Source organism: Nocardia sp. NPDC004340, assembly GCF_053602575.1.
In genome coordinates this window covers 57,672-115,342 of the sequence record NZ_JBSGDW010000011.1, presented here as the reverse complement: position 1 = coordinate 115,342, position 57,671 = coordinate 57,672, and the positions used below count along the sequence as shown (strand labels likewise).

The window sequence follows — 57,671 nt, the reverse complement described above, 5'->3', positions numbered from 1 at the left end:
CGACGGTGCGGCGGTCGGGGAAGTCGGGCTGGGGCCGCATCCGGCGGTAGCCATGATCAGTCCGGCTGTCAGCGCGCCGGCTGCGATCGTTCGCTTGAACATGATTCCTCGAAAAGTGTTGCAGGGATGATTGTTTTATCGGGTCGATCTGCGATCGTGGCGCACGCGGCCGATCACCCACCGGGTCGCTGTGAGTAGCCGAGCACGCAGGATCGAGCCACGATGGATCGCCGCCCCCGGTTGCGCTCGTGCGGGGGACGTCGCCGGGGCCGGGTTCTGTGAAGGGGCTTCGGACCTGGTGATCGGCACAGTTCGCGCGGCCACCTCGAGCGGTGTCGGTACCGGGCGGCCGTTTATATGGGCCGGTTGCAGGGGCGTCGGCCGACGGGTCGCTTGCCCACCTGTGGTCGAGTCGTGCCCGCCGGTGTTCGAGCCGAGGTGGTATTCCTCGAGCGACCAGCTGGTCAAGTGCCAGCCGTCGCAGGCGGGACAGCAGTACACCCGCTTCTCCCGGCGTGCGGAGTCGGTGCGGTCCAAGCAGGCGAGCACGATCTCGGCGTCACTGCGAGTCATAAAGCGCCGCTTGCCGATCGCGCACCGCGTAGCGGGCACGCGGGTGGGCTGTCGCGTGAGGTCCGAACCGTCGCGCAACCCGAGACCGCGGTGCGTTCGGTGGGTTCGGCGTCGTCCCCGGTGCTGCTGTGCAAGGTGCGATACGCGGACTCGGTGGCTCATGGTGTCAACATCCTCGACTGTGAACTCATGCTCTGGCTCAACTTCTTGCGGAAGCGTGAATCACGTTAGATATCCATGAAAGCATTGTCAACCGATCTATTGGCTCTTAACTTTACCTAGGGTGCCTAAGGTTGCTAACCGGTGCCAGGCGTCGGTGTGGCCCGGTAGGGTGCGGTGAGCTGCTGGGAGAGAACGAGGGACTGATGAAGGCGTCGGAGACAACGTTTGCCGCACTTGTGCAGGGGGAGAAGCAGTTCCAGATCCCGCTGTATCAGCGCACGTACTCGTGGTCGGACAAGCAGCTGGCTCAGCTGTGGAGCGACATCTGCGAGCAGGCGGAGTTGCTGGCCGACGGTGATCAGTCCACCAGCCATTTCTGCGGTTCGGTGGTGCTCGCGCCGTCGCCGCTGAATGATGCGAGCTTCGCGCGCTGGCTGGTGGTGGACGGCCAACAGCGTTTGACGACACTGAGTTTGGCGCTGGCGGCGATCCGTGACCACTTGGGGGAGTCGGATCCGCGGCAGCGGGAGCGGATCAACGAGCAGTACCTGATCAACAAGTTCCAGGAGGGCGACGGGTTCTTCCGGTTGTTGCCGACGCAGGCGGATCGGGGAGCCTATGCCGAGCACATCCGCGAAACCCACGCCGGTGACGGTGGCGACCGGGTCGGTGCGGCCTACCGCTTCTTCCGGCAGGCGCTGCTGGCGGTCGAGGGTGCGGCCGACGGTTCGGCGGTCGTCCAGATCGAGAAGGCGATCACTACCCGGCTGACCCTGGTGCAGGTGGTCGCCGAACGCGATGACAACGTGCATCGAATCTTCGAGTCGCTCAACAACACCGGTTTGAAGCTGTCGCAGGCGGACCTGCTGCGCAACTATCTGTTCATGCGACTGCCGACCCGTGGCGAGCAGGTCTATCAGGCGTATTGGCTGCCGCTGCAACGCAGTTTGAGTAACGAACAGCTCGAACAGCTGATGTGGCTGCAGCTGGTCCTGCATGGCGGCTCACGGACTCGGAGGCAGGACGTCTATACCGCACAACAGCGGCATTTTTTCCGGACCGGCGAGACCGAGGCCGATATCGAGGTCTACATCCGGGAATTGCACCGCAGGGCTCAGCATTTCCGCCGGATCATCGACCCGGATCGGGAACCCGACCTCGAGGCCCGCCGCTACCTGCGCCGGATCGACCAGTGGCAGGCCGCCACCACCTACCCGGTGCTGATGATGCTGCTGGACCGGCGTGAGGCCGGAGTGATGAGCACGGCCGAACTGGTCCGGGCGCTGTCCTACATCGAGTCCTTCCTGGTTCGCCGAATGATCTGCCACCGGCCGACACAGGGCCTGAATCGGGTCTTTCAAGAGCTGCCGGAGCAGTTGCCCGAGGACATGTCGATGGCCGACGAACTGCACCAGGTCCTGTCCGCACCCCGGCGCTATTGGTCGACCGATGCCGAACTGCGTGAGGCGATCGCGGCGAAGCCGTTCTACTGGCAGGGAAAACCGGAGCAGCGGCGGTTGGTACTGCAACGGCTGGAGGAGAGCTACGAGCACCCCGAGCCGGTGGATTTCGCCAATGCCAAGCTCACCATCGAACACGTACTGCCGCAGCAGCCCGGGCCGGAATGGCTGGAAGCGCTGGCCGCGGAAGCCGGTGACGGGGAGACGGCCGAGGACCTGCACGAGCGGATCGTCCACACGCTTGGAAATCTGACGTTGACCGGTGAGAATTCGCGTCTCTCCAATCACCCGTTCCAGCGCAAACAGGATCTGCTCAAGGGTTCGCATCTGGAGATGAACCGCCGAATTGCCGGGACCGAGCACTGGGGTGCGGCCGAAATCGAGACTCGGGCAGCTGAACTGGCCGAACAAGCGATTCGCCTGTGGCCCGCGCCGCTGGCCAGTGTGGACCGCGGAACCGGGAAGCGGGACTGGACGCTGCTTCGTCAGGCCGTGGCGGTGATCCCGGCGGGCACATGGACCTCCTACGGCGAGCTGGCGGCACTGGTCGGTTCGAGCCCGCACGCGGTCGGCCAGCAGTTGGCGGGGTCGTTCCCGGGGGCCTACCGAGTCCTCGACCAGAGTGGCCGGGTGACAAGGAGTTTCCGCTGGCCCGAAGGAGCGGACCGGGGTGATGTGCACGACGTGCTGCGCGCGGAGGGCATCGCCTTCAACGGCAATGGGGTCGCCGCCGCCGAGCAGCGGCTCACCGCGCAGGACCTGGCCGTTCTGCTCGGCATGAGCGGCTCCGACGACGAGACCGGCGAGCAGTCCGGCCCCGGGGGCGAGCGCCGGGATCGGTTCTTCGCCCAGCTCGAGGACGGAAACCTGGCCGCCGCGGTGACGAACGTCCGTGAACTGCTCGCCTTTTGGGAATCCATCGGCGGCTTCCTCGAATTCGGCGGCGGCGCCAAGTCCACCAGCTGCTTCCTCAGCCTGGCCCGCGGCGGCGACGCGGAGGTGATCTGGCCGCTGGTCGTCTACCCGGGCAATGGCGGTGTGGGCAAGCTGGAAGTGGTTTTCCAGTACCTGGCCGTCCGCGAGCCGTTCAACGAAACGGGCTTGCGGAACGAATTCCGCTCGCGCCTCAATGAACTGTCTACCGTGGACATTCCAGAGGGCAAACTGACGCTGCGGCCGGGAATCCCGCTTTCAGCGATCACGGACGCAGCCGATCTCAAACTCACCTGCGACGCACTGCTCTGGTTCCGGGACACGGCCGTGGGGCGCTCGGCCGGCCTTGTCGGTGTCGCGACCACTGACGGCCCGTGGGGTTCGAACCCGGAGTACCTGTCACAGCCGGTTCGGGAACTGTTGCAGGCCTTGGCCGACCGAGGAGCCCCCAAACCTGAGATCGACGTCGAGCTCGGCACTCACAATTGGCCGATCGAAGCCGTCTGGCCCAGCCGGATGGTGGTGCTCGCCGAAGGCGACGACGCGGAGCGCGACAACGACTTACAGGCGAAGGGATATCGGGTCGTCAAAGTCGGCGGTGTGGAACCCGCGGCGCTCGGAGCCATGCTGAGCGAGTGAGCGCCGGCTTACCCCGGTCGTCTTCGCGCTCGATGCGGGAGGCGATGGCGGCCACGGTCCAGCTCTCGGCGGCGCCCGCGTGGCGGCGTCGAGGGTCGGCGCCCGCACGGCTGCCTCGGCATGATCACGCCCACCGAGTTCGAGGGCAACTACAACGCCGCTTTCGACCGAGAGCCGTAACCCACATAGGAGCGGCAGAAAACCTCGGGGGGATTCAATTCGCAACCTCTGGAGCTTCCCACCATGCGGCCATTCGGGTTGCGCGACCGGGAGAAATCTTGGTAACGAGGAAGTGCCGTGAGCGGTTCGGGCGCACGACGATCGGCCCGCCGTCGGTGTGAACGGCTGGTCGATGGACTTCGCCAATGTGTTCGAAATCGTTCGGCTACTGCTGAATTGTCGGACTCCTGTGGGACAGTTCTCGGCAAGCCGATCGAGGTGACAGGGGGTTTGTACCGGTGGCGAGCGCGTTTCTCACAACGCTGGCAGGCGACGAGGAGTTCCGGTTCGGCCAGCAGCTCGACGGGGTGACGTTGTTCTTCGAGTTGAACCTCGATGAGGACGAGGTGTGCCGAGTTCAGAGCATGTACGGGCAGATCGCTGCCACCTATGTCCCGCGGTACGGCGCTCGCGCGCTGATCCGGAAATATCCTGCGCTGACGCTGGTTTCGCTGATCGGTCATGCCGGGCTCGCCTACGACCAGGGGAAGTACTGGGAGAGTTTCTGGGCGGAGCTGGACCTGGCCCGGGATCAGGAATTCGAGAGCGCGCTCCGGCACGAATTGAATGGGCTGCTGCGGCGTTTCCGGCTGCGGGAGTTCCCGGAACTGGCCGGCAGTTACGTGCAGGTGATGGCGATACACGCGGGCATTCCCGTGCACTGCCTGGGGGATCTGGTCGATGTCATCGAACACCACCTCGTCATGGGGCGGGAGCGCAGCGGCGCAGCAGTTTTCGAGTGGTTGACCGAGCCGGGCATGGACTACCGGCTGGGCCGGTTGGATGTGCCGGTGCGCCAGTTCCTGCGGTTGGGCGGCGAGGTCGCGGTGGACATCGTCGGCCGCATCATGGATTTCATCGAGTTCACCGCCGGTCACCCGGAGGTGTGGAACAACCTGGATCTCGACACGGCCACCACCGGTCTGCCCACCATCATGCTGGAGGGGTTGATCGAGCGACTGCGTGAGCAGCCGTTCGGTACGCAACGGGCGGGTTCCGTCGCCGCTTCCCGTCTCGGTGCGCCGGTTCTGGGTTATTCACTGGCCGATGATCAGATCACGGTCGGCATCCCGTATCCGGCTGTCGCCCCTGAAACCCCGTGGCGGGTTTCGATCGGCGGTGACACCCGTGAGGTGTACGCGGACCGCGGCTGGGGTGTTGACGCGGATCACCCGTTGACGCCTGTCCCGGTGACCCGGCCGGTGCGTGAGATCGTGCTGCACCACGATGGTTCGGCCGCACAGCATCGGATCGTGGTGGTGGACAAGACCGATCCGCTGCTGCTGTTCGATCTGGAGGGCAGGTTGTTGCCGCGCCGCAGTGCGCTGCCTCGCGACGTGGTGCTGGCGGTGCACCCCAGTGACGCGGTGATCGTCGACGGGACGACGGGTGCCCCGGTTGTGTCGAACGAGGACGTTCGGGTGCCTGTCGGGTGGCGTGGATGGCGAGCCCACACCCTGGATGTGAGCGAGCACGACGCGATTCAACTGCGCCGCAACGGCGTGGCGATGGGCCCGGTGCGTGAGATCCGAGCGGTCGGCGCGCCTAGTCTCGAATTCGCCGATCCGCTCGACGGTGTGCGGACGGTCAGCGGTTTGTCGGTGTATTCCCAGCGGCCGTGGGTGGTGCTGCCTAAGCATCGGGGCGTCGAACCGGTGTCGTGGATGGTCCGGGTGCGGGCGGCCGGGAGTGCGGAGTGGCTGGTCAACGAGGAGTGGGAGTCGAGTTTCGAGGACGCCTGCCTGGATCCTTTCGACGGGTTGCCCGCCGGCCTGGTCGGTCATTTCGAGATCGCGGTGAACGGCCCGCTGGGTTCGGATCTTCGGTGCAATCTGTTTCTCGCCGAGGGTCTTTCGGTCGATCACGGCGTCTGCTTCCGCGCTCCGGTCCCGGGTGGGTTGTCGCCCAGCGTCACGCGCCTGGAGTGTGATCCGCCGCTGGCGGTCGATCCCGCGCTGGTGCCTTTCGACGCCGGGCAGCGGGAGTCCCGGATCGAGGTCCGCTCCGGTGAGCGCGTCCACAAGCTGGTGCTGACTCCGCCGTATTTCGAGTCCCGGGTCGACGAGCTGGGCACGGCGGCGCGATGGCGCACGACGGCCCACCTGCTGACCCCGGCCGATCTCGAAGCGAACGCCGTCATCGCGGCGCGCGTGCCCGGTGACGTGCGCGCCGACTTCGCCCTGCTCGATTCGGCCGGCGCGGTGCTGCAGGCCGAGACGCCGGATGTGCCGGCGGAGTTCGTTTTTCAGATCTCGTCGAGGGTGTTCGTGGACACCGCGCGTCGCGCCCGTTCCACGCGGCTGGTCGTGCGGATCGATGACCCGACCGGCGTCTCGCAATCGGTGACGCTGGCGCGGATCCGGCCGGCGCTGCTGTGCGGTGGCGTCGATGTCGAGGACGGTTTCCTGGTCTTCCGTGAGCCGGCCGACGCCGAACTCGGTGTTTTCGTCTGGTCAACCACCGCGCCCTGGCAGTCGGTGCGCCAGTTGATGATTCGCGGCGGACGCGCGGAGCTGCCCGAGGTGCTCCGGGACGCGGGCCCGCTGCTGGTCCAGGTTTTCGTGGACGACCCGTGGGTCAGCATTCCCGCTCCGAGCCGCCCCGATTCTTCGGCGCTGCGGGTGGATCAGCCGGGCTGGCTGCGTGATCCGTCGCCCGCGCGTGAACAACTCTCCCGGTTCCTGGCCGGTTTCGGCACGGTGCCGCGCTCGGCCGACGCCGTGGCCGAGGTCTGGGCGGCGTTGGCGATGATGCCCGCGGGGCGAGCTGACAGCGCCACCGAGCGGCTCCGCAGTTCGCTGATCGCGGTGCTGGGCATGGATGCGCGCGCGGCCCTGGAGGCATTGGGCGGCAGCACCATTCCGGCCGCGGAGATGGTTCCGCTCGTGATTCGCACCGGTCTGGCCGAGCGACCGTATGTCGTCGCTGCCAGGCCCGCCAGGGTGGATGCCGCGCCGATGGATGCGATGCCGATCCCGGTGGACGCGATGCCCGAAAGCGGTGACGTCGGCTTCGCCCGAGGAGACGCCGGGTCCGTTCCCAGGGACGAGCTGCCCCGAGGCGCCGATGTCGGCTCCGACCACGGAGACGCCATGTCCGTTCCAGGGGACGGGACGTTCCCGCGCGGGCACGTGACGCTTGCCCGGGATAATGGCACGAGCGGTCCGATCGCCGAGCCTGCCGGTACCGGGCTCGGCAGCGTCGGAGCTGCTGGGCTGCACGCCAATCCGTGGGTCGGCTGTCTGGTCGAGCTTGCAGACCTGCCGTCGTTGTCCGGTCGCCGCGCCGAGGTGTCCGGGCGGCGGGCGGCGGAGGCGCTGGAGCCGTGTGCCGAGGTGACGGAGCGGCGCGCCGAGACGCTGGCCTATCTCGGGAATCAGGGTGGTGAGTGGCTGATCGACTTGCTTCGTGGCCGGCCGGGGGATGCCCGGATCGGAGTATTCGATCGGAATGTCGAACACGTGCACGGACTTCCGATGGAGCAGGTCGACGCCTTGTTCGAGGCGTTCCGGCTGGTTCCCGGCGCGCTGCTGGACGTGGATACCCGTACCAGCGCCACGATCGAGGCGTTCCACGCTCGGGCGCGGTGGGTGCGCGATGCTGCCCGCGAGGTGCTCACCGCCGCGACACCGGCCGCATTGCGCCGCATCAGACAGGTCGCCCCATTGATCTACGACACCATCGGGGCGCGCAATGAGGCTTTGGATGGCGTGGATGTCGGGGCGCATCCGTGGATGCTGCTGTCGGTGCAGTCGTTGACGATGGCCGCCCTCGCCCGTTTGGACGCCGCCGCGCGTTTCGGCGTCCCGCCCATCACCTCGGAAATGCGCGAGGCATGGGCGCGGATGGCGGATCTGTGCCCGGCGATGGTGGCGACCGATCTGCTGATCGCCGACGCCCTCGTCGCCTTCGTCGCCCATGGAGATCTGATCGGAGACAATCAATGACCGACCGCCTCGACCCACTCGCCGCCGCAGCCGATATCGAGGCCGGTTACAAGCGCTATTTGAAAACGTTGGTGGCCCCGCGTGAACCGGCCCTGGCCGCCGCCTTCGACCACGCGGTGGACGAGACGTCCTTGCTGACCAAGGGACCGCTGCTGGAGCTGACCCCGCCGTACGCCCCGGGAATGTCGTTGCGGGAGTTGATCTCCGATGGCGTCCTGAACCCCGGCATGGCGGAGTTGGGAAGCACGTTCGATCTGGATCGGCCGTTGTACCGCCATCAGGAGACCGCGGTCCGCAAGGTGGTGGCCGGGCGCAATCTGGTGGTGAGTACCGGTACCGGATCCGGCAAGACCGAGAGTTTCCTGCTGCCGATCCTCAATGCGCTGATCGCCGAGCGAGCGGCCGGGACCTTGGGGCCGGGAGTGCGTGCGCTGCTGCTGTATCCGATGAACGCGCTCGCCAACGATCAGCTCAAACGGCTGCGCGGATTGCTGGCGCAGCTCCCCGATATCACCTTCGGCCGGTATACCGGTGAGACGAAGGAGTCGGCGGCGGACGCGGAGTCGATGTTCCAGGCGTTGTTCCCGGATGAGCGGCGGCTGCCGAACGAGCTGCTCAGTCGTCAGGAGATGCGGGACAACCCGCCTCACCTGTTGCTGACCAACTACGCGATGCTCGAGTACCTGCTGCTGCGCCCGCGTGACCTGGATCTGTTCGACGGCGAGTACGCGGGCACGTGGCGGTTCATCGCGCTCGACGAGGCGCATGTCTATGACGGCGCCCAGGGGTCGGAGGTGGCGTTGCTGTTGCGCCGGCTGCGTGACCGGGTGGCGCGGGGATCGTCGCTGCAGTGCATCGCGACGTCCGCGTCCTTGACGGGGACGAGCCCGGAGACCGAGGGCGCCGAGGCGACCACGTTCGCGCAGAAGCTGTTCGATGTGCCCTTCGAGTTCGTCACCGGCGACCCGACGCGCCAGGACTTGGTGCGGGCGACCAGGCTGCCCCGCCGTGACACTCCGACCTGGACCATCGACGACGCTCAGCTGTTGTCACTCGCGACCCCGGACGCCGATCTGTCGGTCCTCGGGTCACGGTGTGCCAGTGGCGATATCGCCGACGCGCTCCACGATGAGCGGCGTATCGCTGATCTGAAGGCGATCGTGTCGCGTGGTCCGATGGAAGCGAGTCTGCTCGCCGCGAAGTTGTGGCCCGCTGATCCGGCCGCGGCGGTAAAACTGGAGGCGCTGGTCGCGCTGGGCTCCAAGGTGTTCGACAACGGCGGCAATCCGGTGCTGTCGGCCCGCTATCACATGTTCGTGCGCGCCACCGAGGGCGCGTACGTCTCGTTCACCGATGGTGCGCCGCGGGTGTTTCTGGGGCGTCGCGAGATCGATCCCGACACCGGCCGTGCGGTTTTCGAGTTCGGTACCTGCCAGCGTTGTGGCGCGGTGCATTTGGCGGGTCAGCCGACGGCGGTGGGCGGACGCCAGTTCTTCCGGCCTGCGCAGAAGGAGGAGTCGGTGCGCTGGCTGGTGCTCACCGACACCGACGGCGACCTGCTCGACGAGGATGAGTCGACGCTGTCGGAGGAGGATGCGGACGGTAGCACCTCGACCGGCATCCGCCATCTGTGCACCGGCTGTGGGGCGCTGGGCACGCATGCGGCGATCTGTGGTCCGGGCTGCCCGGGCGGTCCGGTGCTGCGGGTTCGTGAGCACGCCCAGGCGTCGCGGGTGATGAGCAAGTGCACCGAGTGCGGGGCGCGTGCGCGGCAGGTGATCCGGCGTCTGCGCACCGATGTCAATGCCGCGCCCGCCGTCATCACGACCGCCCTCTACGAGCATCTGCCGGCGGCGGCCGACGAGAAGGCCGAGCAGGTCGGCGCGGGCCGCAAGCTGCTGATGTTCTCCGATTCCCGGCAGGCGGCCGCATTCGCCGCGCCGTATCTTGCCCACACCTATGGCCGGCTGCTCGAACGCCGCTACCTCACCCTGGCGCTGCTCGATCCCCGCAATGCCGACGAGGATCTGTCGGTGGAGGATCTGGCCGCCGACGTCCGCAAGATCGCCGCCAAGGCCGGGCATTTCGACGACCGCGCCACCTCCCGCACGCAGCTGCGGGAGGTGAATCCGTGGATCATGGCCGAGTTGATGTCGATGGACCAGCGGCAGTCGCTCGAGGGGCTGGGCTTGATGCGGGTGCAGCTGTTCCGCCCGCGAGGCGTCGAATTGCCCAGGGGTCTCACGCGATTGGGCCTGACACAGGAGGAGGGCTGGGGCCTGCTCGATGAGCTGGTGAAGACGGTCCGCTTGCAGGGCGCGATGACGTTGCTTCCCGAGGTGGACATCAAGCGGCCGATCTTCGAGCCGCGCAACGCCCAGATCCGCATCAGGTCAAGGGATTCCGATCGCAAGCGCCGAATCATCAGCTGGCTGCCCGGCGGCCGCCAGGGCACCACGAATGCGCGGGTCTTGTTCGCGCGCAAGGTGCTCACGGCACTGGGCCCGAGCTTGCCGGCGGAGGATCTCCTCGACGGCTGCTGGCGTTTCCTGCTCGACCAGGAATTCCTGATGCTGGAACGTGACCGGGCTGCGGGCGCGGTCTACCAGGTGGATCAGGAACAGCTGCGGATCCGGTCAGGGACCTCGTGTGAGTGGTACCAGTGTTCGGCGTGCCGGAGGTTGACCGCCAACAACATTCGCGACCTGTGCCCGCAGGGGGCGTGTGACGGGACGCTGTCGGTGTTCGAGGTGCCCGCGGTCGAGCGGGACACCAACCACTACCGCACCGTGTACCGCACGCTGAAGCCCGCGCCGCTGTCCGCGGAGGAGCACACCGCGCAGTGGGAGGCCACCGAGGCCGCCACCATCCAGCGGCGCTTCATCGCCGGTTCGGTGAATGTACTGTCGTGTTCGACCACGTTCGAGCTGGGCGTGGATGTCGGTGACCTGCAGTCGGTCGTGTTGCGGAACATGCCGCCCAAGACCGCCAACTATGTGCAGCGTGCGGGCCGTGCGGGCCGTCGCGCGGCCTCGGCCGCGCTGGTGCTCACCTACGCCAAACGTAGTTCGCACGACCTGTCGAAGTTTCAGAAACCGCAGTCGATGATCGCGGGGGAGATGCGAATCCCGTGGATTCCCATCGAGAATGAACGAATCGGCCGCCGCCACGCCCATTCGGTGGCGCTGTCGGCCTACTTCCGTCACCGCGCCGAGCTGGACGAGAAGTCCTGGCGGTACGCGGGCGCGTTCTTCGCGCCCGGACCCGACGGACAGGATTCGGCGGCCGCCCAGGTCGGCGACTTCCTCACGCCGGTGCCCGAGAGCATGCGCGCCTCGTTGCGGAAGATCCTGCCGCCGTCGATCGCCGCGGCCATCGGCGTGGACGACGATTCCTGGGTCGCGAAGCTCACCGAATTGCTGGCAATCGCCGAGCAGGACATACGCGCGGATCTCGAGACGTTCACAGCGATGATCGGGGAGGCCTCCGCCGCTGGGCAGTTCACGCTGGCGGCTCGGCTGCAGAAGACGTTGCGGACCATCGAGGAACGCCAGCTGATCGGGTACCTGGCCAACAAGAACATTCTGCCGAAATACGGGTTCCCGGTGGACACGGTCGAGTTGCGCACGGCGCACTGCGAGGGCGATCTGGGACGCAAGCTGGAGCTGACCCGGGATCTGAGCCAGGCCATCTATGATTATGCCCCCGGAAACGAGGTGGTGGCCGGCGGCAAGGTATGGACCTCCCGCGGTCTGCACAAGCTGCCCAAACGTGAGCTCGAGGAGTTGCAGTACCGGGTGTGCCGGGAGTGCGCCCAGTTCGAATGCGGTCATCAACTCGATCCGGACACGCTGTGCCCCAACTGTGATCAGGAATTCGGCAAGATCCGCACCTGTGTGGTTCCCGAGTTCGGATTCGTCGCTGATCGGGAGCCAGGCGAGGTGAAATCCGAACCGCCGCAGCGTTTGTGGGGCGGCGCCAGCTATGTGGAGAACATCGGCGAGGTCACCAGGACGTTCCAATGGTCGTCGGAAGGTGGTGTCGAGGTGCAGGCCCGCGCGGGCACACGTGCGCGGATGGCTGTCATCGCGGAGGGCCGCGGCGCCGGATTCCATCTGTGCCGCTGGTGCGGTTGGGCACAGGCGTCGGACGGCAGGCCGCCGCGCGGTGGCCATCACCGTCCGGCGACCGGGACGCCGTGCACCGGCCCGCTGTACACGGTGTCGCTGGTCCACCGGTACGAGACCGATGTCGCGGAGTTCACCTTCGCGGACATGTCCTACGACAAGGAGTCCGAACGCAAGTGGCTGTCGGTGCTCTACGCGCTGCTCGAGGGCGCGTCCGAGGCCCTCGAGATCAGCCGCGACGATATCGACGGCGCACTGTCGTGGAGTGCGGACGGCCGCCGCTCCATCGTGTTGTTCGATACGGTGCCCGCCGGGGCGGGAGCGTCCAAGCAGATCGCCGAGAATCTGGAGAAGGTCATCGGGCAGGCGGTCGTTCGGGTCAGTGTCTGTGATTGCGGACCGGAGACCTCGTGCTACGGCTGCCTGCGGTCGTTCCGCAATGATCGTGTCCACGACCAGCTTTCGCGCGCGGGCGCATTGGAGATCTTCGAGCGACTGCATGTGATCGGCCCGGCCGCCGACGATCCGGCGAGCCCGTGGGATGCGACGAGCCCGTGGGGCGAGCCGCTGGTCCATACCTCCCGGGCCACCACCGAACTGCTGCTGGCGCTGGCCCGGTACGGCGTTGCCAAGCCCGATCTCGCGATCGATCTGGGCAGGCACTACTGGCCGGTGGAGGCGGTGTGGCCGGATTGCTCGGTGGTGCTGGCCGAGGGCGAGGACGCCGATCGCGATGCCGGGTTGAAGGACGAGGGGTATCAGGTGGTGCGGGTCGAGGAGACCGACGCGGATCGTCTGGCGGCCATGCTGATTCGCGGTTGACCCGGTTCGGGCGTACCCGCGCGGTGCGGGTACGCCCGAACCCATCAGCCCAGCAATTCGGACTTCTTGCCACTCCAGGTCACCACGAGTTCGTCGCGGGCGCGGCTGGCCGCGACATACAGCAGCGAGCGTTCCCGCAGCAGCGCCTCGGCCTGCTCCTCCTCGGGCACCGAGTTGGTGGCGGCCCGCGAGGGGACATGGGATTCGTCAATCCCGGCCAGGATCACCCGCGAGAACTCCATGCCCTTGGACCGGTGCATGGTGAGGACCTGGACATTGCCGGAGGTGGCCGGATTGTCGTCGAGCGCGCGGGCTTCGATGCCGCGTTCGCCCAGCGCCCGCACGAATTGGGTGCGGTCGTTCTGGCCCCGGGTGAGGACGGCGATGGTGGAGGGCTCGACCTTCTCCTCGTCAATCCAATGCCGCACCTGCTTGGCGACCTGGGCGAGTTCGTCGAACGCGGAGTCGGCCGGGAGCAGTACGGGTTTCGGTCCGCGGCGTGCCGACCGGTAGCCCTTGGTGGATTCGCCCTTGCCCTGTAGGTCGTTGTATTCGCCGCCGGAGAGGATTCGGACCGCGAATTCGAGATTCTCGGCGGTGGTGCGGTAGTTGAGCGTCAGCCGTTTGGACCGTCCGACGATTTCGATCCCCATCCGCTTGAGCACCACGGGCTGCCCGTAGATGCGCTGATGGGAGTCCTCGGCGATGAACAGGTCATTGGGTCCCGGTGCGACGAGGGCGCGCAGCAGCGCCCAGTGCGTCGCGTGCAGGTCCTGGGCTTCGTCGACGAGGACGTGATCGGCGACGTATTCGCCGTCGGCGGCACGCTGTTTCAGGTATTCGGCGGCCAGCGCCAGCACCTCGGGGAAGCTGAGGCTGCCGTCGGCGCGGCTCTGTTTGCGGAAGCCCTCCACCAGTTTCCACACCGCGATGCGTTGCGGCCGGCTCAACCGGACGCCACGACCCGCCCGCGCCACCTTCGCGTACTGCTCGAGCGTGGTCACCTGGTTGGCGAGAACGACGCCCACATACTCGTTGTCGAGGAACGTGGGGGTGGACAGGCGGGCGTCGAGGCCGCTGTTGACGGTCTCGGCCACTTCGCGCCACATCCGATTGGTGTTGGTGCGCACCGAGGTCGCCTCGATCGGCGTCCCGAACAGTGCTGTGGCGGCGGGGCCCAGGTCGCCGGCGCGGTTGAGGACATCGCTGGCGAGTTTGTCGATGCCCTCGACGTAAATGCCCGGCTCGCCTGGCTTCTTGGCGAGCGCGATCCCCGGTTCGAGCACCTTCAGCGCGGCTCGCAGCTCCATGGCGAGGGTTTTGTTGAAGGTGGTCAGGATGATCCTGGCGTCGGGTTCGCGCTTCCACAGATTTCGGGCGCGGTGAATCGCCACCACCGTCTTGCCGGTCCCTGCGCCGCCGGAGATGCGGGCGGGGCCGTTGAAGTCCTTCTCGGCGAAGGTCTGCTGCTGCGGGTGCAGGAAGGTGCGCCAGGCCGCGAAGTCACCGCCCTCGATGACGCGGCGCAGTTCCTCGTTGTCGTCGCCGATGTAAGTGAACTGCATCTTGGACACCGGGTGTTCGAGGGCCTCGAGGATCTGGGTGTCCTCGTCGTGGGTCTGGTCGACGGGATTGCTGTCGAGCCGGAACTTGTCGCGAATGGTGTCGATGCCGACGCCGAGCGCCAGTTCGAACAGCGCCATGCCCTGCCAGCTGCCGGCGTCCTCGGCGTCGGCGGCGAGGTCGTTGATGGCGTCCTCGTCCATGGCGGCGAGGGCGGCGCGGGCCAGTTCCGGATCGAGACCGAGTCGTTCGGTCAGATCCTCGAAGGTGTAGCCGATCCCGGTGAGGAACGACTTCTCCTGCCCGGCAACCGCTTTGCCGAGCTGTCCGTCAGGGTCGCGGACCACGGACCGTTTCTTCCGATCGGATTCGCCGTTGAGTTCGCCGATGATGCCTTCGAGGGTGCCGGTGATCGGATTCACCCGCAGCGTGGAGCGTTCGGCGAGGGCGTTGGCGTCGTCGTGGTTCCAGGTGCCCATGTAGATGTAGGTGGTGTCGCCGCCCTGCGGGTCGATTCGGAACAGGATGGCCCGGAATTGCTGGTCGACGCGCCCGGTGCGGATGCGCGAGTCGGCGGCACCTTTCATCGGCTCGATGTGCAGACCCGGTGCGGTGTCGTCGGTCTGCAACTTCTCGAGGAAGTCGTAGACCTTGCGTTTGACCGATCCGTCGAGCTTGCCCATGGCCTTTGTGTTGGTCGCCATGACGATGTTCGGCATTACATGACCCCGTTCGTTTTCAGGACCGCGACGATCCGTTCGATGTCCGGCGCGCAAATGGTCCATCCGAGTTCGGACATGGCGTCGGCGGTTTCGGCGTTGTCGAAAATGAGGACCCCGACCTGGCCGTCTGGCCAGCCGAGGTCGAGCACCTCGCCGTTGTCGGCCTCCACGCCCAGTACCGGAGGCGGTGTTCCGGCCTTGACGAGTTCGAGTACCAGGTCTCGTTCCGCGGTGGAGACGACATTGTCGAGCACCTCCTGCCAGGCGGGGGCCAGGTGCGCGCCGGAGGTGATCGCCGTCCGGTCGGGCGTCGAGCTGTCGGCGGCGAGCAGGGTGCGGGTGGTGACGGCGTTGGCGGCGCTGAGACCGAACCAGTTCGACAGGCGCACCCATTCCTTCCACGCTTGTCCGTCCGCTTCGAGCTTGCGGTCCCGGTCGTCGACGGCGAGTACGGCGGTGATCTCCCGGGTGCCGGGGCGCAGGCCCGCGGTCACGGTCAGCGGACCGTCCGAGTACGACCAGCACGGGAATTCGCCGGGCGCGATCTGGGTCTTCTGACGGTCGATCAGGTCCAGCGCCCACGCCGCGATCGCGGTGTCGTCGCCCTTGAACTGCTTGTCGCGCACGAACATCAGCGGCAGCCAGCGGCCGACCTCGCGCCAGGCTTCGGCGTCGGGGTCGCTGAGGAAGTTCAGCAGCTGGGTGACTGGATCGGCCGTGGTGAGCAGCCGGAACACCGCGGGCTTGAGTTTGCCCATCTGCATGGTCACCTTGGCGGCCTGGTCCTGGAACCAGGACGGCCGCACCGGCTCGTTGCGGATGAACCGTTGCAGGTCTTCATATCCGAACGACCACACGATCACATGCCCGGATCGCAGTTTGGCCCGCTTGCCCGCGTCGTCGGCGACCCGGTTCACTTCCGGGGTGGCGTGAAACTTGCGGCCGTCCGCGAAGATCGCGATGTCGGGGATATTGGCGTCGAGTGTGCTCAGCTCGAAGTCGGGTACGACATTGCCCATCTGCGGCTGCGGGATCAGCGTCCAGGTGCGAATCTTGCTGCCGGGCATGGTGATCGTCGCCGAGGGCGCGTATGTGCCGGGCTTTTCCTTGACGGTCGCACCCATGGCGCGCAGGCGCTTCACGAACTCGACGTAGAACTCGCGCTCCAGCGGGGATTCGGGGCTGACTGCCTTCTTCCCGGGTTCTTCCCGCGTGATCGACCGCAACCAGACCTCCAGATCCGGTTCGGTGTCGCCGCGTACGCCGAGCAGCGTGTCCAGCACGTGTAGCGCGGTTTTGCGGGCCACCTTGTCGAGGTTGTGCGGCGGCGCGAACGGCAGCAGGCATTGATGGCAGGCCCGTCGATCCTGGTGCGCGCATTCGCAGGTGCGGCAGCGTTCGCGGGCGGCGACCAGCACCGACCAGACCTTGGCGGCGTCGGCGAATTCGGCGAGGTAGCCGGTGCCGCCGGGCACGGTGTCGTGGATGAGCAGCGCGTGCTGGTTGGGGGCGTGCAGGGCGTCGGTGATGGTGGCGACGTCGAGGTGTTCGGGGGAGCCGCCGATGACCTGCCGCAACCCCAGCAGAATGGCCGCGCTCAGGCTCGGATACGCGAAGACGTCGAATTCGAGCCAGTTCGGCAGGTGCAGCAGTACCGCCTGGGTGCGCAGAGTGCGGGCGAGGGCGATTTCCCGCACGTGCTTCTCGTCGCTGGCATTGCGGTATTTGCACCAGGCACGATGCTCGTGCGCGTGGTTCTGCCCGGCGATCTTGTCGAGTCGCCCGCAGCCCGAGCACACCCGGAACAGCGGGGCGGTCACCTCCTCCCCGGCGATGGTCCGTTTACCGCCCTGCCCGTTGCGCCGGCCCACGTTCAGCCAGCGAATATCCATGCTGCGCAGGTATTCCGCCCCGAAGTCGCGGTCGGTGACGAACCAGCGCGACACGATATTGTCCGGGTCCACGTCGGCGGCGGTGAGGACGGTGAAGGTTTCGCGCCGACGTTCGTCGCGGGCGTCACCGATGGCGGCCTCGTCGCGCCGGACCTCGGCGGACACCTTCGACATCTCCACCACCTGCAGCCGCTGGCTGGTGTCGGCGATGGCTCCGGTGTGGCACCGCGGGCACTGGATCGGCGGCGCGGTCTCCGCACCGGCGTGCGCGATACCGGCCCAGCCGCAGTTCGGGCACATCCGCCAGGTGTGGATGCTGGATTCGCCGGGACCCAGGTCGACGGCGTCGACCTCCACCGCAAGCCCTTGCGCGTAAAACGTGGTGCCGGGCGCCAATTCGGTGAGCGCCACCCGGGAACCGCGCTGATAGGTCGCGGTGTCCCCGTCGTACTGGTTGGTGTCCGGGTCGATCCAGGTGATGCCGACATCGAGGGTGACCGAGTCGTCGAGCAGGGTGTAGTTGGGCAGCACGCCGTAGCGTTCGAGCACCCCCACCCAGTGTTCGGTGGTCAGGTCCCTGATGTGCCCGCCGATCAGGCGCAGGGTGCCGCGGGCGGTACGCAGGTCGCGGCGGTCGTCGTCGGTCGCGGCGGGGGAGTTGGCGCGTTTCTCGAGTTCGGGGATGACGGTGTCGACGGCCTTGCGGCGTGCGTGCAGCTCGGCCACGTCACGATTCCAGCGGTGTACGGCCTCGCGCAGCTGGGCGACCATGGGGCTGGCGGTGTCCGGGGCGGGCGGGGTCGCCCACCTGCGCAACGCTTTCCGGCTGTCGGGGCCCAGCAGCTCGCCGAATTGCGCGAGGTAGCCGTCCACGAGCCGCTCGGCGTCGCGGTCGGCGGTGTCGAGCAGGGTCCCCATCCAGGTGCCCTCGTCGAAGCTGCCGAGGACGGCGCTCGCGGTGCCCGGATCCTCCGCGCCGGGTTCGCGTGCGACGCGGTCGACGAGGTGCGCCGCGTACTGGCGTTGCAGGATCTCCTCCGCGGTCAGGAAGGTGGCGGGCGGACGGACCTCGCCCGCGATCACCGAGGTCGGGTCGTGGAGTTTCGGCAGGTGTTCCCCGCGCCCGCGCACGAACGCCAGCACCAGGGAGTTGCCGGTCAACCGGCCGGCGCGGCCGACTCGCTGGAGATAGGAGGCGACGCTGCGCGGCATGGACCCGAGCATCACGGTGGACAGATCGCCGATGTCGATACCCATTTCGAGGGTGGGCGTCGCGACGAGCACATTGGGTGCGGTCGGGTCGGGGACGGTGCTCTTGAACTTGGTCTCGTAATCCAGCCGGATCGGGGTCGGAAGCAGTGAGGTGTGTTCGCGGGCGACAACCCTCTTCATCTCGGAGGAGTCGTAGAGCCTGCGGTAGAAGTTCTGCTTGCGCGGCCCGCGCCGCAGGGTGCCAGGGCAACGGACGAGCAGGCAGGGCGCGCCGTCGAGCTGATCGACCACCGACATGGTGCCCGGGTTGAGGGTTTGGCACACGTCGCACACCAGCAGATGCCGGGAATCGATGAGGTCGTCGTAATCGGGGACGCCGACCAGGACGGTGGATTCACCGAGCTGGTAGGCGGTCAGGTCCTTCTCGGTGGACACGGTGGTGAGGATGCGCTGTTCCGCCAGCACCGCGAACAGGGCGCGGGCCAGGAAGCCGCCCTCGAACGGGGACACGTCCAGACATTGCGACGCCCACCGTGCGTACCAGGAGGAGGGTGCGGTGATGGCGTCGAAGCCCTCGGGCACCGTCCGCGATCCGATCGCCGGAAAAGCCGGGGCGGGACGGCCTTTCGGGAAGGCTGGCATGCCTTCGCCCTTGGGGCGGCCGCCCCAGATCCACCGGCGGTTGGCGTCGCGGGCCACGAAGCGGTCGAGCCATTCGTGGCGGATCGCGCCCTGGGTGCGCATGCGTTCGACGGTGCCGCGCACCCACCGGGTTACCCGGGCCGGATCGTGACCGGCCTCCGTCTCCCCGAGCTGCGTCTGATGCTGGGTGGCCGCCACTGCCGCCGCACCCAGCCGCAGGACCCGGTCGGCGGGGCCGAGGTCGACCTCTGCGACGACACTGCCGGTGAGTTCCAAGGTGCGGCCCAGCCGTGATTGCAGACCGAACTCGAGGTCGATGTCGAATTGCAGGCGGCGCTTCACATTCCGCAGCGCCTTGCGGCGTTCGGCTCCGGGCCGGTCCAGCTGCCAGAACGCGGTGAACGCCTCGTGTTCGACGATATCGGGGGCGAGCAGGTGGTAGCGGCGCATGGTGTCCTCGCCCGCTCGGTCCACGACCTGCTCGCACAGTTCGGTCAGGGTCAGCATGCCGGATGTGTTGTCCGGCAGGGCGTTGCGCAGTGTCGAACGCAGGCTGAGGGTGTGGGAGCGGGATTGCACGAATCCGGCGCGGTGCGCGGCGTCCTGGACGCTGTCGGTGAACATCAGCGCCTTCTTCTCACCGGCGTCGAGTTCGGCGTCACCGAACAGGTTCGACAGCGCCACCGACAGCTGGGTGGCGACCGCACTGCCGAGGAACCGGATGCCGTCGGCGCTGCCGCACGCCGGGCACTGATCCTTCTGGGAGGCGGCGTCGGCGTCGGGACCGATCAGCGTCAGCACTGGCAGCACCCGGCCCTCGAGCATTTCGGTGCTGTCGCGATCCGGTGTCTTGTCACTGATTTCGCGGTCTTCGACGCGCAGCCAGCGCAGCCCGTCGACATCCTTGCCGACCTGGGCTTCGACCGGCGCGGAGATCAGCGCACGGAAGCGGGGGCCGCCGCTGGCGTGATACACGCGCACCGATTCCTCGGTCGGGTCGAGCGTATTGCCGGTGGGCGCGAGCCGCACACCCCACCCGGAGCGGCCGCAGTGCCGGCAGTAGACGGCGGACTCGAACTCCTTGCTGCGGTTCTCCACCGGGCCGTCATCGTTCCAGCGGTATTCGGTGGTCGTCGACAGCGCGCGGTCGATGCGCGACAGCTCTCGAATCCACAGGTGCACATCGACGTTCAGCGCGCCGCGGTCGATCTCGGTGCGCAGGTGGGAGAAGGCGGCGAAGATGTAGGCCAGGTAGCGCTGGCGGGCCTCGCGCGCACTCGGGGAGTCGGGTTCGGTCGCCGGAAGCAGGTCCTCGGCCAGATCCGCGAGCGCCCGTGCCGTGACGGCCTGCTCGAGCAGTTTGATGACGGTGGGGTGCCCCTTCATCAGGTCGAGTTGTTCGGTGGCGTCCAGCATCCGCAGGTCGGCGATGACTCGCCGCAGACCCTCGCCCGCGTCATCGGCGCGTTTGAACATGGTGGCCAGCACGCCCGCGGTCAGTGTCGCGTTGGAGGGCGCGGTGCGCGCGAAACCGTCCAGCCAGTCGACGATCTCCTCGAACGCGGTCGGCCGGTTCGGCCGCCACAGCCCGTCCAATGCCGAACTCCGGTCGGCCAGCCAGTCCCCGGCGCTCACCCGTGTCTCACCGACGGCGGCCGCTGCGTCGAACACCTCCCCGAACACGGTGTGCGCGAAATCCAGCATGGCGGTGGGTGAATCCTTGGACCCCAGTGTCGCGGAGGTGGCGACCGGCGTGATCTTCCCCAGCGGCCGCTCTCGATCCGCTTCCGTCACAGCCGAATCGGCGGTCCAATACGATTTGACCGCGAGCCCGAGCCGCCGCAGCAGCATCGCCACATCGGTGCCCTGCGCGCCGTCGTAGGTGTGGAATTCGTCGAGCACCACGTACTGCAACGATTCCGCCGACTGCCGCCACATGGCCGCCCGGTCCGGCCGCAGCAGCAGATGATCGAGCATCTTGTAATTGGTGAGCAGAATGTCCGGTGGCGAATCGTGCATGAGCCGCCGATCGGTGATCAGCCCCTCCACCGACACCAAAGTCCGCCCGCCCGAGGACTGTTCACCGGTGTACAGCCCCGCCGAAATCCCCGCCAGCCGGGAATCCTTCGCGATCAGCCGCGCCAGCCGCTGCTCCTGATCATTGGCCAGCGCGTTCATCGGATAGATGATCAGCGCCTTCATCCCGACCACGCCCGCCTGCTTCGCGCGCAGCACATGATCCAGAATCGGATACAGGAATGACTCGGTCTTACCTGACCCGGTACCGGTGGTCACCAGCGTCGGCAACGGCCGCGCCTGAAACTTCGTCGACAACCGCCCGAACGCGTCCGCCTGATGCTGATACGGCACGAACCCATCTGGCAGCCAATCCAGATGCATCCCCCAGTTGCCCCGCGCCGACGCGAACGGCAACCGCAACCGCACATACGGCCCCTTGAACATCCCCGACACCGGATGCCCGATGAAATCCGACAACGCACCCTGCGCATCCGGGTCGGTGAGCGCGAACGTGGTCGCCAGGTAGTCGGTCAACCCCTCCCGCAGCCGTTCGGCCTGCAAGGTGGGTAGCAGTGCCCCCATGATCGGTCATCATCCCTTCCGCGCTGACCGGCATCGGCTGGACGCCGCTTGCCCGTCGTGGATTCGCAAAACACATGCGGTGACTAGTGATCTCACTCGGAGTTCGTCAGGAAGCCGCGAGCCAGCCCTGTTCGCTGAGCTGTGCGAGCGCCACGGCGATGTGTTCGCTCGTGAAGATCCGGCCCTTGCGTTCGTTCCAGCCTTGAACGAGCCGCGTGATCTCCTCGGGGTCCAGTGAATCGCCTTGTGCAGCAGCCCAATGCACCGTCGCCAGCAATTCCAACCCGTACATGCTGCTGAATCCCTCGGTCAAGGCGATGACCCGGTCGACTCTGGCGGTCGTAGTGCTGTCGTCGGCGAGCAGCTCATCGGCTTCGGCGACAGCCTCGGGAAGGACATACAAAGGTTCGGCTTCAAGTGCCCTGGCGCTACCGTCGCCGAAACCGGTGACGAAGTGACCTTCGATCTCCCGCAACGTTTTACGCAGATTGTCGGCATAAGGGCCGTAAGAACCCTTCGCGAATTCCAATCGCAGATTCGCGCCGGACAGTTGCAGGAAGTAGACCAGCTTCTGCACTTCGAGCGGCGTCGCACCACCCATGGACGAATTCTCATAGGCCCGAAGGATTTTCAGGACAGCCGCCCGGGCCGAGGTCATCCGCGGCCGTGCGGTCCGATTGATCATGTCGGCGGCCGGCGGTGCGCCCTCGGGCGGATACACGAGTACATCCACGGTGTCGGCGATCGGACCCAGCGACCGCCAGATCAGCGGGGCGACCTCGCGCCAGTCCAGGCCGCCGTTCCCGCACCCCAGCGGCGGCACCGCGATCGACCGAATACTGTTCTTGACGATGACGTCGACGAGATCATGCAGACCCGCATCGATATCGGGCAGCTGGCTGGGTGACCGCCAATGCCGCTTGGTGGGGAAATTGATGATGAAACGGGGGCCTTCCAGCATCCCCGTTTCCCACACGAACATCTCACCGACCCGGACCAGACCGGACTTCGCGGCACGCTCGTACGCGTCGAACATCTGTGGATAGGCACGCTTGAATTGCAATGCGATGCCCTTACCCATGACCCCGACGGTATTCACCGTATTCACCAGGGCGTCGACATCCGCGCGGAGGAGATTGCCGTGCTCCTCTCGAATCATGTGCTCCTCCATGCTCTAGAAGTACCACTGGGGTATGACACGTGCTGGGGTCTGTGCGCCACCGGCGGCGATTATGCCCTCGACCTCGGTGTGAACCGCTTCGGTTTTGGTCGCTATACCGAGGATGCTAGCCCAGGGAACCTGCTGGTGAACCAGTAGCTCGGCCTGGCGTCGCTCACTGCGGTCCGGGTCCTCGGGCACATCGTTCCAGTAGGTCTGCCGCATCAGCGGCCAGTCGACGAAGTCGGTCAGCTGGCCGTCGTCGCAGGTGAAGCGCGTGTACCGGGTGACCGCGTGACGGTCGGTCCCGACCACAGCCAACCCGCGCCCGCGTAGCTCCTGCACAGTGCTGACCAGGTACACGATCCGGTCGCAGCCGCCTGTATAACTGCGGACATTGTTCCGGTGGATCGCGTACAGCATGGGACTCCGCGGCGCGAAATAGAACGGCGTGTAATCGGCGACGACTCCGCCCGGGCCGGCTGGAACTTGGCGAGCGGCACGTTGCTCCTTGATGTGCTGATGCCCGATCTGGATGTTCGTCAGCCCTTTCGCGGTCGCCAGGGTGTCACTGAGGATCCCGTGCTCGATCATCGACGGCACGTGTTCGATGCGCGTGATGTGGTAGACCTGGGTCGGGTGCGGCCGGCGGCTCATATCGGCCCTCCCGCGGAATCCTGCAATGGGTCCCCCATGGTGGAAGTCGTCCCTTCTACAGAGAGTTGAAGTGCTGGGCGGCGGTGAAATCGGAGTCGTCGATGCCGATCAGCGCGTCCACGAAGGCTTGCGCCCGGTCCAGCGGTGCGACCGCGAACAGGGAGCAGTCGGTCAGCTCGGGAATCTGCGCATCCATGCCATTGCCATTCGCCAGCAGGCGTCGCCCGGTGGTGAGCACGTCCGAGGCCACCCGCGACTGCCAGGTGGTGAGCGGCTGCGCGAATTCCAGGGCGACCGCCACGGTCTTCCTGGTGGGTGATTCGGTGACGGTGATCCGGCTGCCCGACGCGGTGACCGCCGTCTGAACCTCATCGTCGGGATCAGCGACCGCGACCGGATCATCGAGTTCGAACTGGTCATCGAGTTCGATCGGATGACCTTGGAACTCGGGCGGATTCGATGCACTGATCGAGTCGGTCCCGTCGGGTGCGACGGGTGGCGCGGGACGGGCCGGTGGTTCGATGCCCCGGGCGAGCACCGTCACCGGCGGCCCGTTCAACACCTCCGGCGGCAACTCGAACGCCTTCTTCGCCCGCAACGACACCGTGGCTGACACCGCCGACGCCGTCACCACCGCCGGCGCGACCACCGCCAGCCCGCGCGCCAGCAAATGATCCACGGCGGGCAGGAACTTCTCACTCATCGCCGGCGTCAACTGCCCGATCCGCACCCCATCGAGCCGAATCTCCGCCACCCGCTTCACCGTCCGCGCGGTCCGCTCCTCCCGGGGAACCAGGGTCACGAGCACCAGCGCCGACCCGCTCCCCGGCCCATATCGGCCGAGCCAGTCGAAATGCTCACCCGTCTTCCCGACCTGTACCGAACCCCCATCCGGCAGCATCGTGTACGGCTCGGCGGGCGGATCATTGAGCGGCGCCATCGTCTCCGGACCCGACAAGAACAACTGAATCTGAGCCCGTGCCACCGTCTTCCGCTGCCGTGCCCGCTCATCCCAGTCGGTGTACTCCGAAGCCCAAATCCGTGCCCGAGCAGTCGGAATGAACCCGCCCGCCATCAACTCCAGCAACGGCCGCTGATACCGAACCGCATCCTCCCGAGGCAAATACCCGATCGTCTTTGCCTGGAACCGAACCGACACCGCATTCGGATCATGCGAATTCTGCGGCTCCGGCACCAACTCAACCGTCCGCAACACCTCCGCCCCCCGACGATTGAACTCACCCCCGAGCATCCACAACACGTTCGGCATATAGGCGAACGTCCCAACCACTTCCTGCCCGGCCCAACCACCGCCACCAACAGTCCACAACGGGTACATGGTATATCCGCCACCAGCGTCGATCCGCCCGCGCCTCACGGCTGTTCACCCGCCGCGATCCGAGAGAAATGCTCGTGAGCGAGCTGCATATCCTTCTCACGATCCACGCCGACAAAGGGCATCTGGTAGGTGATGCCGTCAACGGTCAGATCAGCAGGCTTCAGAACACCCTTCTTGCGGTACTCGGACGCGAGTTTGGTGGGAAGCTGGCGGCCGGTGGCGTCGTAGAGCGCCTCGCGTTCGTAGCGCTGCAGGACCGGGAACTGGGTCCGGTAGATAGTGAGTAATTCCTCCGCGGTTATGCCGAGCATGACGGCGACAATGGCATCGATCTCCAACAAGGCCTGACGGCGGTCGGCGTCCTTGCGGAGCGGGGCTTGCCAAGTCCACTCCTGCTTAACAGCACCAAGTTCCGCACCGTCCAGATAAGTGACTCCAATGTCTGGAACCCAAGCGTCATCTGCCCAGGTGGGGTCGTAGAGCTTCGACCAGAGCGGGGCATATGGCTCGACCAGGCAGTTGAGACGCAAGACACGAAGGATCAAGCGGGGCTCAAGTGGGTGGTTTCGGATATGAGGAAGGCGACGGACAATGCCCTGGTTGAGCTCTGACACCCCAGCTGCCTTGACGAAGAAGTCGGCTGGAACCGATGCCCATATACCGCTCGCGACTGCGAGATCGGCAGGCTTAGCAAATGAAGCGCTCAAGACTCCGTTGATATGGCAAGCGCCAGGAGGGATGATCGCCGAGTGCAGCGTGCGGACCGTCGCGGAGTCGGCCATGCGTCGCCACGCGAGCCGGAAGAACGTGGAACTCGGCTCTTCGTTCCATTTCGGGTAGGCCGCTTGGTATTCGGAGAGCGGCCGGGCGACCTGGTAGTTGGTTCTCGGAATGAAAGTTTGCGGGATGGTCTCAAGATCGACCTGCGAGTAGTCGAGGTTGTTGCGCATCGTCGGGTTGCCCTGTTGGTAAATCGGGCACGCAACAGTCAGAAAGGGTCCCTGGAAGATGACCTCGTCCCAGTCGCTTGGGACGGCGGAGCGTGATTCGAAAAGGCCGAGCTTACGATCGGCAGTCTCGTGCCATCCTGCTGTCCATTCGAACCCAATCTCCGTGAGGCGAGGTGCTGCGGCGATCTTGTCCAGTACGGCCGCGCTCGCGCGGTTTATCGGGTACAACATGCGTGCTTCGGTGATAACCGTTCCGGGTTCGTCGATCAGTGCCGCCCAGCTCTGGAGCCCAGCCTCGGTGACTTCGACGATGCGTTCGGAATGCGCTCGGAGATCCCACTGGCCTTTGTCGTCCTTGATCCCGGGCGTGCGACCTGAGCCATCGTGATCGAACGAGCGTCTAACCGTATCGGGATGGTAGAGCGACGCAGCCATTTTGAAGTTCACATCCGAGTCAGCCCCGTACACGTGGACGCCGAAGAAGATGTGGTGATCAATCTCGAAAAGCTTGAGCTCATTTCGAAAGTGCCAATGTTCTCTCAAGCGACGGTATGCTGCTTTTCGTAGATGTTTGGCCCGAGCCTCCGTGAAATGGCTTTCCGGGTGGATGAGCGAGACTACGCCTCCTGCGGAGGACGATCGCCAGGTGCGCTCCATGAAGCAGCGGTACAGGTCCGGCTGAAGCCCTGTCAGTACGGGTCTGTCGATGCTCGAACCGAGGTGCTCCTTCTGCCCGGCCTGATCGGCGCGTTCATCAAGCAATGTGATGCGGGCACCCGCCATTGTCATCAGCTCGGCTGCTTTTTGTTTTTTGACTGATTCAGATGGCTTGTTGACAAGCTGCCACCAGGGGTCGAGCTCAGCCAGTACCGCCGCCTCATCCCAATCCGGCCGCACCCACGGGGGATTGCCCACCTGGAGGTCGAACCCATCACGGGCGAACACCGGCGCGAAATCTAACTCCCAGTGGTGGAATCCGGCGCGCTTCGCGATGTCCTCGGCGACTGCGATCCAGGGGAATTGGTACCACGCGTGCCCGACCGGCATGGCGCGTGACAGCAGCAGGTCGTTCTCCTCGGCGAGACCTAGTTCTTGCCAGCTTGTATCACGCCCCAAACTCAACTGCCCGCGCCGTTCGGCGAGGGTTTCCTTCGGTGCGATACCGAGTACTGCCTCCAATCCACCGACCCAGGTATCCCAGTCTGGCGGTTCCTTGTCCGTGGTCAGCGGCCACGACCAGATGGCGCACCAGGCGTCCATGACCCGGCGCAGGCGTTGGTAGGCCCCGTTCGGGTTGTTGAGGACATCTTCGATCTGTTCGCGCGTCACCGCCGGGGTGTGCTCGACCGGTTCGGATTCCCACAGGTGCAGGTCTCGCCGGATTTCGGATTCGGCGATGGTGAGGCGGCGGAGGGTGAAGTCCCAGAGGGTTTCGACGCGTTGGGCCAACGCAGCGAGGCGTTTGATGATGGCCTTGTTGGGGGACTTGCGGATTTCATTGCGCCACAGGCGGAGTTCTTCGCGCTTGTCCGGAGCATAGGTTTTGGCTTCGGCGGTGTCGATGACCGCGCCCCAGCCCGCTGCGGGCAGGAGGAAGTGGTGGATGCCGGTGCCGATGTCGGTGCCGAGGGGGATGTCGTCGGGGACGGTGGTGAGCCAGGCTTTTTTGGCGAGGAGGTTGGGGGTGTAGACGGCGCGGCGGGCTCCGATGAGGGAGTTGCCGCGGCGGAGGTGGAGGCCGAACCAGGGGGCTTGGAGGCCAGCGACCATGGTGTCGAGCCACAGGGAGATTTCGGCGAGTTCGACGGCGGTGGCGTTGAGGTCTACGCCGTAGACCTGGTGGAGGGCTATGTGGGCCTTCACCTTTTGCAGTTCCATGGCGTATTTGTCGGCGTCGATGAGTTTGCCGAGGTCTTCTTGTTTGCGCTTCAGGTACTCGGTGGCGAGTTGGCGGACGGCTTCGATGGCGAAGGCTCCGGAGCCGAGGGCGGGCTCGCAGATGGTGAGCTGGAGGATTTCGTCGGGGGTGGTGCGGGTGTCGTTCTGGTCGAGGAGTTCCTCGAGGGCTTGGGAGACGACGAATTTCGTGAGGACTTCGGGGGTGTAGTAGGAGGCGGACTGCTGGCGTTCGCGGCCGGCGAGGCGGAAGACGAAGGTGCCCTTGCGGTGGATGACCGGGCGCGGTTCGTGGGTGTCGGGGTCTTCGGTGCGGACGAAGTCGGATTCGGAGAGGTGATCGGCGCGGTCGACCGGGACCACCCAGGAGCCTTTTTCGGGGTCGCCGTTCTTGGCGACCTCGTAGAGGTCCTCTTCGGCGAAGAATCCCGTATAGGACATGAGGCCCTCGTAGACCGCGCCCAGCTGGTTGATGCCGAGTTCGGCGTAGCTGATGAAGCCGCGGTCGCCGCCCTTGCGGCCCTTGCTCTCCTTGGTGAGCAGGAGGTGTTCGAGGACCCGCTGCACCGCTTCGTTGCTGAGCCCGACCTCGTCGATGAGGGCGGTCGCCTCGGTCGAGAACAGGTCCGCGCGCAGCGGGTTGAAGACCAGGCCGGGTGCGGCGTCGTCGGCATCGTGGTCGCGCACCGCGGGGGAGTGGCCGAATTCGACGAGGTGGAACAGCCGCTTGAGCGACTCGTACAGGTGGGTGCCGGTGCGGGCGCGGACGGTCGCCAGTTCGGTGAGGGTCAGTTCCCGCAGCCGGTCGAGGCCGTAACCTTCCTCGTATTCGGGTGCGCCGGTGGGCAGCACCTGCATTTCCGGGGAGGCCTCGGCGTACAGCAGGAACAGGATGCGGTAGAGAAAGCGCAGGGAATGCTTGGCCAGGTCCTGGCCGTCGATGCCGTCCATGGACAGCTCCTGCGCGCGGCGGCGTTCCACCACATTGTTGGCGATGATCTCGATGGACAGCCGGATGCCTTCGCGTAGATCCTTCGAGACGCCGACCGTGTGCTTGACCGAATCCTCGAGGACTCCGGTCCACCAGATATTGCCGTCGGCATCGGCTTTCAACGCCTGCGCACCGAAAATCGTGGCGGCCCGGTCGATCTCGCCGCCCCGCGCCTCATGCTTGCGTTCGGCGACGACCAGCAGATCCACGGCCAGGTACCGGCCCTCCGCCCACCGTTCGGCCTCGGCCAGCAGCATCCACTGCCCGGCCTGCACCACCACGAACGCGGGCGGTGTGTCCGAGCGGAACGCCGCCGACACCGCCTTGGATACCGATTGGATCGGTTTGCCGTCCTCGGTGGCGGGCGTGATCAACCGGCCGGTGTCGGGATCGAGCAGATCCTCCAGCGAGGAGACCGGATCGGCTTGCAGGAAAAGCACATTCGAGACGCCGGGCAGTTGGGCGTCGGGCAGCTCGAGGTCGGAGCCCGCACGTTCGGCGATGAACGCGGACAGCTCGCCCTGGTACCCGAAGGCCTGGCGAACCGCCGCGTGCGCCTTCGCCGCGCCGTCCGGATTCTCGGCCAGTGCGGCCAGGTCGGTCTGCAGATCCCGGCAGGCCGCGAGCAGCGTGCTCCGGACCGTGGCGCGGCCCTCTTTGGCCTCGGCGTCCCAGAGCTTGCGCAGCTCCATCACCTTGCCGTGGAAGGATTCCTTCACCGAATCGGTGGTGAAGTAGTGCTCGCTGATCCAGTCCTCGCCGATGACGATGGAATCGAAGGAGGCCATGCTCACTGCTCCTCAGCGGGGACGATCACCAGCAGCGGACGCACCAGCTGCTGTGTGGGGGCGAGGGATTCGGCGAGCCTCTGCTCCTCGGCGATGCGCTGCGACAGCTTGTCCACGTCCTTCTTCTTCTGACTGCCGGACAGTTCCAGCTGCTCGGCGCTCGAATGCCAGCGGGCAGCGCGCCGCCGCCAAGCCTCGAGCCGCTGCTCAGCGGATTCCTGCTGCTTGTCGAGGGTCACCTTCATGGCGTTGACAGCGTGGTCGACCGCGACCGGGATCAGCGCCCGATACCGCTGCGGGTCGGCGACCGGACCCGGATTGGCCGTACCCGGCTTCAAACCTGTGTCCGCGGTGAGGAAGGCGAGATCTTCGAGGGTTTCGACGAGGCAGAACGCCGGATTGTTCGCGTTCGGGAATTCAGCGGTGGAGAACACCCGGGACACGAGCTGCCCGCGCCGGTTCATGAGTGTGCCCATCAACAGCACCGTCGGAACGTCGACTTCGCCGCGGATCACGAAGATCTGGTTGCGGCCCAGCGCGCTCAACGCACGATCACTGGCCCAATCCAGCACGGGATGCAGCGGGCCGAGGAAATGCGCCTCCGGCCAGGTCGTTCCATTGATGCCCTTGCCCTGCCGGGCCGCCTCCAGCTGGGCAGTGCCGACCTGCGGGGAGGTGGCCAGCTTCAGCCGTTCCAGAATCCGGCCGTCCTGCAGATAGTTCTGCGGCAACTGCCCGAGCCGCTGCCTGAGATCCTTGGTCGGGATCAGTTCGGCGATACCGTGATTGGCGTGCACCGTCCAGCCGACGCCGCCGGCGGCGGGCGCGGCGTGCGGGAAGTCGTCGAACGAGGCGCGCAACGCCTCGTCGAGGAAGCTGATGTCGTCGGCGTAGAGGCTCTGGCGCGGCTGTTCCGGCAGGGCGGGCGGCTCGTCCTCGGTCATGTCGAACTGGGCGAAGAAGGCGTCCACGCCGCCGCCGTCGATCACCTCGTCGATGGTCCGCACCTGCTGTTCCAGTGTGTAGCGGCCCGCCAGCACCTTGCGGATCGCCGACTCCTCCTCGCCCACACTGTGTTTGCCCATCAACGAGGCCACGTCACCGAGGGTGGAGTGCGCTTGGGTCTCCCGCTCCAGCAGCCTCGACAGCACGCGCAGATCGCCCGAGAACTGCGGGTCCGACGGTTCCAGGATCAGCGACGAGATCACCGGGGGATGCTGCTGCCCGTACCGGTCGATACGGCCGTTGCGTTGTTCGATGCGGATCAGCGACCAGGGAATGTCGTAGTGGATCAGGTGATGGCAGTGGGCGTGCAGGTTCACGCCCTCCGACGCCACATCGCCAGTGACCAGCACCCGGACCGGGGAAGTCTCCAACTTGAAGTTGTCCACGATGGTCTGCTGGTCCTGATCGGAAAGCCCACCGTGCAACATGACGACGTTCTCCGGGCGCAGGCCGAGCGCGCCCGGCAGCGTGTCCGCCAGCCACTTCAAGGTTGCTACACGTTCGCCGAACACCACTGCACGCATCGACGACGCGGGCCCGATGCCGATCTCGCGCAGCCGCTCGATCAGCGCAGCCTGCTTGCCCGCCGACGAGTCGAATGCCTTGTCGTTCAACTCCGCCAGCAGCTCGAGCGCGGCCAGCTCGGCGCCCTGCTCGGGACCGCGCGGGCCGCCATCCTTGTGCAAGGTGTTGCGCCGCTGGATGATCGACTCCCGCAAGGCGGCCGGCGAGGAGAGGAACGCCTTGGCCAGCGTCCACGGGAACAGTGCCGTGGTCTCGCCCGAATGCGGTGAGCGCCCGATCTTCGGATGTAGCCAGGTCTGGGAGAGTTCCTGCGCCACAGCGTCTTCCGCCGGTGACGGGGTGACCAGCCGATGCACCGGCTCGGCCCGCTCGGCCCAGTCGCTGCCGACCTCCGCCGCCACCTCCGGATGATGGCGATGGCGCCGGATCAGCAGCGTGTGGACGTCTTCGTCTGTGAAAGTGCCGTCCGCGGCGACCGCGGTCGGATCCAGCAGCCGCAGCAGCTCCGCGAACGACTCATCGCTACCGTTGTGCGGGGTCGCCGACGCCAAGATCAGCGCCTCGGTGTTCGGGGCCAGCACCCGCGCCAATTCATTGTTGTATGTGCCGACATTGGTGAGGTTGTGTGATTCGTCGATGACCACCGCATCCCAGTGCTGACGCTCCAGATGTGCCTTGTACCGGGGACTCTTGAGCGTGTCGATCGAGATGATCGCCCGCTTGTAATAGGTGAACGGGTTCCGGGTGGCCGGCAGCTTCTGCCGAACCTTCTGAATCCCGGCCGAATCCAGCCGCACGAACGGCAACGCGAACCGGCACCACAGCTCGTGCTGCATCTGCTCGAGCACATGCTTGGGCGTCACGATGAGAATCCGCTCCCCGCGCCCCCGCCGCACCAGCTCCGACAGAATCATCCCGATTTCCAGGGTCTTGCCCAGCCCGACCGCGTCCGCCAGCAGGATCCGCGGCCGAATATGCTGCGGATCAAGCGCTTTCGCCACCGCCGCCCGCTGATACCCGAGCGAGTCCGCGAGCATCCGCGTCGACACCGTCAATGTCTGATCCCCATACGGAAACGGCGTCTTGCGCAGCAGCGACTCCAGCCACAGCCGCGAATCCCGGTACCCGGACGACCCGTCCGCCACCACCTCGGCATCGGCGGGATCGAGCACTTCGATGCGATCGAGACTCGCATAGAAGGTCGCCGTGGTGTCCGCGACCAGCTCCGATAGCCCCCGCACTCGCACCAGACCGCCGTCGGCTCCGTGCTCGACCGAGGTGACCAGCCACTCCTCATCACGAACCACGACAATCGAGCCAGGTGCGACATTGAGGTCGGGCTCTTGGGCAACGGTCATTGAATTGATGCTCCTGGACGGGCCGGCAGTCTGGCATTCAACTTAGCGTGGTGGTTGCGGAGGTCCATCCGAGCGCGGCATCTGGCACGATCCGTCACTTGCCGAACACTCTGGCGACGCCCCTCGAACCCTGCCAAGTTGGTTAGCGCTCACCTTAAGTGTTGAGTGAAAGCATTGTCAATCAGTTTCATGTGATCGGCTTCCCATGCGCCGTTTCGTCGGCACGCCGGAGTCGGCAGACCACACTGAGCCGTTGTGACACGCAACCGTGGCAGGTCGGGACGTCATCCTCGGGTGCGCGCAGCGATCCGCAGTAGCGGCAGATTCCGAATGTGCCGCGCCGGATCTCGAGCAGGGACGCGACGCGCGGGCGTAGCTCCTCCGGGTCGATTGGCACCGCGATGGGGATCTCATTCGCCATACGCAGGATGCGGATGTGCCCATGCCATGCGAAATCGGGTGTGCCGAGCGTGATCACGGTGCTCGTCGCGGTCACGCCGACCTTGAAGGCCAGCTGCGCCGGGGTCCCGAACAAGAAGACCGAGACATCGGCGATGTCGTCGCCCGGTCGGTGGGTCCCGCCCAGGCCGCCGAAGCCTCGCCTGCCCGCATCCGTCCACTCCGCATCGAACAGATCTATGAAGGTTGCTCGTCGAGACCCGTGCATCGGGTGAGCATCGCCAGCGGCGTGTCCTCGGTGTTGAGAGGTGGCACATGGACTCCGGATTCTCGGTGGTGACCATCGATTTCGGCGAAAACCGACCGCACTGTATCGAAGCGGCCGATTCCGGGGTGTTGTCGGTGGCGCGGGCCACAGTCGAGCCCGCGCTCTCTACGAGAGCTTTGTCGGGGTGGGCGCGCAGATCATCGGATGCTGTATCGGGTCGAAAGGAACACCGTGGCAACAGGTAAGAAGGCCGCCAGCGCGGCGGCCAAGCAGCTGGGCGACAAGAAGGCGACGCCCGCCGAGAAGAGGGTGGCGGCCAGCGACTTGGCCCAGGCAAAGAACAAGGGCAAGAAGAAATAGCCGCTGTCCGCAGCGAACCTTTGCCCTTCGGTCGTGCAGCCGAAGGGCAAAGGCAAGTCGGGCTTGCCGAGATACCACTCGAGCTCGGGTATCCCATCCGCCGCCGTGGGTTTATTCGTCGCCGACACCGTAGCCGGCCTGATCGTGCAATCCGATCGTGCCGACCCGTCGGCGAAAAGACCTGTAGCCGCTGAGAGATCTCCTCCGTGCGACCGAGCGGTAATCGCAGCATCGGCCGGCGAGTGCGACGGCCCTCAGCGCCGCTGTGATCCTCTACGATATCCGGCGCGCTGGTAGATGATCAGCGGTAGTGAAGGTGTCTTCGGGGAGGCGAAGGTGACGGAATACTGCGCTGTGCCGTCGGAGGGGGCGGACGAGGGGGTGCTGCTCGAGTTCGCTCACACGTACGACCTGTACAGACAGGGCTGCGGTCTTGGTGACTTCGGCGCGATCGTGCGGGAGTCGAGGGCGGCCTGGGAACAGTCGGGGGAACTGCCGGAAGATCTTTCCGTGCTGCGTGGGTGCCTGTTCTATCAAGCGAAGGCGCACTACTTCGACGGTGGATTGACTCGTTTCGACACGCTGTTCGTACGTGGGTTGGTGAACCGAATTCGAGTGCTCGCGGGAGATGCGGTGGAAATCTGCTGAGCGTGGATCCGGTTGGTGTCCCCTCGATGTGGGGTGGGGTGAGGACCGTTGTGGCGGGTGCGGACCGCGGGGGATTCGCTGCGCTGGTGGGCGTTCTCGCGTTCGATGCGGGAAGCGATGGCGGCCACCGTCCAGCCGTCGTAGGCCAGGGATCGGTGCGGGCGGGTGAACGCCGGCAGCAGCCAGGCGCCAGCGCTGCCGGTGGTCAGGCCCAGGAGGAAGAACAGCCAGAGGGTGGTCATGGGAGGACTCCTTCGGCGAACGGTCAGATGCGATGGTGGGGGAGGTCTTCCGGGTCGGGGGTGATCGAGCCCGGGATGCGGCGGGTCCGGGCGGTCAGGCCGTGGGAGAGATCGGCGTAGGCCAGAGACAGTTCGGCCAGGCGGGTCCAGGCCTGATGCGAGCCACATTCGGAGTCGGAGGCGGCCAGAGCGGTGCGAGCGGCAACCGAGAACCGGGCCAAGCGGTCGACGACCATGCCGAGCGTCTCGGTGTGCAGGGCAGCGGCCGCGAGCGGGCGCGGCAGCTCGCGGGCTGCCCAGCTGTCGATGTCGTGGATCAATCGGGCACGGGCACAGTCGATTCCGGGCAGCTCGTCCAGCGTCGCGGCATGCCGGGCCTCGTGCAGGCCGGCCAACTCGTAGGCGGCCTGTAACAGCGGGTTCGCCAGCGTGACGGTGCCCGCGCAGGCGTTCAGGAGCAGATCCTTCGACGGCAGGTGGGTGATCATCCTTTGCTCCCCTCGGCTTTTCGCGTTCGTGAGCTCAGTAGACACCTGCGGCAATAGAATTGGGAATCTCCAGCAGCACATTCGACTCGAATTGGTCTGCGTTCCACCAGGCCTATTCCAGACGGGGGATTCCCAGATAGCGAGGCTAACGAAATGGCCGGATCGACCCTCCCTCGAAGGGCGCTCGGGCGCACGCTTCGTGGTTATCGAATCCGTTCCGGGAAGGGACAATTGGCCGCCGGCCTGCATATCGAACTCTCGGCGCAGAGCATCGGCAGAATAGAAGATGGTCGGAAGGTCAAAATATCGACGGCTCAAATGCGTGACTTGCTCGATTTCTATCGAGTCGAGAACCCCAGCAAGGAGCGCGATGCGATCCTCGACCTGTGGGAGGAGGTTCGGAAGCAGGACCAGGTGGCGAAGATGCAGGGGGTGACGAAGGGCTGGTGGCGCGCCTACAGCGATCAGTTCGCACCGCACTTCGACAACTACTTGAATCTCGAAGCTTCCGCGAATCACCTGACGACCCACCAGCTCTCCTTGATACCCGGCCTGTTCCAGACCGCTGGGTACCGGCGAGCTGTGATACGGAGCGCCGACGCGGAGATGTCCGATGCGGACATCGAGCGGCGGCTCGAACTGGCGGCGCACCGCCGGGCGAGGCTGGACGACATCGGGTTTCGTGTCAAAGCGCTGTTGTCGGAAGCTGTCCTGCGCCATCGGCCGGGCGGCATCGTGGTGGCGGCTGAACAGCTGCGGCATCTCACGGAGGTCGCGACCCGAGCAAACGTCTCGATCCGTGTCGTCCCCTTCGAGGCCTGCTCACACAGCGGGCTCGGCGTTCGATCGTTCACGATCCTCGAATTCCCGCCGCTGTCAGACAATTTGGTCGAGCCGCCCATCGTCTATGTCGACGGCTACGAGGGGGCGCTCTACCTGGACAACGAGGCCGTGATCCGCCGTCATCGCCAGGCCGTCGCCAACCTCGAGCAGGTAGCGTTGAGCGAGGGTGACACCACGGAACTGGTGTGGAGCATCGTGAAGGAGTACCAGGCGTGAACGTAGATCTGTCCGAAGCCCAGTGGTTCAAGTCCAGCAAATCGCCGAACTCGTCCGAATGCGTTGAGGTCGCCTTCCTGGGACGTCGAGCGGACTTGGTCGGAGTCCGGGACTCGAAGGACCCCATCGGTCCCGCGCTGGTGTTCTCCGCGGCCCAGTGGGACAGCTTCCTCGCCAGCGGGATCTGGCGGGGCTGAACGGTTCTCGCGGTAGATTCCCAGGCCCGGGGGCGGCGTCCACGCGTGTTGTGCGGACGCCGCCTGATCAACCCCGTCGAAGCATCGGCGAGGACCTCGCGCGGCTCAATGGGTCTGCTCTCCGTGATTTGCGAGGTGAACGGGCACGGGTTCCGTGAAAGGGGTTGATTAGCAACAGGGTACGTGGATGCACGTGTCCGAGCGGTCTGGCAGAATCGGTCAAATGGGATGAAGCGTCAGTGCTGCGTCCTGTGATCAACGCCGGATCGTTCGCCACGGAGACATGTGAGAATCGCGCTGCTTCCAGCCCGCCTCAGCAACCGACCAGTTCTGGAGCATTTCGAGACCACGATCCGGGCCAAAGTTCGCTTCGATGACCACCTCGACCTCTTGGACTCCGAAACCCTGGCGAATCTTCTACGGATCTTCCCCGATGGTGCGGCTCGGATGTGGGCGGTCACCCCTGGGGTGAACACGGGGAAGTGGGCGAAGCTGGAACCCGGTGACCCCGTCGCTTTCTGCGGTGACAACAAGCTGCACGCTATCAGTCACATCGCCGCACTGTTCCAGAACGAGTCGCTTGCCGAACGACTATGGGGTCGCGATTCCAAAGGTAGGGCGTGGACCAACATGTTCGCGCTCGCGGAATTGCGGACCCTCGACCTACCCGTTCAGGAGGTCCGCCGAGCAATCGGGTGGCACGGGGACAGTTCGATCCCGGGGTTCACCGTCGTCGAGGGGGATCCGGCCGAGAACCTCGCGGATCTCGTCAACCTGGAGACCGAGATCGACTACTCGGAGAGTCCGGCGTCCAAGCGCCCGTCGTCAGCGGCCGCAGTGCCCGAAGGGGCGACCGACGGGATTCGCGAGACGACCTTTCGTCGCGAACAGCGAGCACTCAAGAGCAGACTACGACAACTGAGTGCAGGTCGGTGTGCACTGTGCGGGCGCGCTTTCCCTGATCAGCTTCTCATCGCCGCACACATCAAGCGGCGAGGGCAATGCACCGAGGGCGAACGCAAGGACTTCGAGAACATCGGCATGCTGGCATGCGCGGTCGGCTGCGACAGCCTGTTCGAACACGGCTACATCGGAGTGGACTATGGAGGGAAGCTCCTGGTCAGCAACGCGACCCACAGATCCGGCGATATTCGGCGACACGTAGACGATCATCTGCGTGACCGGGTGAGCCCGTGGTGGACGAGCGCACGTGAACCGTACTTCGCATGGCATCGGACTCGGATCTTCCAGCGACTGGCCGACGAGTAGCCGACAACAAAATGTTCCAGAAAGCCCGGGGGAACCGTTAGTCGCTGAGTATCAGTAGCACCGGCGTTGGGCCGGTGCTGGAGGCTATCGGGCGCAGGGTTTCTGTGCTCTTCGGCTGCGCTGTGGGTATCGTTCGGGCAGAATCGATTTGAGCCCGGGCCGCAGCAACCGGGCTCGGTGGGGCGGCGTGGGTGCGGCCGACGATGGCGGGTGGGGAGAGCGCATGGGTGAGGCGGAGCGGCAGGCTCGGATTCTGAGGTATTGGCGGGCGGTCGAGTACTTTTCGCCGCCCAAGGTGGATGCGACGGACTGGCGCAAGGGAATCCGGAATGTTGACGGGGCGCGGCCGTTGCCGTGGGCGCGGGGCGCGAAACCGCATGAGTCGCTTCGGAAGAAGTGCCGGTGGCAGCATACGGTGTATGTCGGTGTTTTCGACCTGGCCAAGGTTCGCGAGGTGCTGGACGCGACATTGCGGGTCGCGGACGAGGAGGAACTCGATCTCGACAGCCGCACCGGCGGGCAGAGCGCGCTGCTCAGCTTGACGGTGAATTCGGACGGTCTCTTGATTCGTGACTCGGTGACGTTGTCGTCGTGTGCTTGGGCTATCGGCCGGACCGTGAATCCGGGGCCGGCGTCGGACTTGTGGCTGGCCGGTTTCGATGATGCTCAGAAGGACATTCTGGCGATGGCCTTCGGTATCGGTGACGGACGAGTGCCGATCACCGAAGTGGCCTCCGATGTGCCGTCCGTGCTGGGCCGGATCGCCGGCACCGCGGCGCGCATCGCACTGGACGCGGTCACCGGCGGTGTGTCCACGGCGCTGGCCGGTGTGATTTCCGGAGCTGGACCGCTGATCACCGAGACGCTGCCGGATGTGGTCGGCGCGGCCGCCGACTTCGCCGGTGACGTCTGGGAGGTCGTGACCGAGCTGTCCGACCAATTCGGTATGCCCGGCTCCTCGGAGGACACAGAATCTGCCGACGACACCACCGAGGCGGAGGAGCCGGAGCAAGACGAGGAAGCCGCCGAAGTGCCGGCGCTGGGCGTCAAGGCGCTCGATGTCAAGGATCTGGTTGCGCTCACCCGCTGGGTTGCCGAGCAGCTGGGTGTCGCGGAAGTGTTGCTGCCCAACATTATTCGGGTCAAGAGCTATCAGGTGAACGAGCGTTTCGCCGACGACGCCGGCAGCGATGAATTTCTCAACAGCTTCTATGCCGACGATCTCGAGCGCGTGGCCCAGGCGATCGAAAGCAACGCTGCCGGTCAGGCGTTGACCGACTACCTCGTCGACGGCGCGCGGATCGACGAGCGTCAGCGCGTCGATGTCCGCCGGGCTCCGGAGCAGGTGCTGAGGTCGGTGGCTCCGTCGTCCATGCCCGCCGGCCGCTGGCCTGCCAAGCTCGCGCACACGTTGACGCTCAGTCAGCAGTTCGCGGTGAACGAGATCCACCGGAGTCTTCGAGACCCCCGCGCCCGTGGCATATTCGCGGTGAACGGACCACCGGGCACCGGCAAGACGACCCTGCTGCGCGACCTCATCGCGGCGATCGTCGTCGACCGCGCTGCCGCGCTGGCGCGACTCGAGAACCCGGGACAGGCGTTCGGGAAACAGGCGCGCAAATGGCGGACCGGCGATTCGGGTTCGTGGGAGAACCGCCTCTATCCGCTCATCGACGAGCTGTGCGGCTTCGAAATCGTGGTCGCGTCATCGAACAACGGTGCGGTCGAGAACATCACCATGGAAGTTCCGTCCGCAGACGCCGTCGATGCCGATGAATTTCCGCGCGCGGAATACCTCTCCGACCAGGCCACCCTGCTGATGGGCAAGCCGGCGTGGGGTGCGGTCGCGGCGCGATTGGGGAAGCGCCCCTACCGATCCGAATTCGTCGAGCGATTCTGGTGGGGTGAGGGCGCAGACCTAGAAGAGGGCGAGGCAGGCCTGAAGGATCTGCTGACAGATTTCGCCGACTATGCGGCGGCAGGCGAACAGTTGGAGGGCATTCTCACGTGGGAGGAGGCGGTCGCCGAATTCGATGAGGCGATGGCCGAAGCGGCAAGGCTCGCCGCGGAGCGGCAGCATATCGCCGACCTGCTCGAGCGGGAGTTCGACGTTGATCCCGAACTCGTCCGATTGCGCGATGCGGCACGGGATCACGACGCTTACCTCGACGGGCTGCGGAACCGGCGGTCGATGACCGCCGAGAACGTGCGACATGCCGAGGACGCCCGTGTCGCGGCATCGACGGAACTCGCCGCGGCACGCTCACGATCGAGCGCCGCCGAGGCCGCGGTCGAGCATGCGTCCGGTGTGGTGCGGGCGGCTGAAGTGGCTCTGCGAGAACATGATCGGCAACGTCCCGGTTTTCTCAAACGTGTTTTGTCGTGGGGCTCGAAGCAGGACTGGGAGGCCGAGCGTGAGCCGCTGATGAAGGCGCAGGATCAGGCGGACGAGAGTCTGGCCTGGGCCGTAGGCGAGAACGATCGGGCACGTGCCGAGGTGCGGATTCGCCAGCGCGCACTCGATGCGGCCACACAGACCGAGCGTTCAGCGACGGCCGCTCTGCGCGCCGTCTCGCGAGAACTCGACGCGGCCGCTGCCGATCGCATACGGACCCAGGACGAAATCCGTCGTCGAGAGGAAGCGCGGCGTCGCGATGACCAAACCCTCGCTGCCGCACGCGAGATGTGGCCGTCCACCATTCCTGGATCGGAATGGACCGCGTCGGTTGATGATCGAGCCGCCATGGAGGTTCGTGAGAAGTCCTCGCCATGGATGGACGAGGAGTTCGCTGCGGCGAGAACCGCGGTCTTCACGGCCGCCCTCGCTCTGCACTTCGCAGTCCTGACCTCAGAACCGAAACGGGTTCGCGACAACCTGGCCAGCGCCATGGAAATCGTGCGCGGCCGTGCCCCCGCCGATCTCCCGGCCGAGACGGTGCTGGACGCGTGGCGGTTGTTGTTCTTTGTCGTGCCGGTGATTTCGACTACCTTCGCGTCAGTCTCCCGGATGTTCGCCACACTCGGTCGAGAAGCGCTCGGCTGGCTGTTCATCGACGAAGCCGGGCAGGCCACTCCGCAGGCGGCGATCGGTGCGTTGTGGCGGTCGCAGCGTGCGGTGATCGTCGGGGATCCGCGGCAGCTCGAGCCAGTGAACACCTTGCCCTGGTCGGGTCAGCGTCGGCTGTGCACGCAGTTCGGCGTCGATGCGCAGTGGACACCGCACGGCTCGTCGGTGCAGTCGATCGCGGACCGTCTCAACCACTTCGGAACCTGGCTGCCCGATCCGGATAATCGCGACGAGCTGTGGGTGGGTTCCCCCTTGCGCGTGCACCGTCGCTGTGACCGTCTCATGTTCGAGGTCAGCAATTCGATCGCCTACGACAATCTGATGGTCTTCGGCACCGCCGAACCGGAGGGGCCGCATCTGCTGACTCGTAATACCTGGCTCGACGTACCGGCCGTTCCGTCCGGCGAGAAGTGGAACCCCGTGGACGGACGCTACGTCGTCGCGACGTTGGATCTCGTGCGGGACCGAATTCGCGACCGGATGAACGCCGAACTCATCGAATGCGACGGCGAAATGCCCGGCTGGGCCGAGAACGAGATCAGCAAGGTCACCGAGCTGAATCGCCGTGTGGCGGAAGCGGTTTTCGTGGTCAGCCCGTTTGTCGCGGTGCGCGACGGTTTGCAGAAGACCGTCGGTGACCGGCTACCGCGCGAGCCGAAACGCCTCGGCACCGTGCACACCACACAGGGCAAGGAAGCGGAGATCGTCATCCTCGTGCTGGGTACCGCCACCGATCAGCGCGGCTCCCGAGTCTGGGCATCCGACACTCCGAACCTGCTGAACGTCGCGATCACTCGCGCCAAACGCCGACTGGTCATCGTCGGTGACTATCGAAATTGGTCCAGCCACCGCAATTTCCGCGTCCTCGCGCGTTACGCCGGTCGCAGTGGGGACGGTTTACTGACCCGTGTCGACGCTGCCGACTGGTCGACGACGGCGAGCACCGACTGGCGACGTTACGACCAGTGATCAGAGGTCTGAAGTGCGAATCCATGGGGTTCCACGACATCGACCACGTCCTCGGCGCGCAGGTCTGGCAGGCACGCCTGAACGCCATAGCGCAGGTCCTTTCGGCTGATCGCGAAGACAGGTTCTTCCTCGAATTTCGCCGCTCAAACCGTTTGTTGACACTGCCCATCGGCGCGCCGGAGTCAGAACACCACACCGAGCCGTCGCGACATGCAACCGTGGCAGGTCGGGATGCCGTCTTCGGGTGCGCGTAGCGACCCGCAGTAGCGGCAGAATCCGAACGTGCCGCGCCGGACTTCGAGCAGGGACGCGACGCGCGGGCGTAGCTCCTCCGGGTCGATTGGCACCGCGATGGGGATCTCATTCGCCATACGCAGGATGCGGATGTGCCCATGCCATGCGAAATCGGGTGTGCCGAGCGTGATCACGGTGCTCGTCGCGGTCACGCCGACCTTGAAGGCCAGCTGCGCCGGGGTCCCGAACAAGAAGGCCGAGACATCGGCGATGTCGTCGCCCGGTGCGCGGGTCGTGCTGTTCGGGCCCAGGCTGCCGGAGCCTCGCCCGTCGGCGTCCGTCCACGCTGCACCGAACAGATCGATGAAGGTTTGCTCGTCGAGACCGGTGTATCGGGTGAGCGCGGCCAGCGGCGTGCCCTCGGTGTTGAGAGGCGGCAAATCGACTCCGGATTCTCTTTGGTGACAATCTATTTCAGTGCAATCGACCGCACGGTATCGAAGCGGCTGATCCCGGAGTGTTGGCGGTGGTGCGGGCGGCGCCGAACAGCTCCCAGAGCGTTCACCTGCCGAAGGTTAATCTGCTTGCACCCCAGTCCCTGCTGGTACTGATGGAGGAGGCGAGTAGATGGCCGATGCCACGACCGGACCGTCGCCTGCCCGTCGGACCTCACCGATACCGAGTGGGCCGTCCTCGAACGTGAGGCGCGCGCGGTGATGACCGAACTCGTCGCGGTCACCGGCCGGCCGATGGTCCACGACCTGCGCGCCACCCTCGACGCGATCCTGACCCGCTACGGCGCTGCGCACGGGGAGCTATTTTCCAGACTGGCTGCTGCAGCGGCGCAGACGCGCCGAGCAGGCGCCACGCCACGGGGCTTGGCCCCGGCCGCTGCCCTGGTGTGCCGGTCACGCAACTGAGGCCACCTGGTCGATTGTCGGCCAGGAGTGGTGTGATGTCACGGGAGTTGGGCAAAGGCTGAGGAGGCTGACATGGCGTTGTCGGAGTATGAACAGCAGCAGCTCGAGAAGGTTCGTGAGCATCGCGAACGGGAGCTGAGCCGTTCACCAAGGCGGTTGGTTCCCGAGTCGGTCAAAGACAAGAGCCGCCAGTTGTACGGCAAGGCGATGAAAACCCCCGGCGCAGCCATGGTCCGTGACGGTGGCGCAGCTGCGCTCAAGGCCGCAGGTGAGGGGGCGGGCAAGTTCATGACCCGGACCGGTCAACTGACGACCTCCGAGAAGCGCGTCGTTCACGCCTACTCCAAGCAGGGGCACTCGGTCGAGCACCTGGACGATATCCGGAAGCTGGACCTTCGAGCCGTCGACAAGGTCGCCTCATTCACCCGCCTGCACTACGCGTACTCGGCCTCCGCCGCGGCAGAAGGTGCCGCAGCGGGGTTCGCGGTCAGTGGTGGGCAGATAGTTGCCGCCGGCGGTGCCGTCGCGGGAGCGGGAGCCGGCGCCGCGCCAGGACTTGGCGCCATCGCGGCCGCCATGGGCGTCGATGCCGCCGCTCTGCTCACCGTCTGCAGCAGGGTGATCGCCCACGACGCGCTCTACTATGGTTACGACCCCCTCGACCCCGCTGAGGAAGTCTTCATGATGCAGGTCATCGGGCTCGGGCTGGCGGTCACCCCCTCAGCGAAAGCTGTTGCATACCAGCAGCTTGCGATTTTGACACGCAGCCTTGCCACGAATGCTGCCTGGCGGGAGCTCAACAAGCAGACGTTCGTCAAGGTCGTTCAGAGATTCGCCGGACAGTTCGGTGAAAAACTCACCAAGAAGAAACTCGGCCAGTTCGTACCCGTCGCTGGTATCGCCATCGGTGCGGCCCTGAACTGGAAGATGGTCGACGACGTCGCGAACGCTGCCTACTGGGCTTACCGCGAGCGGTTCCTCTTCGAGAAGGGTGGTGAGCTTCCCCCGATCGTTATTGACGTCGAGGTCGACGACTCAGCGCCCGCAGACGATAGCGAGACTCCCATCGATGTCCCCGCAATCCTCGAGTCCGAAGGAATCGAGATCGACGGTAACGAGGGAGACCCCGCCGCTGACCTGGCGTTTTGAAAGGTGTCTCACGGTTGTCACGGTCCGGTTTGTTTCACGGACCACCGCAACTCCCAGAGGAGGCGTCGAAGCGTTGACGAACGTCGGCCGAGACCGGTGGGATTGGCATGTCTTAAAGCCTCGAGACGACAAGACAATTCGCCGCCGACAGCGGTGCGTTCTCCGATGTCGACGACGCCATCGGACAGGGGTTGCGGCTCCCGATGGTGCAGGCTTTGCAGGAGATCGGTGGTGCGGACGGGCTCCGCGCACTGGACTTGTCCTTCGAATGGGCTGCGGCCGAACCCCAGCGGAGCCTGGTGCCGGCACGAGTGACGCTCGACCGGGCGGTGATCGAGGTACTGCCCGAGGTCGAGGTGCGGTTGGCCCGAACGTCCAATGCCCGATGGTTCAAGAGCACGCGGAGCCAGCCCAACGCGGATTGTGTTGAGATCGCCCACCTTTCTACGGGTGCGGTCGGAGTCCGGGACTCGAAGGACCACATCGGTCCCGTGCTGGTGTTCTCCGCGGACCAGTGGGACAGCTTCCTTGCCAGCGGGATCTGGCGGGGCTGAACACTTTTCGCGATGGATTCGCATGCCGGGGGCGGCGTCAGCGCGTGTGGTGCGGACGCCGCCTGATCAACCCTGTCGAAGCCTCGGCGAGGACCTCGCGCGATTCAGCACGCTAGGCGGGGTAGTCCGGGTGAGGGACCTCACCCGACGGACCACACCGGACGCGCGAACCGGTGCGGATCATCCCGGTCGGTCTTCGCTACAGTGGGGAGTCCAGGGGCGTGGGGAGGGAATTCGGTGGGTATCGGCGTGCGGCGAAGTGAGCCCTGATGGCCCCGCCCGATGGCGCGGCACTGGCCGTCGACCCCGCCGTGTACTACGCGGCGGCCAAAAGTCTCGTAGCCCTGGCCGGTGATATCAGTACCACCGTCAACCGCGACCTGGTGCCCGGGCTGAAGACGACCGCGGGAATGGGTGGGAACTATCCGGCGGTGGCGGGCTGGAATGCCGCTTACCGTAAACACGCCGGCGACGTCCGGACCGCGATCCTCGCCTACGCCGCCGCGCTGTCGCACTTCAGCGACATCCTCAATATCGCCGGCTATAACTGGGATGCCGCCGAATACAATTCGAACCCCAGCTCCAGCAAGGGCGATCCGCCGGTACGACCGGTGCTCGGGACAGCGCAGTCGATGCCGGTGGACGCCTTCCCTGAGATCCCGGATCCGAACGGAGACAACGGCGCCGGACTTGTGATCGCACCTGGCTGGCAGAGCCCGACGCCATGGACGGGCGCGCCGAACGGGCGCGCAGACGCCCTCACCGTGGCGTCCACGGCCTGGGACGCCTTCGCCTTCGGCAGCGAGTTGCTGACAGCGCCGCTGACCTTGCTCGATGTCCGCAACTCCTTCACGGTCGTGCAGGCGCCCGAGGTGCCCGACATCGCCGAAGCGCTCGACGCGCTGCGTAGCGGAGCGGAGGAGATCAGCAATGTCGCATGCGCGCTCGCGACCAAAACCGCGGCGTATCAGACCAATCTGGTCGACGCGAGGAATCAGCTGGCCTCGGCGGCCCTCGGAGCCTTTCCGACCCACCCGGACGCCCAGGTGACGGCGATGACGGTCGGCAATTCGGTCCGCGTCGCGGTAGCCGCGTCGCTCAGCATGATCGATGTTCTCAACGCCGCGAACACCTTCAACGTGACGGCTCGCAACACGGCGCTGTTCACCGATCTCTCCCACGCGGACTACGCGAAGAACGGTTTCACGGGTTCGGACGCGCTCAGCGCCCTTCCGAAATTGCAGGCGCTGGCGGCATTGCCACTGCTGGTCGAGTCCGGAAATCAGGGCGATAACACCGCACTCCATGGGGAGCTGGACAACATGGCCACATGGAAGACACCCGTCAAACCGCAACCGCTGACCGAAGCCGATCTCAATGCCTTGAACCAGTACGGTCCGCAGATGAAGCGATGGGCGATGCTGGCGGTCCAGTACGGCAATGACGCCGGGGTCGATCCGCGACTGGTGCTGGCCATGGCGCTGCAGGAGGGCGCACCCCTGCGGTCGGGGCTGGAAGGCGACTTCTATCCGGAGCTGAACGACAGCCGGGGACCCTCTGCTTATCAACCGCATTCGGGGGTCGGGGCCGCGGCCGGGCTGGCCTGGGACGAGGCGCGGCTCAACGCCTCCCGGCTCGGTGTCGATAAGAATGGCGCCGGAAACTCCATCGGCCTGACCAATCAGAAGCAAGGGCCGTTCGAGGAAGTGAAGGCCAAATACCCCGAGAAGTTCAAGGGACAGGAGTGGTCTGATTTGGTGGGGAACGACGATCTGGCGATGAAGGCCGCCGCGTACAACCTGAAAATGCTCAATGACGACGCGGCCGTCCAAGCGACCCCGGAAGTGCGCGCGAGCCAGCCGCTGAATCAGTTCCTCGGATCGGGCTACAACGCCGGCGGAATGGACGCGCGGTCGTTGTCGGTCGCTGAACAGCACCTTGTTCCAGGTCAGAATGGTGCACCCGTGACGGATACGTTCACCCCGAGTGAGGAAGAACATGGGCGGAGCACGGTGGACGTTGTGAGGCTTGCGAACACGATCCTGTGTGGCAGTGGGGCGTACCGGTGACGGCTGGCAGCGGTACAGGTCGCCGATACCGATGGTGGCTGATCTCGTTCGTCCTCTTGACCGTCGTGTGTCTCCTGGTTTTCGGCTATACCAGGTGGAATAGCCGACATTACCGTCCGAGTGAGGCAAGGCGTGTTGCCGAGACGGTGACCGTCGCGGGGTTTACGCGGACGAAAGTCATCGATGTGCCACACGGCGATGACGCGCCGTTCGCTGAGGCGTATTTCATCGGTCCTGCCCCGAAGCCGGATCCGTTGACGGCCGTCACGGTGCCAAACATCGTGCTGACGGCAGTCGAGCCGCCGCCGCCCGCGCCGGAGTCCAGGGCGTTTGCGGTTGTAGCGGTGGGCCATCGTTCGGGTGGGTGCGGGGCGACCGTGACGTTCCGGTCCGATCCGTATCAGGGCAACTTCGGTCTCACTCCTCAGCAGCTTGATGACGTGCGAAAAGGAACTCAGGTGTTCATCCAGATCGTCATTGGCGGCTGTCCCACCTGATCCGTCGGCGCACGACCACGGTCGGGCATCTATCTACCGCCGAGCATCGTGCGCGGTGGGCTCGGTCCGCTGGAGACGGAGCATAGTCAGAGCGCCGTGAACGGCGTCGGGGTCCCGAACAGGATTCTGTGTGAGAGCGGGGCATACCGGTGAAGGTGCACACAGCCGGAAGGCGCCGATGGTACTTGTGGGGTGGATGCGCAGTCGTACTGTTGGCGGGCGCGAGTCTTGTAGCGGTCGGCTGCCAGCGTTTCGAATCGTGGCGTGAGCGCCCCAGCGAGGCCAGGCGTATCACCGAATCCGCCATTGTCGCCGGATTCGCTCGAACAGCGGTTGTCGATATTTCGGACGGGGACCATCCGCTCATGGCCTACGCGTACTTCATCGGTCCAGCGCCGCAACCGGATCCATTGACCGCTGTATCGATACCGGCAATCGAGCTGGGTTCGGTCATCAGTCCAGCTGACTCGGGTAGTGCGCGAAACCCCCGCCGCCGTGTCGTTGCTCGAGGTATGCGGGCGGACGGCTGCTATGCCACCATGGTGTTCGATTCGGACCCGAAATCGACCGTCTCAGCTCTCGAGGGCGGGCATGAGGTCTCCGTGATCTCGGCTACCCAGCTCGATGACGTGCGGAATGGCAAACAAGTTTTCCTTCAGCTCATAGTCGGTGGCTGTCCCGGCTGATTCGACGGCGTAGGACCCCGGCCGACCAGTCACCCACCGCCGAGCATCGCGCGGTTCGTGGTCGCCGCCCTGGTGTAGTGCGCGTGGGCCTCGGCGGCAGCGAGTTTCATCTCGCCGATTCCGTCGGAAACCTCTGCGGCCCCGGCTATCCATTTCCGGAAAGCGGCGGCCTGGGTGTCGGCGGCAGGCCCCGTCCAGTTCTGCTGGACCGAACTGATCCGCTGCTGTAGCCCCGTCAAGCTGTCCGAGAGAAAACCGACGAAGCCGGCTATCCGATCTTGGATCTCCTCCAGCTCCGCCAAGTTCACTTGAAAGGCACTCGAGTCGTTCGTCATTCATCCCTGCTTCGGTCTGTCCGGCGGTCATTCACAGCGACAGGAAGTCGCCGGCGTTGCCTTGGTCGGCATCCGTGTAGACGGCCGCGGACACACCCAGGAGTTCCGCCATCGTCCGCAACGCTTCGAATACTTCGTGCGCCCCGGCGCGAACCTCTTCCCAGCCGTGCCGATAGTGATTGGCGGAGTTGCCCTTCCACGTGGTCAACAGGTGGTTCACCTCGGCATCGAGTGACTTGACTTCGTGGAACAGCTCCTCGGCCGTCAGCTGCACGAACTTGCCCGCATCTGTCACCGTATCGGCCACGACGTGGAAGCCGTCCCCAGCTGTATCCGGCATCGATGTCATCGAATCCCCTATCGCCCACCCCAACGAAGGCTGGGCTAGCTTACTACCGGTGGACACTGAGCTCGAGAAGCTGGCCGAACGGAACGAGCGCATCCGTAGCGAGATCACGCTGGTTCGCGGTCACGCCGAAACATCTGGTGGCGCTGTCGTCGTCGAGACCGACGTGAACGGAACGATCACGGACCTGCGGATCACCCAGGCGGCGATGTCGGTCGATCCCGCTCGGCTGGCGAAAGCGATAGCGCAATGCCATGAAACGGCCAGAGCGCGAGCCCGGCAGGAGGCCACCAGGGTATTCGCCGAGATCCAGGACTTGCCTGAACCGGCTACGACGAAAGGCTCGACCGTTCAGCCGCCGGCGAACGGCACGACCGAGTGGGAGGAGGCCGTGCCGCTCCGGATCACGCACACCTTGTGAATGCCCGGAACAGCGACAGGCGACCCGAAGCCGCAAGACTCTCTCGGTGGCACAACACAGCCGATCGCGTTGGAACACGCTAGAAATCAGGCTCGTACGGCAGTGGATAGCCGCCGAGGCCGCCACCCGGCTTCTCGAGATTCCACATCCGAAATCGCATGTCCTGGTAATGCCCGGAACAGACGAAGCTGTGCAGGTGCAGGCACGTCGGTGGGTGTCGCTTGACGTTTTCGAGGTCGGCGACCAGGCGTGTCGACCTCTGGATGGCGAAGCGGTTGCCGGGTGCGCTGTCGGCGGTGGAGTATTCCTTCGCGTCGAAGAGCCGCCTGCCGCCGTAAAGTGTTGCGAGCCAGACGACATCGGTCTGGCAGTGTTCACACTGGAATACGATCCCAGGTTCTCTGAACGCCTTCGGATTGTCCATAGTTCGGGACGTCACTCCAGCTCGGGCCAGCGGTGAATCGGCTGGGGGACCGGATAGTCGTGCCTGCCCGCCGGGCTGAACAGTGTCAGGTCGATGAGCCGGTCTGCCGGGACGCGCTGATGAGGCTCGGTGACGAACCAGCCGCCACCCACGACGAAAACGTTGCTGGCGGGGGCCCGGAGCACGAAACCGGTGATAGAGAAGTGGCCGTACGGATGCTGTTCGAAACATGCCTTCACGAGATCGCCTTGCGACAGTTCATCGATGGCGTCACGAACTTGGTCCGGGTACGACGTTGCGGTTGTGTCCTCGTCCTCGTCCTCGTCCTCGTCACCGTCCACCGTTGTGAGGGTGAGAAGTTCGGGGACGGGGGCGCGGAGAGCGCCGGAGGACTCGAGGGGCTGCCCGCCGAGGGTGAGAGTGCCGATCGCCTCGGAACGGGCGACCGTGTCGGTGAACACGTGTGGCCCGAACAAGGGGGAGCGGAACGCGGCGGTTGCCCGGATGCCGGGTTCGATCGTGTGCAGGACGGCGGTCAGACCGCGCACATCCCGTCTGCCCCCGGCGATATCGAAGGCGGTGACGAGCGGCGCGGGAATAGCGGAGGGGGTGGTGCTCATCGGCGGCGCTCGATTCCGGACGGGGTCATCTGGCGCAGGCTGCTGCCTGTAGCCCCGGCGAGTTCCGGGAGCGTGGTCGCGCCGGCGTGACGCGCGAGGTGGACGGCCAGGTCGGCGGCCGCGGCGGCGTCCGAATCCGCCGCGTGATGGTTCTTCAACTCGATGCCCAGCCGTCGCGTGAGGGTCTTCAATTGATGGTTGGGCAGGTCCGCGAACTGATCCCTCGCCCACTCACAGGTGCAGCCGAACTCCCAGCGCGGGACCGGAACTCCACTGAAGTTGCAGGCCTGACGGATGTTGTCCATGTCGAAGCTGGCGTTGTGGGCGACGACCGGCAGGTCGCCGACCAGGCGAAGTACCTCCGGCCATCGGTGGGCGAAAGCCGGTTCGGCGGCGACCATTTCGGGGGTGATCTTGTGTTTGAACATCTGCATCTGGCCGAAGTAGTCGAGGGGGGCCGGTGGGCGGCACAACCACGAACGGGTGGTGACGCGCGCGCCGTCGCGCACGACTGAGACGCCGATGGCGCAGATACTGCCGCGTTTCGCGTTGGCGGTTTCGACGTCGATGGCGGCGAAGGACAATCCGGGGGTCAACGAATCTCCAAGGGGAGCGGGCGGGCCGACGGTCCGCCGTGGTGGATGAGGTAGTCGCGGGTGACTCTCAGGGCTTCGAACTCCGCCCAGGCGTCCGCGAGGTCGCGCAGTCCGAACGCCAAGCGCAGCGCGGGAACCAAGTGCTCGGCGAGGGTGGGTGGCAGCGGTTGCGGGCGTTCAGGATGGCGCATCGACGGCCAATCTGGACGCACCAGAGTGTGGGGGACGGTGAGCTGGTGGTCGGTGAAAAGCCGGTTGGCTGCGGCGATCTCGGATCGCACATGCTCGACGGTGCGATCCAGATCGATGACACCGGCGGGGGGCAGGCGCTCCGGCAGCGCCGACGGCGACGCGCATGCGATGTGGCGTTCGACTGTCAGGCTGGTGAGCACGTCGACTTCGTCGATGCCGAGCACCCAGGCACCGGCCAGCCGCGAAAGGCCGAGGTCGTTGCCGATATTCACATGCCAGACGATGAACTGCTCGTCGATGTGATCCACGACGGCGACCGAAGGCGTGAAAGTGGTTCCAGTCATGGGCATCTCGTCGCTACCGCAGCGAGACGGTCGCGCCGCCGGAGAACATCGAATCGTGCACGACGATCCGGTCCGGGACGGAGTCGGCGGGCAGGTCGTAGACCACCTGGGCGGTAATGGAATTGCCGGGGTTGATCTCCGCGTAGAGGCTGGTGTCGGATAGGAGGTTGATGGCCGCGGCCGCGTCGTTGGAGAACTTGCGGTTCTGGGCGTCGTACACGTCCTGGTTGGACGGGGAGAAGCCGTAGGGGACCTTGCCGATGTTGCGGACGGTCATCGAGATGATGGTGTAGCTGCCCTGGGCGGTTTTGCGGAGATAGGGGTTGTCGCCGACCGTGCGGATGCCGGACTGGATCTCGGTGACGGTGAATTCGAACTTGCCGTCACGGACCGGGGTGTTCAGGCCAGGGGCGGGCGGCTTCTCGGTGGTGGGGGCCGGCGGTTTCTCGGTGGTCGCGGCGGGCGCGTTGCCCGGTGCGCCGGCGGCGGGAGTACCGGCGGCCGGAGTCGCCGGGGGCTGAGCGGATTTGGTGTCCTTGCCGGTGAGCGCACCGCCGACGCCACAGAGGACCACGATGCCCGCCAGCACCAGCAGGATGATCGTGAGGGTGTTCGACTTTTTGGGCGCGGGCTGCTGCAGCGGGAACTGACCGGGGTACTGGGGCGGCAGGCCGCCCGTCGCGTACTGCGGTGACATCGGGGGATAGGGCGTGGTCCGGTGGTGTCCGGCTGTGGGATCGGGGGGCGGCTGCGGGGGCTGGTAGGTCATCGACGTTCCTCGGATTCGGTTGTACGGGGATCGAAGTGGGGTGCGGCGGGACGAGCCAGAGTTGACGCGCATCCCGCCGCGGGCATCGAGACGGTGTCGTCTACTCGAGTGCCTCAGTTCGGGTGAGCGACGTCAGAGCGTGTGGCGCGGGCAGTACGCGCTGACGGCGGCGTCGAGGAAGGTGTAGGGGTACTGCACGGCACCGCGGCTCCGCTCGGCCAGCACGATCTGGTTGTGCGCGGAGTTGCCGTAGGCGTCGAGCCACTTGCACTGGGACTGCGCCAGTCCGATGGCCGAATCCTGGACCGAGCAGGAGAACTCCGTCTGGTGCGCGGCGCGCAGGAAGCGGAGGTCGGCATTGCTGCGGGGGCCGCAACCGGGGTCCGCCGAGCCGCTGGACGAACCGCTCGAGGATCCGGAGGAGCCGGTGCTGGGGGCGGCCATGGCGGTGGGGGCCGCTGCGGACAGGGCGACGGCGGTCGCGCCGGCGGCGAGCAGGGTCGAAAGGGTACGCATGATTCCTTCTTGATGGGGATGAAGCGCGGCGCCTCGATGGGCGTTGGTGTCGCTTTCACCGGAGCGTCGACACCGGAGTCGATGCAAAACGCTATTTGCGACAGAAAGCGTTGTCAACCGCATTGATGGGATTGCAATTCGCTTCCCATTTGAGCAGGGTGGAGGGAACGTACACGAGAGGAGGGGCATGTCGAAGCCTGTATCGACCGTCAGCGCCGCGGAGATCTCCCGGCTGGCCGGGGTTACGCGCGCCACCGTCAGCAACTGGCGGCGACGGCACGCCGACTTTCCCAAGTCCACCGGGGGCAGTGAGGCTCGCCCGCAGTTCGACCTGGGTGAAGTCCAGAGATGGCTGGCCGAACACGGCAACGAAGCCAGCGCCTCGGCCGTGAGCGAACTGCGCTCCCTGGTCCGCACTCGAGCCACCCCGGATACCGTCGCGCGGCTGCTGCAAGCACTGCGACGGGGAGAAAGCGGGTGGGCCGCACCCGGCTTCGACGCCGAACTCGGCGACGAGGTGACGCGACTGCTCGGCCGGGCGGCCGCCGAGGCCGGAGCGCGCACGGCCATCGACATCCTCGGTGAACGCGCGCTGGAGGAAACCGCCGCCACCGGTGTGTACATCACTCCGGCGTGGTTGGCGGACCTGATGGCCGCGCTGGCAACCGTGTCCGACTCCGAAGCCGAGGCCGAAGTCGAGTCTGTGCGCGCCGTGCTGGACCCTGCTTGCGGCAGCGGGTCACTCCTGCTCGCGGCCGCGCGAACCGGTGCGAGCCAGCTCGCCGGTCAGGACGCGCTGCCGGTCCAAGCGCAGCGCGCGCGGCTGCTCATCGAGGCCGAGACCGCCCTCGAACCAGATATGCGGACCGGTGACAGTCTCACCGCCGACGCCTTCCCCGACCTGCGGGCAGACGCCGTGGTATGCAATCCGCCCTACGGTCAACGCGACTGGGGTGCAAGCGAATTGGCGTTCGACCCACGATGGGATTACGGGCTTCCACCGCGTGGGGAGCCCGAACTCGCCTGGGTGCAACACGCGCTCGCGCATCTACGGCCCGGCGGGACCGCCGCGGTACTGCTCCCACCCGCTGTGGCCACCCGCCCCTCCGGCCGCAAGATCCGTGCCAACCTGGTGCGCACCGGCGCGCTGCGCGCGGTGATCGGGCTGGCTCCGGGCAGCGCCCAGCCCTGGCATGTCGGCCTGCAGATCTGGCTTCTGCGCCGACCCCGACCCGCCGCGCCCGTCGCCGACTCGATGCTGTTCGTCGACACCACCGGTGTGCCCGCGACCGGTGACGGCGAGAACGCCGCCGTCACCGACACTGTGTTGCGCGCCTGGCGTGCGTTCGACGGCGCGGACCCGGACACGGCGACCGAATCCGGTGTGGCGGTGGGTATTCGGCTGGTCGATGTGCTGACTGAGGAGGTCGATCTGACCCCGGCCGGGTACGTACGCTCCGCGCTCGATTCAGGGACTGTCTCCGATCAGGTCGGCGAGGCGATTCGATCGCTGAGCGGCGCGGCCGCGGATCTGACCTCGGCCGCTGGCGACATGTGTGGATGGTCGGCCGGATCCGGCGTGTCCTGGCGCTACGTGACGATCGCGGATCTGGCCAATCATGGTCAACTGGAACTGATTCGGTCCATCCTGCCCGGCGGAGAATCCGCCGAATCCACGGGCCGGGCACCCGCCGAAGAACCGGACACCGGTTCGGTGCCGGACCTGAATCCCGTTGCTTCACAGCGCCGGATGCTCACCGCACCGGATATCGCAACCGGTGTTCCAGCGTCGGGCACCGCGACAGCGTCGGTTGCTGCGACCAGCGTCGAGGTCCGAGCCGGTGATGTTCTCATTCCCGCGGTGCGCAGCGACCGCACCGGCGGGCGCAGCGCACGGGTCGCCGACGCGGCCGATGCCGGGGCGATCCGGGGACCACACATCCACACCCTGCGCGTCGATTCCGACCGGCTCGACCCCTGGTTCCTGGCGGGCTTCCTGACCGGCGCCGAGAACATCTCGGCGACACGGACCTCCACGGTCCGTTTCGATCCCTCCCGGCTGCGCGTCCCCGTGCTCGGGCTGGCCGAGCAACAACGGTACGGCGAACTTTTCCGGCAGCTGTTCACGCTGCGCACTGCCGCCCGCCGGGCCACCGAGGCCGCCGAGCAGGTCGCCGAGCTGGTGACGACCGGGCTCACCGCGGGCGCGCTGGCGCCCGAGGATGCCGAGGACGGACGATGAGTGCCATCCTTGCCGCGCAGCCCTTTCGGTCGGCTACGGCACTGTTACCGTTGCTGCCGATCGGAACGCTGGTGTGGGCGGGGGAGGGCAGGGGTCATGGTGGGTGAAGCCGTCGGTGGACGGGACCGGACCGGTGTCGACGATGGATCCGACGGCACGCCCGATTCACTCGACCCCGTCCAGCTCTCGGACCCATACGCCGAATATCGATCCCAGTGCTCGGCGTTGCTCGATCTGGCGGCGTGGCAACCTCCGGTGCTGGAACCGGACACGGCTTCGCATCCTCCGATTCCCTTCGAAGCGCTCGTCGACGCGGGCGCGATCGAGGTCCATGAGGCGCCGCCGACTCTCGGCTCGACTGGTGGAGACACGCCGATGTTGACCGCCAAGGATGTCCGGCTCGGCCGCGCCCCTTCTCGCTGGGGTAGTGCCGACGCGCCGGGCGCGATCACCGTTCGCGCCGGCGATGTCGCGGTGGCGATCAGCACCGAGCCCGCGGTCAGGGTTTGCACCGCCGACGGCGCGCTGCTCGGACCGGGTATCCGGTTGGTGCGCGCCAACTCCGGTATTGATCCCCATTTCCTGGCTGGGATTCTGCGGGCGGCACTCGAGGTGGCCGACGGAAGCCACATCGATATCTACGAGGTCGCGGTGCCCCGGATCGATCCATCCGAGCAACGCCGCTACGGCATGGCTTTCGAGCGGTTGACTGCCCTCGAAACCGCGTTTCAACAGCAGCGGGCGAATATCGCCCAGTTGGTGAGAATCGGATTCGGCGGAATGGCGAGAGGCACACTCCGTCCTGTTGCGGACGGCCGGTAGCGTGTCGGGTTCTCGGGACTCACGGAGGTAATGGCGGTGCAGCGGCAGGTCCTCGGCGGCCGTTACGAGCTGAGGGATCAGATCGGTACGGGCGGCATGGGGCAGGTGTACAAGGGCCTCGACCTTCATCTCGGACGCTGGGTCGCGGTGAAGTTCAGCCATCCGAATCTGGACGACGACCCCGGCTGGGAACAGCGATTCGTGCGTGAAGCCGAGCTGATGGCCCAGTTCAACCACCCCGGACTGACGGTCATTCATGACGCGGGCCGTGGTTCGACCACCGCCGGGGGACCCGAACGTCCCTATCTCGTCATGGAATACATCGAGGGCACGACCTTCGACAAGCTGCTCGAGCAGCGCGGTGCGCAATCGGTGGGCGTCGTGGCAAACCTCGGGGCGCAGGCCGCCGCGGCCCTCGCCGCGGCGCATCGGAATCGCATCTATCATCGCGACCTCAAGCCGTCGAACCTCATGCTGTGCGCCAACGGCACGGTCAAGGTGCTCGACTTCGGGCTGGCTGTCGCACCGGAATCGGGCCGGACCCGCTACACCAGCCACGGCCAAACCCTCGGCACGCCGTCGTATATGGCGCCCGAACAGGTCGAGGGTAAGCCGGTGGCGCCGCAGACCGACCTCTACTCGCTCGGGTTGGTGCTCTACGAGTTGCTCACGGGCGACCGGGTGATGACGGGTGAATCGACCTTCACCGTATGGCAGAAGCAGATCAACCACACGCCATCCGACATCCGGCAGGAACGGCGTGGCGTCCCGGTCGAGATGGCACGGCTCGTCATGAGCATGCTGGCCAAGTCGCCCGACGCGCGCCCCGACGACGCCGCCACTGTGAACGCGGTGCTGCTGCGGTACGCCGGCGATCTCGGTGAGCTACCCGAGGTCGATGACAATCACAGTCCTGCGCGCATGTACGCGCTGGCGGTCGGGGCGATGGCCTCCGCACGAACCGCCACCACCGTGGTAACCCCCTCGAACGATCGGACCGAGTTCGTCGAGCGACCGACCGATCCCGTACCTGTACCCGTCCCCGACTTCAGCCGCGGAGACCTGCAGCGGGCCGTGCATCGCGCCCGTGAGCTCGCCGACGACTCCCGCTACGCCCCTGCCATCCACGAACTGCGCACCGTCGTCGAAGCCGCTGTCCCGCTGTTGGGTTCACGCGACGCCGACGTCGTCGAGGCGCGGGTGAAGCTCGCCGATCTGCGGTTCGAGAACACGGACTACTCCGCGGCCGCGGATCTGTATCGCGGGCTGATCGACGACCTCACCGCCGAGCGAGGGCCCTACGACGACCAGGTCATGTACTGCCAGCGTCAGCTGGCGACCTGTCATGTCTACCTTGGCGACACCCGCAATGCGCTGACCCGGCTCAAGCGATTGCATTCCCAGATGGCGCTCCGCTACGGGGAGCAGGACCGCCGCGTGGTCGATCTCGCCGCGCAGATCAATCACATAAAGCCCTCGTAGGCATATGAATCCGTCTATTTCAGGCGGAATGGCCTGCTCGAGTAGCGGATGCGTATCAGTCGTCGATAGCTCTCCGCAGACCCTGGAACAACACTGGAGGAGAGGGTGCCGACTATGGGTGGCGATCGGACGCCGGTCATGAACGATCTCGCCGATCGCGGTGCGCGTCTGTTCGAGTTTCTGGCGAAGGCACAGACGCTCCGCACGTCCCGGATCCAGGACATCGCCACCTATCAGCGTGACGGTGAAGTCCTGTGGGTCGCCGACCTGCCGGAACACCCGGCTGTCACCTATCAGGAGGCGGAGCCGGGGAAGCCGTTCCTCATGGTCCAGAAGGTGACCATCGGATCCGCGCCGGAGCCCGATATCGAACTGCGCCGGTGGCTCGAAACCGGCTGGGACAAACCCGAAACGGAACCGGCGCTGCGCACGACCCGGGCGGGTCAGAGCGGGGAGACACTTCGGCTCGACGATCACCCCCAGATCCGGACCGCCTTCGCGGACTGGCTGCCGGACTGGCGTGAATGGGCTGAGCGAGCGCGGCCCAAGCTGCCCGTGCGGCGTCTCTACCAGACCATGTACGAGATGTACACGCGGTACGACGGCGCGACCGAGACCCTCGAAGCTGTACTCGCCCTGGGCTTTCTGGCCTGGCGGCACGGGGATGTCGGCACCGTGCGCCGGCACGTGCTGACTATGCAGGTGGTGCTGGGCTTCGACTCCGACTACGGCGCGATCTCGGTATCCATCGATCCGGGGGTCACCGGGTACACCGCCGAATTGCAGGAAATTCTCGAGCCGTCCCAGATGTCGGCGGCCGGTGACCTGCAGCGCGCCGAGAACGAAGCGCGCGACGGTCACATCGACCCGTTCGACCGGGAGAATGTCGGCGCGCTGGTGCGCATGTTCATCAACTGCATCAACCCGGATGCGGTGTACGCCGACGATATTCGGCCCGGTACCGCGGTAGCTCACCCCACGGCGACCTATGCGCCGGCCGTGATCCTGCGCAAGCGCGGAAATCGCGGCATGGTGACCGCGTTGCGGACCATCGCGCGGACCATTCGCGCCACCGGTGAACTGCCCTCGGGCATCCATAACCTGGTCGATCCGGACTTCGAGCCGGGGCCGGCGCCGACCGCGGGTGACGGTGCGATCGTCCGCGACGGCGCGGACCTGTTTCTGCCCCTGCAGCTCAACGATATTCAGTTGCGGATCCTCGAGCACGTGGACAAGCACGCGCACACCCTGGTGCAGGGACCGCCGGGAACCGGCAAGACGCACACCGCCGCCGCCTTGATCACC

38 protein-coding genes and 1 pseudogene (2 of these 39 cut by a window edge) are annotated in these 57,671 nt (G+C 66.0%); 18 read left to right on the top strand and 21 right to left on the bottom strand.

Annotated elements, in window-relative coordinates; genetic code table 11:
• A protein-coding gene (locus ACWEOI_RS31140) for a hypothetical protein (RefSeq protein WP_452361899.1) crosses the window boundary here: on the bottom strand, positions 1-102 show its beginning. 372 nt of this gene lie to the left of the window's left edge; the window shows 102 of its 474 coding nt (coding positions 1-102); the start codon lies at positions 100-102; the stop codon falls past the left edge of the window.
• An 836-nt stretch (positions 103-938) separates the two neighbouring features.
• Between ACWEOI_RS31140 and ACWEOI_RS31135 the strand changes: the two genes are divergently transcribed.
• The 3 genes from ACWEOI_RS31135 to ACWEOI_RS31125 all read left to right on the top strand — a co-directional run bounded on the left by ACWEOI_RS31135 (position 939) and on the right by ACWEOI_RS31125 (position 12,882).
• Positions 939-3,767, top strand: a complete 2,829-nt coding sequence (locus ACWEOI_RS31135; protein WP_452361898.1) for a GmrSD restriction endonuclease domain-containing protein — start codon at positions 939-941, stop codon at positions 3,765-3,767.
• 458 nt (positions 3,768-4,225) lie between these two features.
• Positions 4,226-7,933 carry a hypothetical protein gene (locus ACWEOI_RS31130; RefSeq protein WP_452361897.1) on the top strand — a complete coding sequence of 1,236 codons (3,708 nt, stop codon included), beginning with the start codon at positions 4,226-4,228 and terminating at the stop codon, positions 7,931-7,933.
• Positions 7,930-12,882, top strand: a complete 4,953-nt coding sequence (locus tag ACWEOI_RS31125; protein ID WP_452361896.1) for a DEAD/DEAH box helicase — start codon at positions 7,930-7,932, stop codon at positions 12,880-12,882. The genes ACWEOI_RS31130 and ACWEOI_RS31125 overlap by 4 nt, the downstream gene beginning before the upstream one ends.
• Positions 12,883-12,926: 44 nt before the next feature.
• On the opposite strand, the gene ACWEOI_RS31120 is transcribed toward ACWEOI_RS31125, so the two are convergent.
• The 9 genes and pseudogenes from ACWEOI_RS31120 to ACWEOI_RS31080 form a co-directional block, all read right to left on the bottom strand.
• A complete protein-coding gene (locus ACWEOI_RS31120) occupies positions 12,927-15,164 on the bottom strand; it encodes a 3'-5' exonuclease (RefSeq protein ID WP_452361895.1) in 2,238 nt (745 codons plus the stop codon).
• Positions 15,164-21,514 (bottom strand): DEAD/DEAH box helicase, encoded by a 6,351-nt coding sequence (locus ACWEOI_RS31115; protein WP_452361894.1) that lies wholly within the window; start codon positions 21,512-21,514, stop codon positions 15,164-15,166. Before ACWEOI_RS31115 ends, ACWEOI_RS31120 begins: the two co-directional genes overlap by 1 nt.
• A 106-nt stretch (positions 21,515-21,620) precedes the next feature.
• A complete protein-coding gene (darG, locus tag ACWEOI_RS31110) occupies positions 21,621-22,685 on the bottom strand; it encodes a type II toxin-antitoxin system antitoxin DNA ADP-ribosyl glycohydrolase DarG (RefSeq protein WP_452361893.1) in 1,065 nt (354 codons plus the stop codon).
• 3 nt (positions 22,686-22,688) lie between these two features.
• Positions 22,689-23,330 carry a type II toxin-antitoxin system toxin DNA ADP-ribosyl transferase DarT gene (gene darT, locus ACWEOI_RS31105; protein WP_452361892.1) on the bottom strand — a complete coding sequence of 214 codons (642 nt, stop codon included), beginning with the start codon at positions 23,328-23,330 and terminating at the stop codon, positions 22,689-22,691.
• A 55-nt stretch (positions 23,331-23,385) separates the two neighbouring features.
• Positions 23,386-24,270, bottom strand: coding sequence for a hypothetical protein (locus ACWEOI_RS31100; RefSeq protein WP_452361908.1), 885 nt, complete (start codon positions 24,268-24,270; stop codon positions 23,386-23,388).
• 177 nt (positions 24,271-24,447) lie between these two features.
• Positions 24,448-24,582 (bottom strand): annotated as a pseudogene (locus tag ACWEOI_RS31095) (HIRAN domain-containing protein); the annotation flags it as partial.
• 122 nt (positions 24,583-24,704) lie between these two features.
• Positions 24,705-29,294, bottom strand: a complete 4,590-nt coding sequence (locus ACWEOI_RS31090; RefSeq protein ID WP_452361891.1) for a DNA methyltransferase — start codon at positions 29,292-29,294, stop codon at positions 24,705-24,707.
• A gap of 2 nt (positions 29,295-29,296) precedes the next feature.
• Positions 29,297-32,182 carry a helicase-related protein gene (locus ACWEOI_RS31085; protein ID WP_452361890.1) on the bottom strand — a complete coding sequence of 962 codons (2,886 nt, stop codon included), beginning with the start codon at positions 32,180-32,182 and terminating at the stop codon, positions 29,297-29,299.
• Between the two features lie 187 nt (positions 32,183-32,369).
• Entirely contained in the window at positions 32,370-32,849 is a 480-nt protein-coding gene (locus tag ACWEOI_RS31080; protein WP_452361889.1) for a hypothetical protein, read from the bottom strand.
• Positions 32,850-33,080: 231 nt separating this feature from the next.
• Here ACWEOI_RS31080 and ACWEOI_RS31075 point away from each other — a divergent pair, with 231 nt between their 5' ends.
• Positions 33,081-33,209 (top strand): hypothetical protein, encoded by a 129-nt coding sequence (locus ACWEOI_RS31075; protein WP_452361888.1) that lies wholly within the window; start codon positions 33,081-33,083, stop codon positions 33,207-33,209.
• A gap of 548 nt (positions 33,210-33,757) precedes the next feature.
• On the opposite strand, the gene ACWEOI_RS31070 is transcribed toward ACWEOI_RS31075, so the two are convergent.
• Both ACWEOI_RS31070 and ACWEOI_RS31065 read right to left on the bottom strand, forming a co-directional pair.
• Positions 33,758-34,099 carry a hypothetical protein gene (locus ACWEOI_RS31070; protein WP_452361887.1) on the bottom strand — a complete coding sequence of 114 codons (342 nt, stop codon included), beginning with the start codon at positions 34,097-34,099 and terminating at the stop codon, positions 33,758-33,760.
• A gap of 23 nt (positions 34,100-34,122) precedes the next feature.
• Positions 34,123-34,587, bottom strand: coding sequence for a DUF4254 domain-containing protein (locus ACWEOI_RS31065; protein WP_452361886.1), 465 nt, complete (start codon positions 34,585-34,587; stop codon positions 34,123-34,125).
• Positions 34,588-34,740: 153 nt separating this feature from the next.
• Here ACWEOI_RS31065 and ACWEOI_RS31060 point away from each other — a divergent pair, with 153 nt between their 5' ends.
• The 4 genes from ACWEOI_RS31060 (at position 34,741) to ACWEOI_RS31045 (ending at position 41,148) form a co-directional block, all read left to right on the top strand.
• Positions 34,741-35,646: a helix-turn-helix domain-containing protein gene (locus ACWEOI_RS31060; protein WP_452361885.1), complete on the top strand. Its 906-nt coding sequence runs from the start codon at positions 34,741-34,743 to the stop codon at positions 35,644-35,646.
• Positions 35,643-35,843, top strand: a complete 201-nt coding sequence (locus ACWEOI_RS31055) for a DUF397 domain-containing protein (RefSeq protein ID WP_452361884.1) — start codon at positions 35,643-35,645, stop codon at positions 35,841-35,843. Before ACWEOI_RS31060 ends, ACWEOI_RS31055 begins: the two co-directional genes overlap by 4 nt.
• Before the next feature lie 285 nt (positions 35,844-36,128).
• Positions 36,129-37,112 (top strand): hypothetical protein, encoded by a 984-nt coding sequence (locus ACWEOI_RS31050; RefSeq protein WP_452361883.1) that lies wholly within the window; start codon positions 36,129-36,131, stop codon positions 37,110-37,112.
• Between the two features lie 223 nt (positions 37,113-37,335).
• On the top strand, positions 37,336-41,148 hold the full coding sequence (locus ACWEOI_RS31045) for a DEAD/DEAH box helicase (RefSeq protein WP_452361882.1): 3,813 nt from the start codon (positions 37,336-37,338) through the stop codon (positions 41,146-41,148).
• A gap of 182 nt (positions 41,149-41,330) precedes the next feature.
• Here ACWEOI_RS31045 and ACWEOI_RS31040 read toward each other — a convergent pair whose 3' ends face one another.
• Positions 41,331-41,822, bottom strand: a complete 492-nt coding sequence (locus ACWEOI_RS31040; protein ID WP_452361881.1) for a hypothetical protein — start codon at positions 41,820-41,822, stop codon at positions 41,331-41,333.
• A 276-nt stretch (positions 41,823-42,098) separates the two neighbouring features.
• On the opposite strand from ACWEOI_RS31040, the gene ACWEOI_RS31035 reads away from it, so the two are divergent.
• The 5 genes from ACWEOI_RS31035 (at position 42,099) to ACWEOI_RS31015 (ending at position 46,571) form a co-directional block, all read left to right on the top strand.
• The gene (locus ACWEOI_RS31035) at positions 42,099-42,302 is read left to right on the top strand and encodes a hypothetical protein (RefSeq protein WP_452361880.1); all 204 of its coding nucleotides are present in this window, start codon (positions 42,099-42,101) and stop codon (positions 42,300-42,302) included.
• Between the two features lie 72 nt (positions 42,303-42,374).
• Positions 42,375-43,451 (top strand): EcsC family protein, encoded by a 1,077-nt coding sequence (locus tag ACWEOI_RS31030; RefSeq protein WP_452361879.1) that lies wholly within the window; start codon positions 42,375-42,377, stop codon positions 43,449-43,451.
• A gap of 215 nt (positions 43,452-43,666) precedes the next feature.
• Entirely contained in the window at positions 43,667-44,005 is a 339-nt protein-coding gene (locus ACWEOI_RS31025; RefSeq protein ID WP_452361878.1) for a DUF397 domain-containing protein, read from the top strand.
• 269 nt (positions 44,006-44,274) lie between these two features.
• Positions 44,275-46,074, top strand: coding sequence for a hypothetical protein (locus ACWEOI_RS31020; RefSeq protein WP_452361877.1), 1,800 nt, complete (start codon positions 44,275-44,277; stop codon positions 46,072-46,074).
• Between the two features lie 146 nt (positions 46,075-46,220).
• Complete coding sequence (locus ACWEOI_RS31015) at positions 46,221-46,571, top strand: hypothetical protein (protein ID WP_452361876.1); 351 nt, start codon at positions 46,221-46,223, stop codon at positions 46,569-46,571.
• 715 nt (positions 46,572-47,286) lie between these two features.
• Here ACWEOI_RS31015 and ACWEOI_RS31010 read toward each other — a convergent pair.
• Both ACWEOI_RS31010 and ACWEOI_RS31005 read right to left on the bottom strand, forming a co-directional pair.
• Entirely contained in the window at positions 47,287-47,592 is a 306-nt protein-coding gene (locus ACWEOI_RS31010) for a WXG100 family type VII secretion target (RefSeq protein ID WP_452361875.1), read from the bottom strand.
• A 31-nt stretch (positions 47,593-47,623) separates the two neighbouring features.
• Positions 47,624-47,941: a WXG100 family type VII secretion target gene (locus tag ACWEOI_RS31005; RefSeq protein ID WP_452361874.1), complete on the bottom strand. Its 318-nt coding sequence runs from the start codon at positions 47,939-47,941 to the stop codon at positions 47,624-47,626.
• A 49-nt stretch (positions 47,942-47,990) separates the two neighbouring features.
• Here ACWEOI_RS31005 and ACWEOI_RS31000 point away from each other — a divergent pair, with 49 nt between their 5' ends.
• Positions 47,991-48,359: a YbaB/EbfC family nucleoid-associated protein gene (locus ACWEOI_RS31000; protein WP_452361873.1), complete on the top strand. Its 369-nt coding sequence runs from the start codon at positions 47,991-47,993 to the stop codon at positions 48,357-48,359.
• Between the two features lie 79 nt (positions 48,360-48,438).
• On the opposite strand, the gene ACWEOI_RS30995 is transcribed toward ACWEOI_RS31000, so the two are convergent.
• The 6 genes from ACWEOI_RS30995 to ACWEOI_RS30970 form a co-directional block, all read right to left on the bottom strand.
• The gene (locus ACWEOI_RS30995) at positions 48,439-48,783 is read right to left on the bottom strand and encodes a hypothetical protein (RefSeq protein ID WP_452361872.1); all 345 of its coding nucleotides are present in this window, start codon (positions 48,781-48,783) and stop codon (positions 48,439-48,441) included.
• An 11-nt stretch (positions 48,784-48,794) separates the two neighbouring features.
• Entirely contained in the window at positions 48,795-49,403 is a 609-nt protein-coding gene (locus ACWEOI_RS30990; protein WP_452361871.1) for a hypothetical protein, read from the bottom strand.
• Entirely contained in the window at positions 49,400-49,999 is a 600-nt protein-coding gene (locus ACWEOI_RS30985) for an exonuclease domain-containing protein (protein ID WP_452361870.1), read from the bottom strand. Before ACWEOI_RS30985 ends, ACWEOI_RS30990 begins: the two co-directional genes overlap by 4 nt.
• Positions 49,996-50,535: a hypothetical protein gene (locus ACWEOI_RS30980; RefSeq protein ID WP_452361869.1), complete on the bottom strand. Its 540-nt coding sequence runs from the start codon at positions 50,533-50,535 to the stop codon at positions 49,996-49,998. Before ACWEOI_RS30980 ends, ACWEOI_RS30985 begins: the two co-directional genes overlap by 4 nt.
• A gap of 13 nt (positions 50,536-50,548) precedes the next feature.
• On the bottom strand, positions 50,549-51,304 hold the full coding sequence (locus ACWEOI_RS30975; RefSeq protein ID WP_452361868.1) for a DUF4352 domain-containing protein: 756 nt from the start codon (positions 51,302-51,304) through the stop codon (positions 50,549-50,551).
• A gap of 132 nt (positions 51,305-51,436) precedes the next feature.
• Positions 51,437-51,820, bottom strand: coding sequence for a DUF732 domain-containing protein (locus ACWEOI_RS30970; protein WP_452361867.1), 384 nt, complete (start codon positions 51,818-51,820; stop codon positions 51,437-51,439).
• Positions 51,821-52,007: 187 nt separating this feature from the next.
• On the opposite strand from ACWEOI_RS30970, the gene ACWEOI_RS30965 reads away from it, so the two are divergent.
• The 4 genes from ACWEOI_RS30965 to ACWEOI_RS30950 form a co-directional block, all read left to right on the top strand.
• Positions 52,008-54,062 carry an N-6 DNA methylase gene (locus ACWEOI_RS30965; RefSeq protein WP_452361866.1) on the top strand — a complete coding sequence of 685 codons (2,055 nt, stop codon included), beginning with the start codon at positions 52,008-52,010 and terminating at the stop codon, positions 54,060-54,062.
• Between the two features lie 99 nt (positions 54,063-54,161).
• Positions 54,162-54,884 (top strand): hypothetical protein, encoded by a 723-nt coding sequence (locus ACWEOI_RS30960; protein WP_452361865.1) that lies wholly within the window; start codon positions 54,162-54,164, stop codon positions 54,882-54,884.
• 30 nt (positions 54,885-54,914) lie between these two features.
• Positions 54,915-56,366, top strand: coding sequence for a serine/threonine protein kinase (locus ACWEOI_RS30955; protein WP_452361864.1), 1,452 nt, complete (start codon positions 54,915-54,917; stop codon positions 56,364-56,366).
• A gap of 114 nt (positions 56,367-56,480) precedes the next feature.
• Positions 56,481-57,671: the 5' end (the start) of an AAA domain-containing protein gene (locus ACWEOI_RS30950; protein WP_452361863.1), read on the top strand. It continues 4,134 nt past the right edge of the window; the window shows 1,191 of its 5,325 coding nt (coding positions 1-1,191); the start codon lies at positions 56,481-56,483; its stop codon lies beyond the right edge, outside the window.

What these genes read in the sequence shown, in the direction of transcription:
- ACWEOI_RS30975 (WP_452361868.1), bottom strand. Translation starts at nt 51,304, where the DNA reads ATGACCTACCAGCCCCCGCAGCCGCCCCCCGATCCCACAGCCGGACAC.
- ACWEOI_RS31035 (WP_452361880.1), top strand. Translation starts at nt 42,099, where the DNA reads ATGACCGAACTCGTCGCGGTCACCGGCCGGCCGATGGTCCACGACCTG.
- ACWEOI_RS30990 (WP_452361871.1), bottom strand. Translation starts at nt 49,403, where the DNA reads ATGAGCACCACCCCCTCCGCTATTCCCGCGCCGCTCGTCACCGCCTTC.
- ACWEOI_RS31030 (WP_452361879.1), top strand. Translation starts at nt 42,375, where the DNA reads ATGGCGTTGTCGGAGTATGAACAGCAGCAGCTCGAGAAGGTTCGTGAG.
- ACWEOI_RS31045 (WP_452361882.1), top strand. Translation starts at nt 37,336, where the DNA reads ATGGGTGAGGCGGAGCGGCAGGCTCGGATTCTGAGGTATTGGCGGGCG.
- ACWEOI_RS30980 (WP_452361869.1), bottom strand. Translation starts at nt 50,535, where the DNA reads ATGACTGGAACCACTTTCACGCCTTCGGTCGCCGTCGTGGATCACATC.
- ACWEOI_RS31115 (WP_452361894.1), bottom strand. Translation starts at nt 21,514, where the DNA reads ATGGGGGCACTGCTACCCACCTTGCAGGCCGAACGGCTGCGGGAGGGG.
- ACWEOI_RS30995 (WP_452361872.1), bottom strand. Translation starts at nt 48,783, where the DNA reads ATGGACAATCCGAAGGCGTTCAGAGAACCTGGGATCGTATTCCAGTGT.
- ACWEOI_RS31070 (WP_452361887.1), bottom strand. Translation starts at nt 34,099, where the DNA reads ATGACCACCCTCTGGCTGTTCTTCCTCCTGGGCCTGACCACCGGCAGC.
- darG (WP_452361893.1), bottom strand. Translation starts at nt 22,685, where the DNA reads ATGGAGGAGCACATGATTCGAGAGGAGCACGGCAATCTCCTCCGCGCG.
- ACWEOI_RS30970 (WP_452361867.1), bottom strand. Translation starts at nt 51,820, where the DNA reads ATGCGTACCCTTTCGACCCTGCTCGCCGCCGGCGCGACCGCCGTCGCC.
- ACWEOI_RS31085 (WP_452361890.1), bottom strand. Translation starts at nt 32,182, where the DNA reads ATGACCGTTGCCCAAGAGCCCGACCTCAATGTCGCACCTGGCTCGATT.
- ACWEOI_RS30965 (WP_452361866.1), top strand. Translation starts at nt 52,008, where the DNA reads ATGTCGAAGCCTGTATCGACCGTCAGCGCCGCGGAGATCTCCCGGCTG.
- ACWEOI_RS31135 (WP_452361898.1), top strand. Translation starts at nt 939, where the DNA reads ATGAAGGCGTCGGAGACAACGTTTGCCGCACTTGTGCAGGGGGAGAAG.
- ACWEOI_RS31060 (WP_452361885.1), top strand. Translation starts at nt 34,741, where the DNA reads ATGGCCGGATCGACCCTCCCTCGAAGGGCGCTCGGGCGCACGCTTCGT.
- ACWEOI_RS31020 (WP_452361877.1), top strand. Translation starts at nt 44,275, where the DNA reads ATGGCCCCGCCCGATGGCGCGGCACTGGCCGTCGACCCCGCCGTGTAC.
- darT (WP_452361892.1), bottom strand. Translation starts at nt 23,330, where the DNA reads ATGAGCCGCCGGCCGCACCCGACCCAGGTCTACCACATCACGCGCATC.
- ACWEOI_RS31065 (WP_452361886.1), bottom strand. Translation starts at nt 34,587, where the DNA reads ATGATCACCCACCTGCCGTCGAAGGATCTGCTCCTGAACGCCTGCGCG.
- ACWEOI_RS31090 (WP_452361891.1), bottom strand. Translation starts at nt 29,294, where the DNA reads ATGGCCTCCTTCGATTCCATCGTCATCGGCGAGGACTGGATCAGCGAG.
- ACWEOI_RS30955 (WP_452361864.1), top strand. Translation starts at nt 54,915, where the DNA reads ATGGCGGTGCAGCGGCAGGTCCTCGGCGGCCGTTACGAGCTGAGGGAT.
- ACWEOI_RS31080 (WP_452361889.1), bottom strand. Translation starts at nt 32,849, where the DNA reads ATGCACGGGTCTCGACGAGCAACCTTCATAGATCTGTTCGATGCGGAG.
- ACWEOI_RS31125 (WP_452361896.1), top strand. Translation starts at nt 7,930, where the DNA reads ATGACCGACCGCCTCGACCCACTCGCCGCCGCAGCCGATATCGAGGCC.
- ACWEOI_RS31010 (WP_452361875.1), bottom strand. Translation starts at nt 47,592, where the DNA reads ATGACGAACGACTCGAGTGCCTTTCAAGTGAACTTGGCGGAGCTGGAG.
- ACWEOI_RS31100 (WP_452361908.1), bottom strand. Translation starts at nt 24,270, where the DNA reads ATGGCGCCGCTCAATGATCCGCCCGCCGAGCCGTACACGATGCTGCCG.
- ACWEOI_RS31005 (WP_452361874.1), bottom strand. Translation starts at nt 47,941, where the DNA reads ATGACATCGATGCCGGATACAGCTGGGGACGGCTTCCACGTCGTGGCC.
- ACWEOI_RS31120 (WP_452361895.1), bottom strand. Translation starts at nt 15,164, where the DNA reads ATGCCGAACATCGTCATGGCGACCAACACAAAGGCCATGGGCAAGCTC.